This window comes from Sphingomonas sp. 2SG (genome assembly GCF_005503285.1).
GTDB lineage: Bacteria > Pseudomonadota > Alphaproteobacteria > Sphingomonadales > Sphingomonadaceae > Sphingomonas > Sphingomonas taxi.
Genome location: NZ_SCMZ01000011.1, coordinates 1 through 57,671, shown reverse-complemented (window position 1 = coordinate 57,671; position 57,671 = coordinate 1). Strand labels below are relative to the sequence as shown.

53 protein-coding genes (1 of these 53 running past the window's edge) are annotated in these 57,671 nt (G+C 68.6%); 38 read left to right on the top strand and 15 right to left on the bottom strand.

Annotated elements, in window-relative coordinates; genetic code table 11:
• On the bottom strand, positions 1-764 hold the 5' portion of the coding sequence (locus FFS23_RS06800; protein ID WP_038665543.1) for a helix-turn-helix domain-containing protein. Its footprint begins 7 nt before the window's first position; only the first 764 of its 771 coding nucleotides appear in the window; the start codon lies at positions 762-764; its stop codon lies off the left edge, out of view.
• Between the two features lie 157 nt (positions 765-921).
• Here FFS23_RS06800 and FFS23_RS06795 point away from each other — a divergent pair, with 157 nt between their 5' ends.
• The 6 genes from FFS23_RS06795 (at position 922) to FFS23_RS06770 (ending at position 5,475) form a co-directional block, all read left to right on the top strand.
• Entirely contained in the window at positions 922-1,674 is a 753-nt protein-coding gene (locus FFS23_RS06795; RefSeq protein WP_249340564.1) for a maleate cis-trans isomerase family protein, read from the top strand.
• Between the two features lie 22 nt (positions 1,675-1,696).
• Positions 1,697-2,848 carry a thiolase domain-containing protein gene (locus FFS23_RS06790; protein ID WP_038665546.1) on the top strand — a complete coding sequence of 384 codons (1,152 nt, stop codon included), beginning with the start codon at positions 1,697-1,699 and terminating at the stop codon, positions 2,846-2,848.
• Positions 2,845-3,300: a Zn-ribbon domain-containing OB-fold protein gene (locus FFS23_RS06785; protein WP_245640756.1), complete on the top strand. Its 456-nt coding sequence runs from the start codon at positions 2,845-2,847 to the stop codon at positions 3,298-3,300. Before FFS23_RS06790 ends, FFS23_RS06785 begins: the two co-directional genes overlap by 4 nt.
• A gap of 24 nt (positions 3,301-3,324) precedes the next feature.
• Positions 3,325-3,753 (top strand): SRPBCC family protein, encoded by a 429-nt coding sequence (locus tag FFS23_RS06780; RefSeq protein WP_137897992.1) that lies wholly within the window; start codon positions 3,325-3,327, stop codon positions 3,751-3,753.
• Between the two features lie 174 nt (positions 3,754-3,927).
• On the top strand, positions 3,928-4,746 hold the full coding sequence (locus FFS23_RS06775) for a helix-turn-helix domain-containing protein (protein ID WP_137897991.1): 819 nt from the start codon (positions 3,928-3,930) through the stop codon (positions 4,744-4,746).
• 54 nt (positions 4,747-4,800) lie between these two features.
• Entirely contained in the window at positions 4,801-5,475 is a 675-nt protein-coding gene (locus FFS23_RS06770) for an NADPH-dependent F420 reductase (RefSeq protein WP_283214444.1), read from the top strand.
• On the opposite strand, the gene FFS23_RS06765 is transcribed toward FFS23_RS06770, so the two are convergent.
• On the bottom strand, positions 5,476-6,039 hold the full coding sequence (locus FFS23_RS06765; protein WP_137897989.1) for a carboxymuconolactone decarboxylase family protein: 564 nt from the start codon (positions 6,037-6,039) through the stop codon (positions 5,476-5,478).
• 181 nt (positions 6,040-6,220) lie between these two features.
• Here FFS23_RS06765 and FFS23_RS06760 point away from each other — a divergent pair, with 181 nt between their 5' ends.
• From FFS23_RS06760 to FFS23_RS06700, 13 genes are all read left to right on the top strand, one after another.
• Entirely contained in the window at positions 6,221-7,549 is a 1,329-nt protein-coding gene (locus FFS23_RS06760) for an acyl-CoA dehydrogenase family protein (RefSeq protein WP_249340562.1), read from the top strand.
• A gap of 45 nt (positions 7,550-7,594) precedes the next feature.
• On the top strand, positions 7,595-8,857 hold the full coding sequence (locus tag FFS23_RS06755) for an MFS transporter (RefSeq protein ID WP_137897987.1): 1,263 nt from the start codon (positions 7,595-7,597) through the stop codon (positions 8,855-8,857).
• A gap of 24 nt (positions 8,858-8,881) precedes the next feature.
• Entirely contained in the window at positions 8,882-9,061 is a 180-nt protein-coding gene (locus tag FFS23_RS06750) for a hypothetical protein (protein WP_137897986.1), read from the top strand.
• 1 nt (position 9,062) lies between these two features.
• Positions 9,063-9,923, top strand: coding sequence for an intradiol ring-cleavage dioxygenase (locus tag FFS23_RS06745; protein WP_249340561.1), 861 nt, complete (start codon positions 9,063-9,065; stop codon positions 9,921-9,923).
• Between the two features lie 151 nt (positions 9,924-10,074).
• Complete coding sequence (locus FFS23_RS06740) at positions 10,075-10,587, top strand: flavin reductase family protein (RefSeq protein ID WP_342666996.1); 513 nt, start codon at positions 10,075-10,077, stop codon at positions 10,585-10,587.
• Positions 10,588-10,634: 47 nt separating this feature from the next.
• Positions 10,635-11,744, top strand: coding sequence for a 3,4-dihydroxy-2-butanone-4-phosphate synthase (ribB, locus tag FFS23_RS06735; RefSeq protein ID WP_212742923.1), 1,110 nt, complete (start codon positions 10,635-10,637; stop codon positions 11,742-11,744).
• On the top strand, positions 11,741-12,631 hold the full coding sequence (locus tag FFS23_RS06730) for a helix-turn-helix domain-containing protein (RefSeq protein WP_137897984.1): 891 nt from the start codon (positions 11,741-11,743) through the stop codon (positions 12,629-12,631). The genes ribB and FFS23_RS06730 overlap by 4 nt, the downstream gene beginning before the upstream one ends.
• A 112-nt stretch (positions 12,632-12,743) precedes the next feature.
• A complete protein-coding gene (locus tag FFS23_RS06725; protein ID WP_137897983.1) occupies positions 12,744-13,256 on the top strand; it encodes a cupin domain-containing protein in 513 nt (170 codons plus the stop codon).
• Between the two features lie 21 nt (positions 13,257-13,277).
• On the top strand, positions 13,278-14,303 hold the full coding sequence (locus FFS23_RS06720; protein ID WP_038665572.1) for a hypothetical protein: 1,026 nt from the start codon (positions 13,278-13,280) through the stop codon (positions 14,301-14,303).
• A gap of 10 nt (positions 14,304-14,313) precedes the next feature.
• The gene (locus FFS23_RS06715) at positions 14,314-15,786 is read left to right on the top strand and encodes an aldehyde dehydrogenase family protein (protein ID WP_137897982.1); all 1,473 of its coding nucleotides are present in this window, start codon (positions 14,314-14,316) and stop codon (positions 15,784-15,786) included.
• Entirely contained in the window at positions 15,783-16,850 is a 1,068-nt protein-coding gene (locus FFS23_RS06710) for a maleylacetate reductase (RefSeq protein WP_137897981.1), read from the top strand. The genes FFS23_RS06715 and FFS23_RS06710 overlap by 4 nt, the downstream gene beginning before the upstream one ends.
• A gap of 9 nt (positions 16,851-16,859) precedes the next feature.
• The gene (locus FFS23_RS20260) at positions 16,860-17,237 is read left to right on the top strand and encodes a Rieske (2Fe-2S) protein (protein ID WP_212742918.1); all 378 of its coding nucleotides are present in this window, start codon (positions 16,860-16,862) and stop codon (positions 17,235-17,237) included.
• Positions 17,234-17,530 carry a YciI family protein gene (locus tag FFS23_RS06700; RefSeq protein WP_171009395.1) on the top strand — a complete coding sequence of 99 codons (297 nt, stop codon included), beginning with the start codon at positions 17,234-17,236 and terminating at the stop codon, positions 17,528-17,530. The genes FFS23_RS20260 and FFS23_RS06700 overlap by 4 nt, the downstream gene beginning before the upstream one ends.
• A 4-nt stretch (positions 17,531-17,534) precedes the next feature.
• Here the strand turns inward: FFS23_RS06700 and pcaF are convergent, their stop codons facing one another.
• The 4 genes from pcaF to FFS23_RS06680 form a co-directional block, all read right to left on the bottom strand.
• Positions 17,535-18,740, bottom strand: a complete 1,206-nt coding sequence (pcaF, locus tag FFS23_RS06695; RefSeq protein WP_137897979.1) for a 3-oxoadipyl-CoA thiolase — start codon at positions 18,738-18,740, stop codon at positions 17,535-17,537.
• The gene (locus FFS23_RS06690) at positions 18,737-19,399 is read right to left on the bottom strand and encodes a 3-oxoacid CoA-transferase subunit B (protein ID WP_038665584.1); all 663 of its coding nucleotides are present in this window, start codon (positions 19,397-19,399) and stop codon (positions 18,737-18,739) included. Before FFS23_RS06690 ends, pcaF begins: the two co-directional genes overlap by 4 nt.
• Positions 19,396-20,082, bottom strand: coding sequence for a 3-oxoacid CoA-transferase subunit A (locus FFS23_RS06685; protein ID WP_137897978.1), 687 nt, complete (start codon positions 20,080-20,082; stop codon positions 19,396-19,398). The genes FFS23_RS06690 and FFS23_RS06685 overlap by 4 nt, the downstream gene beginning before the upstream one ends.
• Before the next feature lie 302 nt (positions 20,083-20,384).
• Entirely contained in the window at positions 20,385-23,204 is a 2,820-nt protein-coding gene (locus FFS23_RS06680) for a TonB-dependent receptor (protein ID WP_137897977.1), read from the bottom strand.
• A gap of 368 nt (positions 23,205-23,572) precedes the next feature.
• On the opposite strand from FFS23_RS06680, the gene FFS23_RS06675 reads away from it, so the two are divergent.
• From FFS23_RS06675 to FFS23_RS06650, 6 genes are all read left to right on the top strand, one after another.
• Positions 23,573-24,406, top strand: a complete 834-nt coding sequence (locus tag FFS23_RS06675) for a response regulator transcription factor (RefSeq protein WP_137897976.1) — start codon at positions 23,573-23,575, stop codon at positions 24,404-24,406.
• A 142-nt stretch (positions 24,407-24,548) separates the two neighbouring features.
• Entirely contained in the window at positions 24,549-25,076 is a 528-nt protein-coding gene (locus tag FFS23_RS06670; protein WP_137897975.1) for a sigma-70 family RNA polymerase sigma factor, read from the top strand.
• Positions 25,073-26,098 (top strand): FecR domain-containing protein, encoded by a 1,026-nt coding sequence (locus tag FFS23_RS06665; RefSeq protein WP_137897974.1) that lies wholly within the window; start codon positions 25,073-25,075, stop codon positions 26,096-26,098. Before FFS23_RS06670 ends, FFS23_RS06665 begins: the two co-directional genes overlap by 4 nt.
• A 111-nt stretch (positions 26,099-26,209) precedes the next feature.
• Positions 26,210-29,446: a TonB-dependent receptor gene (locus FFS23_RS06660; RefSeq protein WP_137897973.1), complete on the top strand. Its 3,237-nt coding sequence runs from the start codon at positions 26,210-26,212 to the stop codon at positions 29,444-29,446.
• Positions 29,447-29,525: 79 nt separating this feature from the next.
• Entirely contained in the window at positions 29,526-31,925 is a 2,400-nt protein-coding gene (locus FFS23_RS06655; RefSeq protein ID WP_249340567.1) for a glycoside hydrolase family 95 protein, read from the top strand.
• 36 nt (positions 31,926-31,961) lie between these two features.
• A complete protein-coding gene (locus FFS23_RS06650) occupies positions 31,962-33,884 on the top strand; it encodes an alpha-L-fucosidase (RefSeq protein WP_137897971.1) in 1,923 nt (640 codons plus the stop codon).
• Here FFS23_RS06650 and FFS23_RS06645 read toward each other — a convergent pair.
• Both FFS23_RS06645 and FFS23_RS06640 read right to left on the bottom strand, forming a co-directional pair.
• Positions 33,870-35,054, bottom strand: a complete 1,185-nt coding sequence (locus FFS23_RS06645; protein ID WP_137897970.1) for an alpha-hydroxy acid oxidase — start codon at positions 35,052-35,054, stop codon at positions 33,870-33,872. The genes FFS23_RS06650 and FFS23_RS06645 overlap by 15 nt on opposite strands.
• Positions 35,055-35,155: 101 nt before the next feature.
• A complete protein-coding gene (locus tag FFS23_RS06640; RefSeq protein WP_137897969.1) occupies positions 35,156-35,752 on the bottom strand; it encodes an FKBP-type peptidyl-prolyl cis-trans isomerase in 597 nt (198 codons plus the stop codon).
• A 252-nt stretch (positions 35,753-36,004) separates the two neighbouring features.
• Between FFS23_RS06640 and FFS23_RS06635 the strand changes: the two genes are divergently transcribed.
• Complete coding sequence (locus FFS23_RS06635) at positions 36,005-36,253, top strand: DUF3253 domain-containing protein (protein WP_137897968.1); 249 nt, start codon at positions 36,005-36,007, stop codon at positions 36,251-36,253.
• Between the two features lie 32 nt (positions 36,254-36,285).
• On the opposite strand, the gene FFS23_RS06630 is transcribed toward FFS23_RS06635, so the two are convergent.
• The 3 genes from FFS23_RS06630 to FFS23_RS06620 all read right to left on the bottom strand — a co-directional run bounded on the left by FFS23_RS06630 (position 36,286) and on the right by FFS23_RS06620 (position 39,939).
• Entirely contained in the window at positions 36,286-37,167 is an 882-nt protein-coding gene (locus FFS23_RS06630) for an alpha/beta hydrolase (protein WP_137897967.1), read from the bottom strand.
• A 123-nt stretch (positions 37,168-37,290) separates the two neighbouring features.
• Positions 37,291-39,033: a pectate lyase-like domain-containing protein gene (locus FFS23_RS06625; RefSeq protein ID WP_249340560.1), complete on the bottom strand. Its 1,743-nt coding sequence runs from the start codon at positions 39,031-39,033 to the stop codon at positions 37,291-37,293.
• Between the two features lie 39 nt (positions 39,034-39,072).
• Positions 39,073-39,939 carry a helix-turn-helix transcriptional regulator gene (locus tag FFS23_RS06620; RefSeq protein WP_137897966.1) on the bottom strand — a complete coding sequence of 289 codons (867 nt, stop codon included), beginning with the start codon at positions 39,937-39,939 and terminating at the stop codon, positions 39,073-39,075.
• A gap of 94 nt (positions 39,940-40,033) precedes the next feature.
• On the opposite strand from FFS23_RS06620, the gene FFS23_RS06615 reads away from it, so the two are divergent.
• The 6 genes from FFS23_RS06615 (at position 40,034) to FFS23_RS06590 (ending at position 45,598) form a co-directional block, all read left to right on the top strand.
• Complete coding sequence (locus FFS23_RS06615) at positions 40,034-40,936, top strand: SDR family oxidoreductase (RefSeq protein ID WP_137897965.1); 903 nt, start codon at positions 40,034-40,036, stop codon at positions 40,934-40,936.
• A 79-nt stretch (positions 40,937-41,015) separates the two neighbouring features.
• Positions 41,016-42,035, top strand: a complete 1,020-nt coding sequence (locus FFS23_RS06610) for a Vgb family protein (protein ID WP_137897964.1) — start codon at positions 41,016-41,018, stop codon at positions 42,033-42,035.
• Positions 42,036-42,385: 350 nt separating this feature from the next.
• The gene (locus FFS23_RS06605; RefSeq protein ID WP_171009397.1) at positions 42,386-43,393 is read left to right on the top strand and encodes a glycosyltransferase family 2 protein; all 1,008 of its coding nucleotides are present in this window, start codon (positions 42,386-42,388) and stop codon (positions 43,391-43,393) included.
• Positions 43,390-44,379, top strand: coding sequence for an acyl-CoA dehydrogenase family protein (locus FFS23_RS06600; protein ID WP_171009396.1), 990 nt, complete (start codon positions 43,390-43,392; stop codon positions 44,377-44,379). The genes FFS23_RS06605 and FFS23_RS06600 overlap by 4 nt, the downstream gene beginning before the upstream one ends.
• Positions 44,376-45,023 (top strand): PIG-L deacetylase family protein, encoded by a 648-nt coding sequence (locus tag FFS23_RS06595; protein WP_137897962.1) that lies wholly within the window; start codon positions 44,376-44,378, stop codon positions 45,021-45,023. Before FFS23_RS06600 ends, FFS23_RS06595 begins: the two co-directional genes overlap by 4 nt.
• On the top strand, positions 45,020-45,598 hold the full coding sequence (locus tag FFS23_RS06590; RefSeq protein ID WP_137897961.1) for a class I SAM-dependent methyltransferase: 579 nt from the start codon (positions 45,020-45,022) through the stop codon (positions 45,596-45,598). Before FFS23_RS06595 ends, FFS23_RS06590 begins: the two co-directional genes overlap by 4 nt.
• Positions 45,599-45,616: 18 nt before the next feature.
• Here FFS23_RS06590 and asd read toward each other — a convergent pair whose 3' ends face one another.
• Positions 45,617-46,459, bottom strand: a complete 843-nt coding sequence (asd, locus tag FFS23_RS06585) for an archaetidylserine decarboxylase (protein WP_349303951.1) — start codon at positions 46,457-46,459, stop codon at positions 45,617-45,619.
• A 166-nt stretch (positions 46,460-46,625) separates the two neighbouring features.
• Between asd and FFS23_RS06580 the strand changes: the two genes are divergently transcribed.
• The 3 genes from FFS23_RS06580 (at position 46,626) to FFS23_RS06570 (ending at position 48,953) form a co-directional block, all read left to right on the top strand.
• Complete coding sequence (locus tag FFS23_RS06580) at positions 46,626-46,838, top strand: hypothetical protein (protein ID WP_137897960.1); 213 nt, start codon at positions 46,626-46,628, stop codon at positions 46,836-46,838.
• A 187-nt stretch (positions 46,839-47,025) separates the two neighbouring features.
• On the top strand, positions 47,026-47,940 hold the full coding sequence (locus tag FFS23_RS06575; protein ID WP_137897959.1) for an ATP-grasp domain-containing protein: 915 nt from the start codon (positions 47,026-47,028) through the stop codon (positions 47,938-47,940).
• Between the two features lie 14 nt (positions 47,941-47,954).
• Positions 47,955-48,953: an LLM class flavin-dependent oxidoreductase gene (locus FFS23_RS06570; RefSeq protein ID WP_249340559.1), complete on the top strand. Its 999-nt coding sequence runs from the start codon at positions 47,955-47,957 to the stop codon at positions 48,951-48,953.
• A 20-nt stretch (positions 48,954-48,973) separates the two neighbouring features.
• Here the strand turns inward: FFS23_RS06570 and FFS23_RS06565 are convergent, their stop codons facing one another.
• Positions 48,974-49,780 (bottom strand): TrmH family RNA methyltransferase, encoded by an 807-nt coding sequence (locus FFS23_RS06565; protein ID WP_137897957.1) that lies wholly within the window; start codon positions 49,778-49,780, stop codon positions 48,974-48,976.
• 469 nt (positions 49,781-50,249) lie between these two features.
• On the opposite strand from FFS23_RS06565, the gene FFS23_RS06560 reads away from it, so the two are divergent.
• Positions 50,250-52,487: a M3 family metallopeptidase gene (locus FFS23_RS06560; protein ID WP_137897956.1), complete on the top strand. Its 2,238-nt coding sequence runs from the start codon at positions 50,250-50,252 to the stop codon at positions 52,485-52,487.
• A gap of 36 nt (positions 52,488-52,523) precedes the next feature.
• Here the strand turns inward: FFS23_RS06560 and FFS23_RS06555 are convergent, their stop codons facing one another.
• A complete protein-coding gene (locus tag FFS23_RS06555; protein WP_137897955.1) occupies positions 52,524-54,755 on the bottom strand; it encodes a beta-glucosidase in 2,232 nt (743 codons plus the stop codon).
• Positions 54,756-55,002: 247 nt separating this feature from the next.
• On the opposite strand from FFS23_RS06555, the gene FFS23_RS06550 reads away from it, so the two are divergent.
• Both FFS23_RS06550 and FFS23_RS06545 read left to right on the top strand, forming a co-directional pair.
• Positions 55,003-55,830: an alpha/beta fold hydrolase gene (locus FFS23_RS06550; RefSeq protein WP_137897954.1), complete on the top strand. Its 828-nt coding sequence runs from the start codon at positions 55,003-55,005 to the stop codon at positions 55,828-55,830.
• Between the two features lie 146 nt (positions 55,831-55,976).
• The gene (locus FFS23_RS06545) at positions 55,977-56,366 is read left to right on the top strand and encodes a hypothetical protein (protein WP_137897953.1); all 390 of its coding nucleotides are present in this window, start codon (positions 55,977-55,979) and stop codon (positions 56,364-56,366) included.
• 158 nt (positions 56,367-56,524) lie between these two features.
• Here the strand turns inward: FFS23_RS06545 and FFS23_RS06540 are convergent, their stop codons facing one another.
• Complete coding sequence (locus tag FFS23_RS06540) at positions 56,525-57,568, bottom strand: rod shape-determining protein (protein ID WP_137897952.1); 1,044 nt, start codon at positions 57,566-57,568, stop codon at positions 56,525-56,527.
• Positions 57,569-57,671 lie beyond the last annotated feature (103 nt).

Here is a 57,671-nt window from a genome sequence, read left to right as displayed (position 1 = left end):
CGCGCGTCGCGTTCGAGATTGCGTTCGATCTCGGTCTGCGCGCGCATCAGTGCCGGGACGAACTGGTCGATCCCCTCCTGCACCTTGATCGCGCGCGAGATCCAGGCGACGTCGATACAGGCGAGCACGCGACCGCGGAAGCGGACGGGGGCGGCGATCGAGGTGACGTGCGGATAGGCCAGCCGCTGTTCGAGCGCATAGCCCTTCTCGCGCACCGTCGCGAGTTGCGCGCGCGTCTGCGTGCCCACCCGTGCCTCCGGATCGACCGGATCGCCGAACCGCTCGATATGGCGCAGGATCAGGTCGGTCTCCTGATCGGGCGCGAACGCCAGATAAGCCCGTCCCAGCGCGCTCGTCAGCATCGAGCGCGGTCGATCGTCGAAGTTGCGCACGTCGATGCGGAACGGGTTTTCGAGATGCATCGAGTCGCGACGGACCATCGCATAATCCTCGAACGTCGCGATCTCGCACGTCCAGACGACTTCCTTCTGCAACTCGGCCAGCGTCGGCGTCGCGGTCCACAGCGCCCAGGCGCGATCGGTGAGGCCGTTCTCCAGCGCGCGCACCGCGAAGGTCGGGTGATAGACCTTGTCCCCGTCGACGGAGACAAGACCGCTGGCGACCAGCGTCTCGAGAATGCGGTAGACGGTGGGACGCGACAGGCCGAGTTCGTTGGCGATCTGCTGGCAGGTCGTGCCGCCGGTGTCGCTGACGATGCGCAGCGCGCTTATCCCCCTGAACAGGGCGCGGATATTCTCGTTCATTACGCGGATGTAAGCCTCCGCCCGAGCCGAGACCAGACGAAACCGGGATACACCAGGCGGACGTCGCCGCGGAGGCATTGGCGTTGCCGCACGCGCGCCAGCACAGCGAGGAACAGGTGCCGGACCACGGCACGACGGGCTCGATTGGAGGGGCGACGTGACCATTTTGGACCCCTCGCGGGCCTCGGACCCCTCGCGCGGCAAGGGCTTCGGCTGGCGGCTGCGGCTGGGCATGTTGCTGCCGTCGAGCAATCCGGTCGCCGAGCCCGAGATCACGCGCATCCTGCCCCCCGGCGTCTCGCTCAACACGACGCGGCTGAAGCTGGCGGGCAGCACGCGCGAGGACCTTCTCGGCATGACCGAGGGCGTCGAGGCGGCGGTCGTCCTGCTGAGCGACGCCGGGATCGATCGGCTGCTGTTCAACTGCACCGCGGTCTCGACGTTCGACCCGGAGATGGGAGAAGCGTTGCGATTGCGCATGGAGGCGGTCGCCGGACGCCCGGCGATCAGCACCGCCGACGGCATCGTCGCGGCGATCAGGGCGCTGGGCTCGCGCCGGGTCATGATGATCTCGCCCTATATCGCGCCGGTCGTCGAGCGCGAGGTGGCGTTCCTCCGGCATTGCGGCGTCGAGGTCGTCCACGCCTCCGGCATGGGGTTGAAGGAGGGACGCGCGATGTCCTCGGTCGAGCCCGGCGAATGGTATCGCCAGGCGATGGACCAGGCCGGCAGCGGCGCGGACCTGTGCTTCCTCAGCTGCACCGCGATCCGGGTCTTCGGCATCATCACCGACCTCGAACGCGACCTCGGCATGCCGGTGATGACCAGCAATCAGGCGATGATCTGGTGGTGCCTGCGCGAGGCGGGCGTCCGCGATCCGCTGCCGTCGCTCGGCCGGCTCGCCGCATGACCCGCCCCCTGGAGGAGTTTCGATGAGCATTCGCGGCAAGGCCCATATCGCCGGGGTCTTCGAACATCCCGGGCGCGATCTGCCCGATCATTCGGTCCAGCAGATCCATGCCGAATGCGCGATCGGCGCGCTGGCCGATGCCGGGCTGTCGATCCGCGATGTCGACGGCTATTTCTCGACCGGGCAACTGGGCTTCGGCGGCGTCTCGCTGACCGAATATCTCGGTCTGGCGCCGCGCTATGTCGATGCGACGTTCGTCGGCGGCTCGTCCTATCTGTCGCACGTCGGCCATGCGGCGGCGGCGATCGCGGCGGGGAAATGCCGCGTCGCGCTCATCACCCAGGGCGCCAAGGTACGCGGCGTCATCCGTGGCAACAAACATACCGCCGACACGCCGGAATTTCCGTTCGAGACGGTATATGGCGAGACCAATGCGGGCATCTATGCGCTCGCCGCGCGGCGCCACATGCACGACTATGGCACGACCGCGGCGCAGCTCGCCGCCGCCAAGGTCACCGCCTCGGAATATGCGCAACACAATCCCGCTGCGCTGCTCAGGAAGCTGGTCACGGTCGACGACGTCGTCCATTCGCCGATGATCGCCGACCCGCTGCACCGGCTCGACTGCTGCGTCGTCACGGATGGCGGTGGCGCGATCGTCGTCGTCGCGCCCGAGATCGCGCGCAGCCTCCAACGCCGCTCGGTGACGGTCCTCGGCCATGGCGAGGCGATCCGGCATGGCGGTCGCGGCGCCATCGACTTCACCAGTACCGGCGCGACGATATCGGGGCCGAGCGCCTTGGCCGAGGCGGGCGTCGCGCTGGCCGACATCGATTACGCGTCGATCTACGATTCCTTCACGATCACCGTCATCATGACGCTGGAAGACCTCGGCTTCTGCAAGAAGGGGGAGGGCGGGGCGTTCGTCGCCAGCGGCGCGCTGCGCCGCGACGGTGCCATTCCCGTCAACACCGACGGCGGCGGCCTGTGTAACAACCATCCCGGCTATCAGGGCGGCATGGTCAAGATCGTCGAGGCGGTGCGGCAGCTGCGCGGCGAGGCCCATGCCGAAACGCAGGTGCGCGACTGCGAACTGGCGATCGCGCACGGCACCGGCGGCGGCATGTCGCGGCAAGCCAGCGTCTCGCTGATACTCGGACGGGAGGACGCATGATGGCCGATCCGACGACACGCGCCGGCCTGCCGACGCCGGCGCCCTATGTCTCGCCCGAGACCCGGCCGTTCTGGTCGGCGGCGAAGGCGGGCCGTCTGGTCCTGCCGTTCTGCACCGGATGCGGCGTGGCGATCTGGTATCCCAAGGCGTTCTGCAGCGCCTGCGGGTCGATGCACGTCGACTGGCGCGAGGCGTCGGGCCTCGCCACCGTCTACAGCCACAGCCACGTCCATCGCGGCGAGGGCGCCTATCGCGAAGCCGGCAGTTTCGTTCTCGCCCTCGTCGACCTCGACGAGGGGCCGAGGGTGCTGACCAATATCGTCGACATCGACCCTGCCGACGTCGCGATCGGGCAGCGGGTGCAGGTCGTGTTCCACGACGCGGGCGACGAGGCATCGCTGCCCCGGTTCGCGCCGATGGCGCCGGCCCGAGCGGCGGCAGTCCACGATTGAACGAATCCCCAAAGGAGAAGTGACGTGAAGATATCCCAGTCGATCAAGCTCGCGGCGCCGGCCGATACGGTGTGGACCTACGTCCGTGATTTCTACAATTTCGAGGACTGGCAGCCGCACATCGTCTCCACCGAAAAGGGCGAGAAGGACGGCGAGCGCGTCGTCAAGATGGCGCGCGGCAATACCGTGCTCGATCGCATCGCGACGCTGGACGACGACCAGCGCATTCTCGCCTATGAGATGGTGCCCGACCAGATCCTGCCGCCCGGCGTGCCGCGCCTCGAGGGATTCCTTGCCACGTTCAAGGTCAACGCGGCGGGCGAGAGCTCCCAGGTCGACTACAGCATCGCGGTCGAGATCCCCGATGCCATGAAGGAGATGGCCGAGAAGGGCATCGGCGGCGATATCGCCGGCGCGCTCAACGGTCTCGCCGACAAGTTCGGCACGGTCTGACATCGCTGCGACACGGATCGGACGAATGACCGATCGTCCGGTCCGTGTACATCGATCTTATCCAGTTAAAACAATGACATAAGCTAATTGTGCGGATGCCGGCGGGTTGCCCGCCGTTTGTGGCCCGCCCGTCGCCATGCTAGTCTCTCCGCCATAAAAGAACCTGGAGAGGTTATGACATACAAGCATATCCGGTCACTCTCGCGTGGCATCGAGGTCTTGCGCTATTTGAACACCGTCGATGGTGCGCATCCCAGCGACATCTGCCGCAGCCTCGATCTGCCGCGCCCTACCGTTCACCGCATCCTCGAAACGCTCGGCGAGCTCACCCTGATCTATCAGGGGCCGTTCTCGCGCGAATTCCGCGTGTCGCCGAAGGTGCGCGAGCTCGCGCAGTCGCGCGACCAGTTCGGTCTCATCCGCCACGCGGCATGGCCGGCGATGCACGCGCTGACCTCGCAGGTCGTCTGGCCTTCGGACATCGCCGTGCCGCAGGACCATGCCATGCTGATCGTCGAATCGACGCACCGGATCAGCTCGATGTCCGCCGATATCGGCATGATCGGGCAATCGCGGCCGATGCTCGTCAGCCCGCTCGGCCTCGCCTATCTGAGCCATTGCGGCGATGCGGCGCGCGACGCGATACTCGACGATCTCTATGCCACCGCCACGGCGGACGATGCGTTCGCGGACCGGGCGACGATCGAACGCGCGCTTGGCGACGGACGGCGTGACGGCTTCGTCATCTGCCACGATCTCGCGCATCGCCGGTGCGCGAGCATGGCGGTGCCGGTCCGCGTCGGCGGCGACGTCGTCGCCTGCATGAACGTCGTCTGGCATGCCGCCGAGCTGACGTTCGACGAGGCGCGCGACCAGCTCGGCGGACCGCTCATGGCGGCGCGCGACCGGGTGGAGGAAAGCCTGCGCGACTTGATCCCCGGCGCGGCCCCCGGTCCGGGCGGCGGACCGGGCTGGGCGCGGCTCGCCGCCTGACGCCGTACACCAGCCGGACGGTCGGGGCGTGACCATTGCTGGCCGGCGCCCCGGATGGACAGGTCGCCGCCGACCCTCACGCAAAGGATATGTTCGGTGAAGACTCTCGGTTTTCTAGGTGCAGGCCGTCTTGCACAGATGCTGGCGCCCAAAGCCGCCAAGGCCGGCTGGCGGGTGATCCTGTCGAATTCGCGCGGACCGGATACGCTGAAGGCGCTGGTCGACGGTATCGATGGCGACGTCGTCGCGGCGACTCCGGCGGACATGCTCGCGCAGGCCGATATCGTGCTGCTGGCGATCCGCTGGCCCCAGCTGGCCGCGGCGACCGACGGCCTGTCGTGGCAGGGCCGGATCGTGATCGACGCGACCAACAATCGCCTGGGGCCGACGCCGGCGGACGTGATCGATATCGGCGACGCGCTGTCGAGCGATATCGTCGCGGACCACGTTCCGGGCGCACGTCTGGTCAAGGCCTTCAACCATGAGCCGATCTTCCTGTTCGACAAGGCATTGCCGCCGCAGGACGATGCCAAGGTCCTGTTCCTGGCCGGCAGCGACGCCGAGGCCAATGCCGCGGTCGCCGCGCTGATCCGCGACCTCGGTGCCGAGCCGGTCGATCTCGGCCCGATCGACCGGGGTGGCAAGCAGATCGCGATGGGCGGTCCGCTGACCAACAAGATGAAGCTGTTCACGATCGAGGAGGCGGCGTCCGCAAAGACGCCCGCCTGATCAACCGGCGAAGGGTGAGGGTGTCGCGGGCAGCGGGTTGCGCGCGACATTCATCACCATCGCCAGCAACGCATAATAGCCGCATATCGAACACAGATCGATCACCCCCGCCGCGCCGAGCAGATGGGCGACCGGCGCATAGATGGTGTCGTCGACGCTGCCCGACCGATGCAATTGGCGGCAGAATTCCAGCACCAGCGCTTCCTCTGGCGTCAGTCCGGCCACGTCCGTCCCCGCCGCCAGCGTCGCGATCGCACTGGCGCTGACGCCCGCCGTCGCGGCCAGCGCGGCATGGACGGTCCATTCGTAATCCTGTCGCCAGTGGTGCGCGGTCGCCAGGATCGCCAGTTCGCGCAGATTGGCCGGGATCGGGCTTTCGAAGCGCAGATAGGCGCCGAGCCCCTGTGCCGCCGCAAACGCCCCCGGACTGTTCAGCAGCACCGCGAACGGCCCGCGCACCGACCCGCGTGGTCCCGCGGCGACGACGGCCGCGGCGGCGTGCTGCGCCGGCGTCATCGCCTCCGGATCGACCGCCGCGATCCGTGGTGTCGTCTCGTCGCGCACGGCCGTTCCTCCCGCTTGGTATCGCCATGTCCATGCGCTCGGTCCACCGGCGAGGGAAGCCAAACGAGGTACGCGGAGCGGACGGGCGACGGTGTCGCGTTGCCGGCCGATGCCGGTCGATCCACACACGCTGCATCTGTCATCTAGAAGTGGGTATCCCGTGGCAACTCTCCTGAAAGACGTGTCCTCGGCCGCTGCCGGCCTGCCGCAGCCCGAGCCTGACCTTACGTCGGCGGAGATCGTCCGGCGCGCCAGCGCGCTTCGCCCGCTCCTGCTGGCCGACCAAGCCAATGTCGAAGCCCGCGGGACCTATTCGGACGAGATGCATCAGCGATTCCGCGATGCCGGCCTGTACCGCATCCTCCAGCCCCGGATGTATGGCGGTTACGAATTCGACCTTACCGTGTTCGCCCGCGTGGTGATGGAGATCGCCCGCGGCTGCCCAAGCACCGGCTGGGGCTTTTGCCTCGCTTCGGCGCATGCGCTCAATGCCGCCGCGCTCTATTCGAAGGCGGGGCAGGACATACTGTTCGGCGCCGACGGCCATTTCGCCGCATCGGCCCGCGGCGTGCCGAGCGGCACCGCGACCGAAACGCCGGAAGGCTGGATCGTCAACGGCCAGTGGGATTATTGCTCCGGTTCGCCGCACAGCAGCCATGCGATGTTCGGCGTGCGGCTGATCCCGCTGGGCGGCGCGCCGGTCGGCCCGCCGATGTTCGGCACGGTGACCGTCCCGCGCGAACAATGGGCGATGCTCGACAATTGGCGCGGTTTCATCGGGTTGCGCGGCAGCGGGTCGAACAGCATCCGGGTCGAGGATGCGCTGGTCCCCGATGCGCTGGTCAGTCGCCAGAACTTCTTCTCGATCAACATCGATGGCGGCACCGTCGGTTACCACCTGCACGGCAACGCGATGTATTCCGGGCGCATGTTCGGCTTTTTCCAGACCGAGATCACCTCGATCCTGGTCGGCATCGGGTTCGCCGCGCTCGACGAGTTCGAGCTGATCCTGAAGAAGAAGGCCGAGGGGCCGGCGGGTCCTCCGGGCGCACCGGGCAGCGGCGTTGACGACCTGCTGCGGCCCTATGGCCTCGCTGCCGGCCTGCTGGAGGCGGCGCGCAATGCGGTCATCTCGGGTGCGCAATCCTACCTCGATTATTGTGCGGCCGGCGTCGAGGACGCCGCCGCTTATGCGGAGATCGACGACATGCGGATCCAGGCCGGTTTGCAGCAGGCCGCACGCATGGCCGGGGAAGCGATCGATCTGTTGTACACCGCCGCCGGGACGAGCACCTCGGCGAAGGACGGCAACCGGTTGCAGCGCTACTTCCGCGACATATCGATGGCGCGGACCAATCCCGGCCTTGCCTACGAGCGGACCGCGGTGATGCTGGCCCGCCGGACGGTCGCGGAGCGGATCGCGCCGGACAGCGCGGCTCCCGGCGGCCCGCGTCCGGACGGTGCGCCGGTCGGCGCTCCCCCGCCCGGTGCCGCGCCGGTCGCGCGTTGACCGCCGTCTGACCCCGCGAACGATCCTCCTCCCCGTTCCGGGATCATGATGCACGCACGATCGCCTTCCTTTTCCCCGTGGCGCGGCCCCTTCCTGAAGGTCTGGCTGTTGCGTGCGTGTTCGACGCTGGGGGGGCAGGTGCTGGCGTTCGCGGTGACGCTGCGGCTGTACGAGGCGAGCGGCTCGGCGCTCGACCTCGGGCTGGTCGGACTGGTGCAGTTCCTGCCGGGTTTCGCACTGGCCATTCCGGCGGGACAGCTCGTCGACCGGTTCGCTCCCGCGCGGGTTGCGATCGGCGTCCAGTCGGTGAACGCGCTCGCCGCGGCGATGCTGCTGGTGCCGGGATTGTCCAAGGACGGCCTGACGGCGCTGCTCTTCGCCGCGGCGCTGGCGACCGGGGCGACGCGGGCGTTCGACCATCCCGTCAACACCGCCCTGCTGCCCAGCGTCGTGCCCGATCGCCATGTCGCGCGCGCCGTCGCCTGGACGACGTCGATCGCCAAGATGGGGACGCTCGCCGGACCGATCCTCGGCGGCATGCTCTATGCGCTGTCGCCGGCGGCCGATTACGCCGTCGCCTGCGGCTTGTTCCTGCTCGGAATCGTCGCGGCCGGGACCATCCCCGCCATCGTCCGCAGCGCGACTGCCCCGGCGCTCGATCTCCGGGCGGCCTTCGCCGGTTTCTCGATCATCCGCCGCGACCGGGTGCTGGGCGGGGCGATGCTGCTCGATATGGTTGCCGTGTTGCTCGGCGGTGCCACCGCGCTGCTGCCCGTGTTCGCCAAGGACGTGCTGCACGTCGGTGCGGCGGAGCTCGGCATCCTGCGCGCGGCACCGGCGGTCGGTGCGGTGCTGACCGGGTTGTGGCTCGCGCGCCATCCGGTCGAACGCCATGCCGGGCGCGTGCTGGTCGCCACGACGCTGCTGTTCGGGGCGCTGACCTGCGGCTTCGGGCTGACGCAGAGCCTCGTCCCGGCCTGCGCTTTGTTGTGCGGGATCGGCGCGGCGGACATGGTCAGCATCCATATCCGCAGCGCGCTGGTGCAATTGCGCACGCCGCCCGAGCTGCGCGGCCGGGTGGGGGCGGTCAACGGCCTTTTCATCAGCAGCTCGAACCAGATCGGCGCGTTCGAATCGGGCGTGACCGCTTATTGGTTCGGGCTGGTGCCGGCGATCCTGCTCGGCGGTGGTGCGACGATCGCGGCCACCGCGGCGATCGCGCGCCTGTTCGCACCGCTGCGCCGGGTCGACCGGCTGGCGGACACGCCCGCTCCGCCGGCACGGCGCCGACAGCGGCAACCGGTATGACCCCTCTTGCATGAAGGCAGGCCTATGTTCTGGCGCGACCAGTCTCCGACGATACGGGCACATGACGGCCGGCACTCGCGCATCCAGTCGCGGTTCGTGCTGTTCGGGATGATCCTGTCGGCCAAACATTCGAACGACGGCATGGGCGCCGTGCCGCGCGACCGGCCCGCCAGGACGGATACGCCCGGCAGAGGGATCGAGTGACGTGAGCGACGATGCCATGGACGCGATCACCGCCCGCGCGCTGCGCAGCGTCGAGGACGCGGCATCGCCGCGCGCGCGGCAGGTCAGCACGGCGCTCATCCGCCATCTCCACGCCTTCGTGCGCGAGGTCGCGCCGACCGAGCAGGAATGGATGGCGGGGATCGCCTTCCTGACCCGGACCGGCCAGATGTGCAGCGACAGCCGACAGGAATATATCCTGCTGTCCGACGTGCTCGGCGTGTCGATGATCGTCGATGCGATCAACAACCGACTGCCGGCCGCGGCGACCGAGACGACGGTGTTCGGCCCATTCTACGTGCCGCCGCCCAGCTTCCCGTCGGGCGCCGACATGCGCGGCGATCTGGCGGGCGCGTCGCTGTTCATCTCGGGCGTCGTCCGTGCCGCCGACGGATCGCCGATCGCGGATGCGACGATCGACATCTGGCACGCCGATGCGGAAGGCTTCTACGACGTGCAGAAGCAGCACGACCGTCCGGGGCTCGCCGCGCGCGGCCGGTTCCGGAGCGCGGCGGATGGCGGGTTCAGCCTGTGGACGGTTCGGCCGACTTCCTATCCGATCCCCGACGACGGCCCGGTCGGCGACCTGCTGAAGCTGCAGGGGCGCCACCCCTACCGGCCCGAGCACGTCCATTTCATGGTCAGCGCGCCGGGCTATCGCAAGCTGGTGACGCATCTGTTCGCTGCCGGCGATCCCTATCTCGATTCGGACGTGGTGTTCGGCGTCAAGCCGTCGCTGATCCGGCCGATCGTCGTCCATCCCGCCGGGCCGGGACCGGACGGCGAGATGCGGACCGGGCCATGGCACGAACTGCGCGCCGACGTCGTGCTCGCACCCGAATGAACGGCCGCCCGCGGGGGGCGGGGACACGTGGCGGACATCGGCGGCGGGGAAATTGTGATCGCCCGGGAACAGGCGATAACCCGGGTCCAGACGATCGGCGGGCGATCTCGACATCGGTCCAGACGCGATTTCCGACGTACAGGAGAGCATGATGTCCGCCTCGACCGTAGCGATGATCGATCCTGCGAGTTTCCGGAAGGTCCTGGGCGCCTATCCGACCGGCGTGTGCGTGATCACCTCGGCGAAGGACGACACGCGGTTCGGCCTCGCGGTCGGGTCGTTCACCTCGATCTCGCTCGATCCGCCGCTCGTCGGCTTCTTTCCCGGCAAGACGTCGTCCAGCTGGCGCAGCATCGCCGACAGCGGACGCTTCTGCGTCAACGTGCTGGGGGCGGATCAGCTCGACATCTGCCGCCGCTTCGCGTCGAAGATGGAAAACAAGTTCGCCGACCTGTCGCACGGGTCGAGTCCGGCGGGATTGCCGCTGATCGACGGCGCGCTCGCCTGGATCGACTGCCGGGTCGAATCGGTGTTCGAACTCGGCGACCATTATCTGGTCGTCGGCGCGGTCGACGATCTCAGTTGCGCGGATGCGGGCGATCCGCTGATCTTCCTGCGCGGCGGATATCACAACGTCCGGGCGATCGACGCGGTCGGCGCATGACATCGCCGGCCGATCCCCAGCGTCCCGACCGCCGCGGCGACGGCGCCATGCGGTCGGGGCGGCGCATCCCGGTCGCCACCCCCGACGAGATCATCGACGAAGCCCGCAACGGCCGCATGTTCATCCTGGTCGACGACGAGGATCGCGAGAATGAGGGCGATCTGATCATCCCGGCGCAGATGGCGACGCCCGAGAAGATCAATTTCATGGCGCGTCACGGTCGCGGGCTGATCTGCCTCGCCATCACCAAGGCGCGCGTCGATCATCTCGGTCTGGGCCTGATGACCCGGCAGAACGGCACCCGGCACGAGACGGCGTTCACCGTCTCGATCGAGGCGCGCGACGGCGTGACGACGGGCATCTCCGCCGCCGACCGGGCGCGTACGGTGGCGGTGGCGATCGATGCGGGCAAGGGCGCAGACGAGATCTTGACCCCCGGCCACGTCTTTCCGCTGGTCGCGCGCGACGGCGGCGTGCTGGTGCGCGCGGGGCATACCGAGGCGGCGGTCGACGTGTCGCGACTGGCCGGGCTCAACCCGTCGGGCGTGATCTGCGAGATCATGAACGAGGATGGCACGATGGCGCGGCTCGATCAGTTGCTGCCCTTCGCCGAGCGGCACGACCTCAAGATCGGCACGATCCGCGATATCATCGCCTATCGCCGGCGCTTCGACCGCGTCGTCGAACGCGTCGCGAGCAAGGCGTTCGATTCGGCCTATGGCGGCGATTGGCAGCTCCTGACCTATCGCAGCAAGGTCGACGGGTCGGAGACGCTGGTGCTGCAGAAAGGCGCGGTCGCGGCGGACGGCGAGACGTTGGTGCGGATGCATACCGCGTCGCTGCTGTCCGACCTGCTGGGGGAACAGGGCTCGCGGACCCGTGCCATCCCGCAGGCGATGGAGCAGATCGCGCGGGCCGGGGCGGGCGTCATCGTCCTGATCGTGCCGCGGACCGAGCGGGGCGTGCCGCTGCCCGCGACGCGCGAATCAGACCCCGATATCGACCCGCGATCCTATGGCGTCGGCGCGGAGATCCTCGCCGATCTCGGCGTGCACGATCTCGTGCTGCTCACCAGCTCGCCGTCGCCGCAACTCGTCGGGCTGGAGGCGTTCGGATTGCGGATCGTCCGGCAGCAACCGTTCGATTTCCCGAAATGACCGGCGCCGACGCGTTGGGCGTGGAGGACACGCACGGCATCCTGGCGCTGCCCGGCCAGACGCTCATCGCGTCGAGCGAGGGGCTCGGCTGGCGGACGCTGTTCGCCTCGCGGCAGATCGAGCAGCCCTACACCGGCTATTTCCGGGCCTGCGCGGATCATCTGATCGTCATGCATCTCAGCGGCCCGGTTCGGATCGAACGCGACTTCAGCGGCGAGCGGGCCTGTGCGAAGGTGCAGCGCGGCGGCCTGTTCATCCTGCCGGCCGGGCGCGATTTCGGCGTTTCGCTGGACGGCACGCTCGAGACGATCCACATCTACGTGCGCGGCACGATGCTCGATGCGGCGGCGCGCGAACTGGGGGTCGATCCCGCCACGCTCGCGATCATGCCGGGGCTCGGTGTCCACGATCCGGTGATCGAGCAGATGGGGATCGTCTGCTGCACGATGCTGGCCGAGCGCCAGTCGGGCTTCTTCGCCGATGCGGTGGCGCGGATCCTCGCGGCGCGGATCGTCGCCGCGCATTCGAGCGCGATGCACGCGGCATCGGCGTCGGCCGCCGGGTTGAGCAGCGACCAGATCGATGCCGTCCGCGATCTCGTCCACCGGCATATCGAAGAGGCGATCACGGTCGATTCCCTGGCGCTGGCGGCGGGTCTCTCGCCGGGGCAGTTCGCGCGCCGGTTCAAGCGCACGACGGGGCGCTCGCCCTATCAGTTCGTCATGGACGCGCGACTGGATCTGGCGCGCGACCTGCTGTTGCGCGGCGCGGCCATCGCCGAGGTCGCGGTGCAGACCGGCTTTACGCATCAGGAGCATCTGACGCGGATGTTCGGCCGCCGCTTCGGGATGACGCCGGGCCGGTTCCGCTCGGCCGCCATGCACTGACGCTGCCGGATCATGCAGAGGAAAACCCGTATCGTGCAGGACGGGCCTCCGCATCCCCCGGTATCGTCTGTCCGGATCAATCGCGCGCGACGCGAAGATGCAGGAGTTGGATATGGACGGTGTCGTAACCCAGTTCGGGAGCTTGCGCGACTATCGCAAGGGCGGGGTCGAGATCATCGACGACAACCCGAAGAACTACGTCTTTTCGAACGTGTTCGAGGTCGCCGACACCTCGGCGCCATACGAGCGCGTCGCGGTCGGCAAGAATTTCGAATATGTGATCGAAACCGCCCGTGCCGAGGGCGTCTCCGGCTGGTTCGGCTGCGCCCATGACGAATTCGTGCTGTGCATGGACGGCGCGGTCGAGGTTCATTTCGTCAAGCTCGACGACCCGGACGCCGTGGTCGATCCGGAGGGCGAGGGCGCGGTGGCGCTCGGCGACGCGATCCCCGCAGGGCGAAAGATGGGGCGCGTCGTCCTCGGCCGCGGCCATATGGCGATGCTGCCGGTCGGCGCCGCCTATCGGTTCCAGGCGGACACGCCGTCCGTCATCCTGTTCCAGACCATCGAAGGTGCCGTCACCGTCCAGAAATGGGCGACGATCTGCCAGACCGAAGCCGCCTGAGCTTCAGAGGAGAATATCGAAATGGCCATGTCCGAAGCGCTGTTCGCAACCCAGCCGTCGACCGAAGGACTGCGCAGCGATGTCGCCGTCCTGTCGACCAACAACCAGACCGGCTATCGCGCCTTCAAGGCGGGCAGCTTCGAATTCAGCCGCGACGAATATTTCGCGCGGCTGGCATGGCCGGGCGGGACGCACATCCTGCCGATCGACGTGTTCCTGCGCGCCATGATGCGCGACGTCGCCTGGGGCTTCTTCTACGGCGTGGTCAATTTCGACGGCGTGTTCGGGACGATCAACCATTATGGCGAAGTCACCGTGTTCGCGGGTCGTTTCAACGACGCCTATACCGCCGCGGGCCGCGATTACGAGGAACGCTTCGCCGCCGGCGTGCTGATGGGGGTGTTCAAGGATATCCTGTCGGACTGGACCAACAGCGGGTTCGATCCCTTCGCCGCGCCGATGGAAACCGGAACGCCATGGGGCATCAAGAACGGCGACAATGACGAGGCGATCACGCGCCAGCGCGTCACCGCGCGCCGCATGGTCGGGCTGCCCGGCGATACGCCGGTGCGTTCCGATGCCAACGGCTTTCCGGTCAATCGCCAGTTCGCCGACGTCGCGCAGGATCAGCCGCTCGTCGAGGCCGAACCCGGCTTCGAGCATGAGGTGAGCGCCTACAATCTGTTCGGCTATCTCTCGCGTAGCGACGTGACGTGGAATCCCAGCGTCTGTTCGGTGGTGGGCGACAGCCTGTTCTGCCCGACGTCGGAGGAGTTCATCCTGCCGGTCGAACATGGCAACGACCGCTGCGAATGGTTCCTGCAACTGTCCGACGAGATCACCTGGGACGTGAAGGACAAGGATACCGGCAAGCCGCGGGCGCGCGTCCTCGCCCGTGCCGGCGACATCTGCTGCATGCCCGCCGACATCCGCCATCAGGGCTATTCGACCAAGCGGTCGATGCTGCTGGTGTGGGAGAACGGGTCGAGCAGGATTCCCGAGATGATCGCCAACGGTACGGCGCCCGTCGTCGCCGTCGATTTCTGAAGGTATCTGCGTGACGGGTCTACAGACGAAGCTGCTGATCGGCGGCAAATGGGTCGACGGCGTCGAGGGCGGGACGATCCGCGTCGACAATCCGTACGACGGCGCGCTGCTGGCCGAGGTCGCCGAAGCCACGGCGGCCGACGTCGATCTCGCCGTGGAGGCTGCCCGTGCCGCCTTCCCGGCATGGAGCGCACTGGCCGCGCATGAGCGCGGCCGGCTGCTGCTGAAACTGGCCGACGCGATCGAGGCGGATGCCGCCAACCTCGCGCGGCTCGAGGCGATGGACACCGGCCATCCGATCCGCGACTGCCAATCGCTCGACGTGCCGCGCACGGTGCTGTGCTATCGCTATTTCGGCGGCATGGCGGACAAGCTGGAAGGATCGGTGATCCCGGTCGACGCCGGCTTCCTGAACTATGTCGAGCGCGAGGCGATCGGCGTGGTCGGCGCGATCGTACCGTGGAATTTCCCGCTGATGTTCACCAGCTGGAAAATGGGACCGGCGCTCGCCGCCGGGAACACGATCGTCATCAAGCCGTCCGAGATCACGCCGCTGTCGACGCTGCGCATCGGCGAGCTGATGCAGCAGGTCGGCATCCCCGACGGCGTGGTGAACATCGTCACCGGCTACGGCCACACCGCGGGGCAGCGGATCGCCGAGCATCCCGGCATCGGCAAGGTGGCGTTCACCGGATCGACCAATACCGGGCGGACGATCGTCCATGCCTCCGCGGGCAATCTGAAGAAGGTGCAACTGGAGCTGGGCGGCAAGGGGGCGAACATCGTCTTCGCCGACGCCAATATCCCCGCGGCGGTCGGCGGCGCGGCCTTCGCGATCTTCCACAATCAGGGGCAGGCCTGTATCGCCGGTTCGCGGCTCATCATCCACGAAGACGTGGTCGACGACTTTCTCGACCGGTTCGCGACGCTTGCCCGATCGATCCGGCTGGGCGACCCGCTCGATCCGGAGACGGAGATGGGGCCGCTGACCTCCCGCCTGCATCAGCAGCGCGTCCTGTCCTATGTCGAGGTCGCGCGCGAACAGGGCGGCGAGATCGTCACCGGCGGTCGCCAACCCGACGGCGAGGACTATGCCAGGGGGTGTTTCGTCGAACCGACGATCGTTCGCGCCCGGCCCGGCGACCGCGTCGCGCAGGAGGAGGTGTTCGGCCCGTTCGTCACCGTGCTGACCTTCCGCACCGACGAGGAGGCGCTCGCGATCGCCAACGGCACCGAATATGGCCTCGGCGCCGGCCTGTGGACCAGCGACCTGACGCGGGCGCACCGCATCGCCAGGCGGCTGCATGCCGGCATGGTCTGGATCAATTGCTACAAGCGCGTCCATCCCGCTTCGCCGTTCGGCGGCATGGGCCAGTCGGGCTATGGCCGCGAAATGGGTTTCGAGGCGATGCGCGAATATACCGTGCCGAAATCGGTATGGGTCAATGTCGACGCCCAGATCCCGCCCTTCTACCGGCGATGAGCGTCCAGACCTTCCGCTATGAGGGCCTGCCCGGGCGCGTGCTGTTCGGCCGGGGAGTGACCGCGCAACTGGCCGACGTCATCGGTCAGGTCGGCGGCACGCGCGCGCTGCTGCTCTCCACCGCACAGCAGGCGGATCAAGCGCGGACGCTGGCCATGCACGCCGGCGCGCTGATCGTCGGGCATTTCGCCGAGGCGACGATGCATACGCCGGTGGAGGTAACCGCGCGCGCGCTGGCGATGCTGAACGATCTGGATGCCGATTGCGTCGTCGCGATCGGTGGCGGTTCGACGATCGGGCTCGGCAAGGCACTGGCGCTGCGCACCGACGTGCCGCAGGTCGCGGTCGCCACCACCTACGCGGGATCGGAAATGACTCCGATCCTCGGCGAGACGGCGGGCGAGCGCAAGACGACGCAACGCACGCTCAACGTCTTGCCGGAGGCGGTGATCTACGACGTCGACCTGACACTCGACCTGCCGGTCGCGATGACGGCGACCAGCGGGCTGAACGCCATCGCGCATGCGGTCGAGGGACTGTACGCGCGCGACACCAATCCGGTGATCGGTCTGTTCGCGGAGGAGGCGGTCGGCGCCTTCGCCGCGGCGCTCCCCCGGTTGATCGACACGCCGCGCGATCCGGAGGCACGAGCGGAGGCGTTGCGGGCGGCGTGGTTGTGCGGCATGGTCCTCGCGACGACGTCGATGTCGTTGCACCACAAATTGTGCCACACGCTGGGCGGCGCGTTCAACCTGCCGCATGCCGAGACGCACAGCGTGGTCCTGCCCCATGCGCTCGCCTACAACGCACCCGCCGCGCCCGGCGCGATGGCTGCGCTGCGCCGTGCGTTCGGAGGCGAGGATCCCGTGACGGCGCTGGTCGCGCTGGCGCGGCGGATCGGGGCACCGACCGCATTGCGCGATATCGGCATGCCGGCGGACGGGATCGACCACGTCGCCGACGAGGCGTTGCGCAATCCCTATTGGAACCCGCGGGCCGTCGAACGCGACGGAGTGCGCGCGCTGATCGCGCGTGCCTACGCCGGCGACCCTCCGGCAGCCTGAGACGCAGCGATGGCCACAACGACCGACGACGGCTGGCGGCTGCGACCCAATGCGCCGGCATCGGGCCGCGTGCTGGGCGATGCGGCACTCGTCGCAGAGGGGCAGGCGCGACAGTTCGTGTTCGGTCGCGGGCGCAGCGCCTTCGGCATGTTCGTCGTGCGCCGCGACGGCCGCTATTTCGGCTATCTCAACCTCTGCCCGCATTATTCGCTGCCGCTGAACCACCAGGCCGACCGGTTCCTGAACGACGGACAGATCGAATGCGTCCAGCATTTCGCCCGGTTCGCGATCGAGGACGGCCGCTGCCTGTCCGGGGCGTGCGAGGGGGAGGGGCTGTGGCGCATTCCGGTGATCGTGACGCCGGACGGTCAGCTGGCGATCGCGTGACCGACCGGTTCCTGTTCCACGCGGTCGATCGCCCCGGCACCGCCGCCTTGCGGCAGCGGCTGCGCGAGGCGCATCGCGCGTCGATCCGGCGATCCGACCCCGAATGCCGCTGCATCCTTGGCGGGCCGTTGCTCGACGCGGCCGGCACGATGACCGGCACCGCGCTGGTGTTCGCGGCGGTCGACGTCGCCGCGGTCCACGCCTTCATGGCGAGCGACCCTTATCTGCTGCATGGCCTGTTCGAACGGATCGACGTCCGGCCGTGGGCGATCGGGCTCGGCGCGATCGCCTGACCGGTCAGACCCGCTCGACCGCGAGCGCGACACCCATGCCGACGCCGACGCACATCGAGGCCAGTCCCAGCCGGCCGCCGCGTGTCTCCAATTGGTGTACCAGCGTGAGGGCGAGCCGCGCGCCGCTCATGCCGAGCGGGTGGCCGAGCGCGATCGCGCCGCCGTTCGGATTGACGTGGGCGGCATCGTCGGCGACGCCGAAATGGCGGATCACGGCGAGCGCCTGGCTGGCGAACGCCTCGTTGAGCTCGATCGCGTCGAATGCGTCGATGCCGAGGTTCAGCCGCGCGAGCAGCTTCTCGATCGCTGGCACCGGCCCCATGCCCATCACCCGTGGTTCGACCCCGGCCGCGGCGAAACCGAGAATGCGTGCGCGCGGCGTCAGGCCCTCGCGGGCGATCGCAGCGTCGTCCGCGATCAGCAGCGCCGCCGCGCCGTCATTGATTCCCGAGGCATTGCCCGCGGTTACCGTGCCGCCCGCGAACAGCGGCCGCAGCGCGGCCAGCGCTTCGATCGTCGTGTCGGCGCGCGGATGTTCGTCGACGCGCGCCTCCGCCGGCGGGGCACCGCGCCGTTGCGGCAGCGGTACCGCGACGATCTCCTCGGCGAAGAAGCCCGCCTGATGCGCCGCCGCCGCACGTTGCTGGCTGCGCAGCGCGAACGCATCCTGATCGGCGCGGCTGATCCGGTGGTCCTCCGCGACGTTCTCGCCGGTGCGCGGCATCGTCTCGGTGCCGTACAGCGCCTCGAGCAGCGGGTTGACGAAGCGCCAGCCCATCGTCGTGTCCTCCAGCGTCTGGCCGCGCCCGAACGCCCCGTCCGCCTTGCCGACCACGAACGGCGCACGCGTCATGCTTTCGACCCCGCCGGCGATGGCGAGGCCGATCTCGCCGGCGCGGACCGCGCGTGCCGCGCTGCCGACCGCGTCGAGGCCCGAGGCGCACAGCCGGTTGAGCGTGACGCCCGGCACCGTATGCGGCAGACCGGCGAGCAACAGGCTCATCCGCGCGACGTTGCGATTGTCCTCGCCGGCCTGGTTGGCGCAGCCGAGATAGACCTCGTCGATCCGCGCCGGATCGAGCGACGGCTGGCGGGCGAGCAACGCACGGATCGGCACGGCGCCCAGATCGTCGGCACGGACCTTCGCCAGCGCGCCGCCGTAACGCCCGATCGGCGTCCGCACCGCGTCGCAAATATAGGCGTGGGTCATGCTGATCTCCCGGCGGCATCGTCCGCAAAGGTGAGGGGGACGCCGCACAGGCGGCGCAGTTCGTCCGCGTCGAGACCGTCGACGACCCGGCGAACGCGCGCGCCGTCGGGACCGAGGTCGAAGATCGCCAGATCGGTATACAGGCGCGAGACGCAGCCGATCCCGGTCAGCGGATAGCTGCAGCGATCGACGAGCTTGCTGCTTCCCTGTTTGGTGAGCAGGTCCATCATCACGAACGTACGCTTGGCACCGATCGCCAGATCCATCGCGCCTCCGACCGCCGGGATCGCATCGGGTTCGCCCGTATGCCAGTTGGCGAGATCGCCCGTCACCGACACCTGGAAGGCGCCGAGCACGCAGAAATCGAGGTGGCCGCCGCGCATCATCGCGAAGCTGTCGGCGTGATGGAAGAAACTGCCGCCGGTCAGCAGCGTGACCGGCTGTTTGCCCGCATTGATAAGTTCGGGATCCTCGTCACCCGCCGCCGGCGCCGGCCCCATGCCGAGCACGCCATTCTCGCTGTGCAGCAACACATCGCGATCCGCGCCGAGGTGATTGGCGACCCTAGTCGGCACCCCGATGCCGAGATTGACATAGGCGCCATCGGGAATGTCCCCGGCGACCAGTCGCGCCATGTCGTCCCGGCTCCAGCGGTTCATACGATGGCTCCTTTCTGCGCGGACGGCACTTCGACGACATATTGCACGAAGATCCCGGGCGTGACGATCGCTTCCGGATCGAGCGTTCCGAGCGGGACGAGCTCGGCCACCTGCGCGATCGTGCAGGTCGCCGCCATTGCCATGATCGGCCCGAAATTGCGCGCGGTCTTGCGATAGACCAGATTGCCCCACGGATCGCCGCGATGCGCCTTGATGAGCGCGAAATCGGCGCGCAACGGATATTCGAGGATATAGTCGCGTCCGTCGATCGTCCGCGTCTCCTTGCCTTCGGCGAGCAGCGTTCCGTAGCCGGTCGGCGTATAGAATGCGCCGATGCCCGTGCCCGCCGCATGGATCCGGGCGGCGAGACTGCCCTGGGGTATCAGCTCCAGCGCGATGCGCCCGGCGCGATAGGCGGCGTCGAAATGATGCGAGTCGGATTGTCGCGGGAAGGAGCAGATGATCTTGCGGACCCGCCCCGCGGCAATGAGCGCGGCCACACCCGTGTCGCCATTGCCCGCGTTGTTGTTGATGATCGTGAGATCGCGAGCCCCCGTATCGATCAGACCATCGATGAGTTCGTTCGGCATGCCGGCAGTGCCGAAGCCGCCGATCATGATCGTTGCGTTATCCTCGATCGCGGAAAGCGCATGCTCGATTGATGCGGACGATTTATCAAGCATGATCTGGCCTTGTCGAAATGTCGAACTGTGTTTCGAAATATTTGGTGCGGCGATGATATTATGTGGATTGCAGTCCCGAACTAGGGTCGCGCTTATCTAAGGTGACAGGTTCCTTTCCGTAAATGAATTGGCCGGCAAGGCGCTATGCCGATCGGTCCGCCTGACGTATCTCCTGCCTGATCGATCGGCCCACGCGGGTCCCGCTTCTTCGGACGGTGCGAAGAAGCGGGATGCCGGCACGACGGGAAGTGCGACTGCAACACCCCGATCGAGCCCTGCCTGGTGGGGGCGTTCGATCCACCCTAGAACTTCAGCGTGGTGCTCACGAAGAAGGCACGTCCATAAGGGTCGTAGGTCGACGGATAGGTGTTGGCCTGTTCCTGATTGTCGCCGAGGATCGGCGGCTGCTTGTCGAACAGATTGTTGACGCCGACCGACCAGGTGAAGCCGGGCTTGACCTCGAAGGCGGTGGTCAGATCGAAGTAATTGTACGCCTTGATGTGGTTGACCGAATATTCGCCCGAATCGTCGTCGACCGGCGAAAGGTAGCGATAGAGTAGCGACACCGTCACCGGCCCGCTCGCCCAGGTCGTGCGGCCCGACAGGCGCCATTTGGCATAGGGGTTGCCACAGGTGACGCCGAACTTGCCCGCGCAGTCGATCGTCAGGTCGGCGATCGCCGCGAGCGGATTGTAATCGAACGCGATCAGGCGCGTGCCGCTGAACCGCAGGTCGAGCCGGCTGGTCTGCTCGCCGAACAGCCCGAAACCCAGCTGCGTGCGATAGCGCGCCTCGAAATCGACGCCGCGCGTGCTCACCCCGCCGGTGTTCGACAGCGTGTTGACCGCATCGGTGATCGCATAGCTGTTGGCATCGCGCGGCAGGGCGGCGCAATAGCCGGTGTCGTACGGCGTATAGCCGTTGCCGGCATCGCCGTAACAGGCGCGGATGAGGTTCGAGGTGCCGGCCGAGGCGATGTAATTGGCGATCTTGATCTTGTAATAATCGACGGTGAGCGAGAAATTGCGCAGGACGCGCGGCTGCAGGACGATGCCGGCGGTATAGGTGTCCGACGTTTCCTCGCGCAGATTGGGATTGCCGCCGGTGATGCTCTGGATCTGCGTGCTGCCGCCGTCATAGGCGGTGCCGAGCAGTGCCGCCGGGACCCCGGAAGAGAGGCAGCTTGCGCGCAGATTGGCGTTGCTCACCGCCGTCGCCGTCGTGCAGAGGTCGGTCGCGGTCGGGAAATCCTGTGCGGAACCGCTGAACAGGTTGCTGACCGTCGGCGCCCGCACCGCACGCGCATATTGGCCGCGCAGCGAAAGGTCCTGGACGATTCCCCAGACGACGCCGCCCGAATAGGTGTTCACCGACTTGGCCGCGGTCGAATAATAGGAATAGCGATAGGCGCCGTTGACCTCGAGCCGCTTGACGAACGGCTTGTCGGCGAGCAGCGGCACCGCGATCTCGGTATAGGCTTCCTTGACGTCATAGCCGCCGCTCAGCCCCTCGCCGGCGTTGAAGCCGACGACGTCGCCCGACGACAGCGAGAAATCGGGACTGTAGCTGCCCTTCTCCTTGCGATATTCGGTGCCGAAGACGATCCCCGCCGGCCCCGCGCCGAGGTCGAACAGATGGTTGTTGGTGATCGACGCGCTGGCGACCTGTTCGGTGATCGTGCTGCCGTTCTGCACCGGAATGCTGATGAACGATGCCGCATCCGCGCCGATATTGCCCTCGCCGAAGATGTTGAGCGGGACGCAGCCGTTGCTGGTGTTGGCGCAGACCAGATTGCCGCCGGCGTCATAGGTGGTGCGCAGCGCCTGAAGCACGCGGCTGCGCGAGACGTTGCCGGTCTGCGTCTCGGTCGAGCGGGTGCGGGCGTAACTGTAATAAGCGTCGTAGGCCCAGCCGCGGCCGATGTCGCCATTGGCGCCGATCACCGTGCGATAGGCGGTGTTGTCGTTGCTGGACACGCGATTGCCGACCTCGCTGAGGCGGCGGTAGATGGTCGAGGCGACATAGCCGTCGCCGTCGGTGTCGAGTCCGCGCAGCAGCGCCTGCGAACCGGCGGACAGGAACGAGGAATCGACGTCGAGCGCGACCGAGCCGGTGAACGGCGTCGGCGCGAGCTGGTTCTTGACGCGATTGTTGATGAACTGGCCCTCGGCATAGATGTTAAGCGCCGGGCTCACCTCGTAATGCGTCTGCGCGCTGATCAGCAGGCGCTTCTGCGGCACCTGCAGGTAATTGTAGGGAGCGTAATTATAGGCGTCGGTCGCAGAGTTATAGGCGCTGTAGCTGCCGTCGGCGGCGAACTTGCGGTTGACCCCGCCGATCGCGAAGCGCGTACCGGGGATCGAGCCGGAGCCGCCGGCGATCAGGCCGCCCGATCCATCGTCGACCAGCGCCTGCCGCGCATAGCTGCGATCCGCCTGCAGGATGCCGTCGCGCTTGGTGTAATCGACGTAGAAGGTCGCATTGCCGCGGCCGTCGGCGAAATTGCCGCCGAGCAGCAGGTTGGAATTGAACGTACCGCCGTCGCCCGCGCCGTTGATGCGATAACTGGCGTTCGCCTGCGCGCCGCTGAAATCCTTCTTCGTCACGAAATTGACGACGCCCGCGATCGCATCCGAGCCGTAGACGGCGGAACGGCCGCCGGTGACGATGTCGACGCGTTCGATCAGGCCCGCGGGGATCGTGTTCAAATCGACGATCTGGCTGGAATCGTACGAAACATAGCGCCGGCCATTGACCAGCACGAGCGTGCGCGTCGCGCCGAGGCCGCGCAGATCGGTGGTCGCGACGCCGCCGCCGGGATTGTTCGACGCGCTGGTGACGCTGGGGACGAGCTGCGGCAGGTCCTTGATGATATTCTCGACGTTGACCTGCCCGGACAGCGCGATCTCGCGCGCGCTCACCACCGCGATCGGCGAGGCCTGTTCGAGCTGCTGCCCACCGAGGCGCGATCCGGTGACGACGATTTCCTGTCCCTCGCCATTCTGCTCGGCGCTGTCTTGCGCAGCGGTGGTCGCGGCGGGATCGGTTTGCGCCCAGGCGGGCTGGGCGACGCCCAGCAACAAGGTGGACGCCAGCAGGCGTTTGCGAACGACCAGACGCATGTCTTCACTCCCAGAAATTTAACTGATTTTTCGGCGATCGAATGTTGCGGAGCCAGTCCGCAGGCCGTGGGTGGCGGCCAAACGCCATCATGACAATATCGTAATCTGGAAGAGGCGCGGCATTTCTTGGATGAGTTGTCGGACAGCCACGGTTTGCTTCAGTATCAAGTCGAATGATACATGGAGAAACATTGTTTCCCGATGGATATATATCAAAATGTTAACGGGGTACTGCCGGAATGAAGAAGGTGCATCGTTGCTGGGCCGCCAAGTTTGTCATTTGCAACGTGTGGAAACATCAGGGAAAATCATTGCTGGCAGGAAAGCCGTTTCCGCCCCGCCCGGGGTCCAGCAAAGGAAACGGAAGGATGACCCAGGACGTCCTGCGAAACGTCGCGCATGGCCCGGTGGCGGCGCACCTCCCGGTCGCAGGCGACGACGCACCCGTACGTGTGCTCGTCGTCAACCGCGATTCACAGGCGGCGTCGGTGCTGGTGGCGATGCTGTGCGATCATGGCTTCCTCGCCGAGGCGGTCGGCGTGGCGGCCTTGCGCAATGGCGCCGGCGGTCAGGATTGCGATCTCGTCATCCTCGACATGATGGTCTGTGAGGATGGCGGCCTGGCGATGCTGCGGATGTTGACGCAGCGGCGGCATTGCCCAGGCGTCATCATGCTCAGCCGGCATGCCAGCGAAGTCGACCGGATCGTCGCGCTCGAAATGGGGGCCGACGATTGCGTCGCGAAGCCGACCAGCCCGCGCGAGATGCTGGCGCGAGTCCGGTCGGTGGTGCGCCGCCGCAGCCGGACGCCGCCGGTTGCGGCGGTCGATATCGGCGAGGCCGGGCTGGATCGGGACAAAAGGATCGCGGTCGCGCGGTTCGCCGGCTGGACCTTCGAAGTCGAGACGCGCACGCTTACCTCGCCCGCGGGCGCGGTGGTGCCGCTGACCAACGGCGAATATGGCATGCTGCTGAGGTTCGTCGCCCAGCCCCGCACGGTACAGTCTCGCGAGCGGCTTGCGGTGGCCAGCGGCAAGCCGGCCGGCGGGCAGCGCGACCGGACGATCGACGTCAACGTCAGTCGGTTGCGCCGCAAGCTCGCCGATCACACGGCGGACGAACTGATCCGCACGGTGCGCAGCGGCGGCTATCTGTTTATGCCGGTCGTCGCCTGCGATCCCGCGACGAACGGCGGCTGTTAGCGATCTGAAGGGAAGTCGGGATCCTGTGCGCGACCCGGCGACCCTTGATCGAGCCGTCGCCGTGGCGGCGCCTGACGCTCTTGCCGCGACCGCTCCGCTTGGCGGATGATGAGCATCTGGCCGGGACAAACGTCTCAAGAAGATGCACGTGGTAAGATCCGACCCACCGCAGGACCCGAGCGAGCTTCTGACGGTGATGCGCCGGATGCGTCCGGCATTGATGGCCTTCTTTCTCCGGCGGCTGCATGATCGGACCCTGGCCGAGGATCTGGTCCAGGACATGTTCGTCCGGATCGCCGACATGGGCGGTCGAACCGCCGGCAATCCCGAAGGCTATATCTTCCAGGCCGCCGCCAACCTGTTGCGCGACCATGTCCGCCGCGAGGCGACGCGGTCCCGCTACGCCCAGGCGTGGATGGAGGACGGCACGTTCGGCATCGACACGTTCGACGCCGAGCGGCTGCTCGCCGCACGGCAGAGCGTCGGCTGCGTCGCCAGGACGCTCGGCACGCTGCCCGACCGGACCCGGCAGATCTTCATCCTGTATCGGCTGGAGGCCATGCCGCGTAAGGCGATCGCCGCGGCCTTCGGCATTTCGGTCAGCGCCGTCGAAAAGCATATCGCGAAGGCGATGCAGGCGCTGCTGGCCAATCTTGAGGATATACGATGACCGGCAGCCTCGGGTCGACCGACCAGGACAATGCGATCATCTGGTGCATGCGGCTGAGCGAGGGCGCCCTGACCGCCGCGGAGCAGCAGGACCTGCGCGACTGGCTCGCGGGCGACGCCGCACGTCAGGAGCAGCTCGATCTGGCCCTCGCGGTCTGGACGGGGCTGGAGGCGGATGCCGATGCGCCGGAGCTGCTCGGCCTGCGTCGCGAGGCGCTCGGTGCGATGCACCGGGCGGAACGGCGGCGCTGGATGCGCGGTGCCGTGCTGCCGGCAGGCTGGCGCGCGCTGGCGGCGGTCGTCGCGCTCGTCGCGGTGGCGCTCGCCACGATGGTCTGGCAGCGACACGGCGGCACCTCCTATCGCACCGGCATCGGCGAGCGTCGGGTGATCGCTTTGGCGGACGGGTCGCGGCTGTCGCTCGACGCGGACAGCGCGGTCTCGGTCGCTTTCAGCGACCAGCGCCGCGATCTTACGCTGGAACGCGGGCGTGCACGCTTCAAGGTGGCGAAGAACCCGCTCCGCCCCTTCGCCGTCCATATCGGCGACGATGTCGTCGTCGCCACCGGGACCGAATTCTCGGTCGAGCGTCTCGCCGGCGAGATGCGCGTCGCGCTGTTCGAGGGGCGCGTCGCGGTCCTGCACGACGGCCGGTACGGTCCGGTCGCCGCGTTGACCCGACGCGACGGCGCGATCGTCGCTGCCGAGCGGGCGCTCGCGCCGGGCTCGGAGCTGCGGATGCCGTTCGGCAAGACGATCGGCGGGATCGCGCCGATCGGTCTCAACGACGGCATGGAGGAGGGGCAGATGAGCTTCACCGCCGAGGCGCTGGGCGTCGCTGCCGAGCGGATGAACCGCTATGCCGGCGCCCACCGGATCGCGGTTGCGCCCGATGTCGCGGCGCTGCGCATCAGCGGCGTCTTCAATGCCGGCGACAGCGACGCCTTCGCCCAGGCCATCGCCGCCACCTTTCCGGTGCGCGTCACGCGCGATGGCGACACGCTGCGGATGGTCGCGCCCTGACCGTCCAATCTGATACCAAATTGCGGCAATGGTTATAAAAATGTTGGAAAGCTGCTGAGCATTCCGCCCGGTCGTCCGTCATAAAACCACAACATAAAAGAGGGGTGTGACATGATCGGGACTCGACGCATCGGTGCCGCCGTCAGCAGCGCGGCAATCGCCATCGTGATGATCGCCTCGCCGGCGCTGGCCCAGCAACGACCCGTGCAGGTCGATATCAAGGCGCAATCGCTGGGTCAGGCGTTGCGCACCTTCGGTCGTCAGGCGCGTATCCAGTTGGTGTTCGACGAGGCCCTGCTCGGCAACCGCATCGCGCCGGCCGTGGCGGGCAGCATGACGGTCGACGCCGGGCTCGACCGCCTGTTGCAGGGCAGCGGGCTGACCGTCGCGCGGACATCGCAGGGCGTGTACGTTATCAACCGCGGTGCGGCGTACACGCCGGTCGCGATGACGACGCAGGCGGGCGCCGCGACCGTTGCGCCGCAGGCCGCCGTGCCAGCCGACCCGGTGACGCCCGATGGGGCTGACGTGATCGTCACCGGCTCGCGCATCCGCTCCAAGAACCTCGTCGAGACCGCGCCGGTGACGAGCGTCGGGCAGGCGGAGATCAAGCTGCAATCCGCCTTCAGCGTGCAAGAGGTGCTCAACCGCGTTCCGGCGATCAAGAACAGCGACACCAACCTGTCGAACGGCAACGGCCGCCAGCAATTCGACTTCCACGGGCTCGGCACCAACCGGACGCTGACGCTGATCGACGGTCAGCGGATCGGCGTTACCGAAGGGATCGACGCCTCGGTGATCCCGGTCGGGCTGATCGAGCGCGTCGACCTGCTGACCGGTGGCGCCTCCGCCGTCTACGGCTCCGACGCGATCGGTGGCGTCGTCAATTTCGTGCTCCGCAAGAATTTTGAAGGCGTCAACGCCAACGTCAATTACGGTTTCTACAACGCCGACAACAGCGACAATATCGCCGCGCAGGCGGCCCGCAACGCCGGCTTCGCCGTCCCCAGCGGGTCGCGCAACGACGGCGGCCGGTTCGACGCCAACATCAGCATCGGCCACAATTTCGCCGGCGGGCGCGGCAACATCTCGATCTTCGGCGCCTATAGCCAGGTCGAGCCGGTGCTCGCCTCGTCGCGGTCCTTCTCGGTCTGTCCGATCACCTTGTCCGCGCAGACGGTCGTCTGCGCCTCGCCCTCCTCGGCGACGCCGGCGGGCTATTTCCAGGCGCTGTCGGGGCCGGCGCAGAACGGGACGATCTTCAGCAACGCGGCCGACGGCTCGCGCGCCTTCGTGCCCTACACCGGTGCCAACGGCTACAATTACAACGAGACCTTCTACTTCCAGCGCCAGAACACCCGCTACAACGGCGCGGCGTTCCTCAATTACGAAGTGTCGCCGGCGATCCAGCTCTACGCCAACGGTCTCTACCTCAAGTCGAACGCGACCAGCCAGTCGGACCCGGCGACGATCCAGCCCGGGTCGGTGGCCTACACCATCAATTGCGATAATCCCCTGCTGTCCGCGCAACAGGCGCAGTCGCTGTGCGGCACCGCGGCGGGGACCGCGACCAACGTCACCACCGACGTGCGCTATCGCTTCACCCAGCCGCAGGTGACGCGTTCGTCGAACGAAATCTATCGCGGCGTCGCCGGCGTCCGCGGCGATCTCGGCAGTGCGTGGCATTATGACGTCGGCGGCGTCTATTCGACCACGCTCTACCGGCAGCGCCAGCTCAACCGCGTCGATCCGGCCAAGGTCGCCAATGCGTTGCAGGTCGTCGACGTCAACGGCGTCGCGACCTGTGCGTCGGTGGCGACCAACCCCGGCTGCGTGCCGCTCGATATCTTCTCCACCGCCGGCCCCAGCCAGGCGGCGATCGACTATCTGTCCTACGGCGAGGGCGGCGGCCTGTTCCGCGAACGCTACGAACAATGGGTCGGCAATGCCAACGTCACCGGCGATCTCGGCGAGTACGGCATTCGCAGCCCGCTTTCGACCAAGGGGATCAACATCGCGCTCGGCACCGAATATCGCGCCAACACCTATCGCTCCAATCCCGACGCGGCCTATCAGGCGGCATTCGGATCGACGCCGAACCGGCTGTCGAACCACGCCTTCGACGTCTACGGCGAGGTCAACGTGCCGCTGGTCAGCGACCGCTCGTTCGTCCGCGATCTGAGTTTCGGCGCGGCGATCCGCGGCTCGAACTATTCGGGCGTCGACAAGATGCGCTCGACCTACAAGATCGACGGCAGCTGGCGTCCGATCGAGGATCTGCTGCTGCGCGCCAGCTACAACAAGGCGACGCGCGCGCCGAGCATCTACGAATTGTCGTCCAACGCCGCGGTCAGTTATGGCACGCTCGACAGCAACACGCTGGGCGATCCCTGTGCCGGCGCCAGCCCGTCGGCGAGCCTCGCGGTGTGCCAGAAGACGGGCGTCACCCAGGCGCAATATGGCGCGATCCCGCAATGCCCGGACAATCTGTGCACCGTGCGCAACGGATCGCAGGGCCTGGTGACGCCGGAAATCGCGCACACCTATACTTATGGCCTGGTGCTGACGCCGCGGATGCTGCGCGGCCTGTCGATCACCGCCGATTATTACAGCATCGAGATCGAGAACGGCATCGGCTATTACCGCGCCATCGACTTCCTGCAGACCTGCGCCAACACCGGCTATGACTTCTTCTGCGGCCAGCTGGTCCGCAACCCGGACGGCAGCCTGTTCAGCAATGCCGGATCGGCGAGCGGCTACATCAACCAGGGTTACAGCAACCTCGGCAAGACGAATGCGCGCGGGTTCAACTTCTCGGCGAATTACGATACGCGTGTGGGCAATTGGGCGCATTTCTCGACGAGCTACGTCGCGACGCTGCAGACCGCGAAGGGTGGCGACCTCGGCCTGCCCGACACCGACTTCAACGTCGTCGGCCTGTTCGGACCCTATGCGGGGCAGGGCTATCGCCGCTACCAGCATAATTTCCGCTTCACCCTCGCCTCGCCGGACAGTGCGCGGACGCAGGGTCTGGTGTCGCTCAACTGGCGGCACAATTCGGGGCTGAAGAATTCGCGGCTCGACGGCAATCCGATCTTCGGTGCGGACGATCCCAACGTGCCCGACCAGTACAAATATCTGCCGGCCTATGACGTCTTCGACCTCAGCACCAGCGTCACCGTGTCGCGCAGCCTGACGCTGCGGGTCGTCGTCAACAATCTGCTCAACGCCAATGCGCCGGTCCGCCCCAGCCCGCCGCTCGAGGCGGCGGAGCGGGTCAATACGTCGCCATCGGTGTATGATGCGCTCGGCCGCTCGATCAACATGGGAGCAACGCTCAATTTCTAGGTCGACCTCTCCGATCGACGACGACGGATCGCCGGCGGTTTCGCGCCGCGACCTGCTCGCCGGGGGAAGCGGCGCGGTGATGCTGGGCCTGCTCGCCAGCGGTGACGCGGCGCTGGCGCAGGAAAGCGCGCCGACCCGCGGCCATCGTCTCGTCGCGACCGCACCTGCCGGCGAGTGGCTGCTCGGCCATCCCGTCGGCAACGGCCGGATCGGCGCGATGATGGGTGGTGGCGTCGCCAGCGATACGATCTCGCTCAACCACGACACGTTGTGGACGGGGCAGCCCGCGACGTCGCCCGATCACGACGGGCGCGCCGAGCTGGCGGCGGTGCGTGCCGCGGTGTTCGCCGGCGACCCGCCCGCCGCGGACCTGTTGAGCAAAGCGCTGCAAGGCGCCTATAGCCAGAGCTACGCGCCGATGGCGAACCTCGTGCTGGCGATGACCCATAACACGCCGCCGCGCGCGTACCGGCGCGAGCTCGACCTCGACCGCGCGGTGGCGTCGGTCGCCTATCGCTGCGACGGCATCGGCTTCCGTCGCGAGCTGTTCGCCTCACATCCCGACGGGATCATCGTGCTTCGGCTGAGCGCCGATCGTCCGGGTGCGCTGCATGGCCGGATCGGGCTGACGACGTCGTTGCGCGGCGATACCGTCGCGGACGGCACGACCCTCACGCTGACCGGCAAGGCGCCGACGCGCTGCGAGCCCGATTATCGCAACCTGCCCGATCCGATCGCCTATTCGGACGAGCCCGGTCACGGCATGGCATTCGCGACCATCCTCTCCGTCGAAGCGCGGGGCGGCACCGTCGTCGCGCACGGCGATACCGTCTCCGTCCGCGGCGCCGACGAGATCGTCGTACGGATCGCCGCGGCGACCGGGTTCCGGGGCTTCGATCGGCTGCCCGATACACCATCGGCGGCGGTGGCGGCGGCGGCGGGGCGCGAGCTCGCCGCGAGCGCGGACCGGCCGTTCGCGCTGCTGCTCGATCGCCATATCCGCGATCATCGCGCGCTCTATCGCCGCACCGCGCTGTCGCTCTCCGCCGCGGATGCCGACGCGGCGCAGGCTGAGCGGCTGTTCCATCTCGGCCGGTATCTGATGATCGCCTGCTCGCGCGCGGGAACCATGCCCGCCAATCTGCAGGGGCTGTGGAATGCCACGGTGCGCCCGCCGTGGAGCTGCAATTACACGACCAACATCAACCTGCAGATGAACTATTGGCCGGTGGAAAGCTGCAACCTGTCGGAATGCCATCTGCCGCTGATCGACCATATCGAGCGGCTGGCGGCGAACGGTGCCCGGACCGCGCGGACGCTGTACGGCATGCCGGGCTGGTGCGTGCACCACAACAGCGACCTGTGGGCGATGACGCATCCGGTCGGCGCGCGCGAGGGCGACCCGAACTGGGCGAACTGGCCGATGGGCGGGCCGTGGCTGGCGCAGCACGTCTGGGACCATTACCGCTTCACCGGCGATCGGCGCTTCCTCATCGATCGCGGCTTCCCGCTGCTGCGCGGCTGTGCCGAATTCTGCGCCGCCTGGCTGGTCGCCGATCCGGCAGGCGACGGGCTGACCACCGCACCGTCGATCTCGCCCGAAAACCTGTTCATGGCCGCGCCGGGTAGGGCCGCGGCGGTCGGCACAGGCTGCACGATGGACCTCGCGCTGATCCGCGAGCTGTTCGCGCATTGTATCGAGGCGGCGACGCTGGTCGGCGATACCAGCGATCTCGCCGCGCGCCTGTCGCGCCTGCTGGAACGGCTTGCCCCCTATCGGGTCGGGCGCTTCGGCCAGTTGCAGGAATGGTCGGCGGACTATGACGAGCAGGACCCCGGCCACCGCCACGTCTCGCACCTCTATCCGCTCTACCCCGGCACCGCGATCGATCCGCAGCGCACGCCGCAGCTGGCGCAGGCCGGCGCGGTCTCGCTGGCGCGGCGCGAGGCGCATGGCGGGTCGAGCACGGGCTGGAGCCGGGCCTGGGCGACGGCGATCTGGGCGCGGCTCGGACGCCCGGCCGATACCGCACGGTCGCTGTCGGCCTTTCTGGCGCATAGCGTCGCCGCCAACCTGCTCGACACGCACCCGGCGCAACCGCGCCCCGTCTTCCAGATCGACGGCAATTTCGGCATCACCGCCGCGATCGCGGAAATGCTGCTGCAGAGCCACGGCGACGCCATCGCGCTGCTGCCGGCGGTGCCGGCGCACTGGGCGAGCGGCACGATAAGCGGGCTGCGCGCGCGGGGCGGCCATGCGGTGGACATCGCGTGGCGACCGGCGGTGGTCCGCGCGACGGTGACCGCGGGCGGCGACCGGCTCGCGGTGCGACCGCCGGCCGGGTTCGTCGTTACGGCGATACGGCAGGACTGCCGCGCCCTCCGCTTCGCGCCGATCCAGGGCGTGACGCAAATCCGCACCCGGCCGGGCCGACGCTATCGCATAACACTGCGCCGGATCCCCGTCGGGGCGGCCTGATCGTCCCGAGCCTTCCCTCCTGCATCAGGACCAGCCATGTCGTCGCTCTCCCGCCGAACCCTTCTCGCCTCCGGTCTCGCCACCGCCGGCGTCGGCGCCGCCCGCGCGGTACCCCGCGCCACGGCGGACGCTCCCCCCGCGGCCTATGGCGCGACGCCGTCGCCGCGGCAGCTCGCCTGGCATCGGCGCGAGCAATATGCCTTCGTCCATTTCTCGATCAACACCTTCACCGATCGCGAATGGGGCTATGGCGACGAGAGCCCGGCGCTGTTCGATCCGACCGACTTTTCCGCCGAGCAGATCGTCGGCGCGGCCAAGGCGGGCGGGCTGCGCGGCATCGTGCTGACCGCCAAGCATCACGACGGCTTCTGCCTGTGGCCGACGATGCTCACCGAGCATTGCGTGCGCAACAGCCCGTTCCGCGGTGGCAAGGGCGACGTCGTGCGCGAATTCGAACAGGCCTGTCGTCGCGCCGGTCTCGCCTTCGGCCTGTATCTGTCGCCTTGGGATCGCAACCACGCCGATTATGGTCGCCCCGCCTATATCGATTACTACCGTAAGCAGATCGTCGAATTGTGTACCCGCTACGGCCGATTGTTCGAATTCTGGTTCGATGGCGCCAATGGCGGCGATGGCTATTACGGCGGCTCACGCGAGACGCGCACGATCGACGCGGCCGCTTATTACGACTGGCCGTCGATGTTCGCGCTGGTGCACCGTTACCAGCCGCTCGCCTGTACCTTCGAACCGCTCGGCTCCGATGCGCGCTGGGTCGGCAACGAGGACGGCGTCGCCGGCGATCCCTGCTGGCCGACGATGCCCGACCACAAGCCCAGCCAGGCGGAGGGCAATGCCGGACTGCGCGATGGTCCGTTATGGTGGCCGGCGGAAACCAATACCTCGATCCGCCCCGGCTGGTTCTATCACGCCGACGAAGACGCCAAGGTCAAGGACCCGCAGCGGCTGGTCAAACTCTATGACGAATCGGTCGCCCGCGGCACCAATCTGATCCTCAACCTGCCGCCCGATCGCCGCGGCCGGCTGGCGGACGTCGATATCGCGGTGCTCCGCGCCTTCGGCGACGCCCAGCGCGCGACCTATAAGGTCGATCTGGCCGAGGGGGCGATCGCGCATGCCGATCATGAACGCGGCGCGCGCTTCGCTGCGGCCAAGGTGCTGGACGGCGATCCCGACAGCTATTGGTCGACACCGGATGGCGTACACACGCCGCAAATCGTGCTCGACGTTCCACCCGGCCGCAGCTTCGACATCATCCGCATCCGCGAATATCTGCCGCTCGGTGTTCGCGTCACGCGCTTCGCCGTCGATCTCGATACGGGATCGGGCTGGCGTGAGGTGGCGTCAGGCGCCTGTATCGCCGCGCAGCGAATCGTCCGCCTCGCCGCTCCCGTCCAGGCACGACGATTGCGGTTGCGGATCACCGATGCACCCGTCTGTCCGGCGATCAGCGAGATCGCTCTGTTCCGCCAGACCGCCCCGGTCGCGGTCGCACTGCCGAGGCCGCGCGCGGCCGATACCGTCCCGCCGTCGGCCTGGTCGATTGCCTCGTCGTCGGGGCCGGACGTGGAGGCTCTGTTCGACGACGATGTCGGCACGTCCTGGCGGGTCCCGGTAGCGGATCGGTCGATGGCGGTGACGGTGGTGCTCAAATTCGACCATCGGCAACGGCTCGGCGGCTTCGTTCTGACCCCATCGCGCGCGGTGATGACCGATGCCGCTCCTCCACGGCGGTATCGTGTCGAGGCCAGCGTGGACGGCAAGACCTGGAGCGATCTCGGCGCCGGCGAATTTTCGAACATCGCCAATGCCCTCTCGCCCCAGCGGATCGCTTTCGAGACCGTCATGCCCTGCGCCTATGTTCGCTTCAGCTTCATCGGCCTGGCGTCCTCGGCGCATCACATGGCGATCGCCGACCTGAAGCTTCTACGGGCGGGGTAACCCGGACGACCCGCCAACCGACCGATGGCGGACGTGACGGCGGGATAGCGCGTCGATATCGTTGATCCCCGCCAGCGTCAGCGTGCGGCGGAACTCCTCGTGCATTAGCGTCAGGAGACGATCGACGCCCGGCTCGCCGCCCGCGGCGAGGCCGTACAGATAGGGGCGGCCGATCGAGCAGGCGGTCGCGCCCAGGGCGAGCGCCTTCACCACGTCCGAGCCGCGCCGGATGCCACCGTCGCAGATCACGTCCGGTGCGTCGCCGACGGCGTCGCGCACCGCCTCGATCTGGTCGATCGGGGCCGGGGCACCGTCCAGCTGACGCCCGCCGTGGTTGGAGATCATGACGCCGGTCGCGCCCGAGCCGATCGCGCGGCGCGCATCCGCGGGCGTCATCACGCCCTTGATCGCCAGCGGTCCGTTCCATTCGCGGGCTAGCCATTCGACATCGCGCCAGCCGACCGAGCGGTCGAACTGACCGCCGATATAATCGAACAGGCTCATCGGTCCCGCCGCCAGCGCATCGACCTTGTGGCTGACGTTGGCGAGGTCGAACCTCGACCCGGTCAGCGCGGGCAGCGACCAGGAGGGATGGAGCGCGAAACTGAGCAACGAGCGGAGCGTCAGTTTCGGGGGAAGCGAGAGGCCGCTGACCCGGTCGCGCTCGCGATTGCCGGCGACCGGCGTATCGACCGTCAGCGCGAGGCCGTGGAATCCCGCCGCCCGACAGCGCGCGACGAATTCGGCGGTGAGGCCGCGATCCTTGAAGATGTAGATCTGGAAGACCTTCGGCCCGGCGAAGGCCTGCGCGAGATCCTCCAGCCGCGTCGTGCCCATCGTCGAGAGGCTGTAGAGGAGCCCGTGTCGCGCGGCGGCGCGGGCGACGGCGTGTTCGGCGTGGCCGTGGAACATGCGGGTGAGGCCGGTGGGCGACAGCATCAGCGGCCACCGCGCGGGTTGGCCGAAGATACGGGTCTCCGTCCGGATCGTCGACACGTCGTTGAGGACGTCTGGAACCAGTTCATAGTCCGCAAAGGCGGTGGCGTTCCGCCGCAGCGACACTTCGTCGTCGGCACCGCCATCGATATAGTCGAAGATCGGCCGCGGCAGCCGGCGACGCGCCATCAGCCGCAGGTCGGCCACGTTGTTCGCCCGTTCGAGTCGCATCATGCCGCACGCTGCGTCGGAAGCGCGCGGATCGACAACCCGTTTCGCTGTGCCGAAGCGCTTGGCGGCTGTGCGTGCCGACCGATCGCGCGGACCGGACGGGATCAGGGCTGCGGCGGTGCATCCTTTTGCGCCGGCGGTTCGGCGGCTTGCGCGCGGTTCATGCTCTCGACCTCGGCCGCGGTCTTGAAGTCCAGCAATTCGACCTGGAAGACGAGATCGGCATTGGCCGGGATCGGCCCCGACGCCTGCGCGCCATAGCCCAGCGCGGCGGGGATGCAGAACCGGGCGACGCCCGACCGGGCCATCGTCTGCAGGCCCTGCGAAAAGCCGGGGATCACACCGTTGACCGGCAGCGGCGAGCGCATGCCCTGATCGAACACCGCTCCCGTCGCCGCGAGATAGCCGATGTAGTTGACCAGCACGACGTCCCCTGCCGCGGGTTTGGTCCCGGCGCCGGCGCGCAGCACCGTCGATCCCAGGCCGGACGGTGCCGTCACCGAACACAGCCGCTGCCCCGCCGGGACGATGGGATTGAGCGGCAGCGCGATGATCGCATTGTCCGGCCTGGCCGGTGCGGGTGCCGCGGCCCGTGGCTTGGCGCGGCGGGTCGCCGCCGCGTCCGCCGGCAGCGGCGCGACGAGCAACGGCAGGAGTGCCGCGAGGATCAGGCGGGATGAAGCGTGCGAAAGGAATGGCATAGACCCGGCTATATGCAAGGCCGGCGATCGACGCCAACCCGATGTCGCGCGGACGGCGTATCGAGGCCGCTATTGTTCGTGGTACGAACGAACCGCGCGCATCGGAGCGGCGTCGGGACACAGCGTGAGGCCGGCAAGTGTCGTCGTGCGTTCGGTGCTTGTGCCGGTACCGATCGATCTTGCAACGACGCTTCGGGCAATGCGCGTGACGCGGGCGATGACGGCCGGCCGCTCGGATCGCGATCGCCGCTCATGACGGTCGCCGCCCGCGAGACGACGCTTGCGCTGCTGGCATCGCGATCCCCGGATGCGACGGTGTGTCCGAGCGAGGTGGCGCGCGCGATCGCGCCCAAGGAGGCTTGGCGAGACGCGATGCCGCTGGTCCATGCCGCGATCGATGGTCTCGTCGAGGAGGGCCAGGTGCGGCTCAGCTGGAAAGGGCGGCCTCTAGCCGTCCGCGACGGGCCTTATCGCATCGGTCACGCGACGCGGCCGTCGTAGGCCGGCGATCGAGTTCCGCCGTGCGGGCGCCATCACCGCCGATCCGTATCGACGGTCCGCTGGACGAAGCCCGCGACGTCGTCGAGCACCGGGGCACGACCGCGAAACGGGCGAGCGAGCGCCAGCAGGATGCCGATATGCCCCAGCTTGGCGTAGGCACGTTCGTCCACCGCCACGCCGCCGGCGCGCAACTTCGCGGCCAATGCCTGGCTGTTGCGCGGGCGCACGACGGTGTCGTCGCTGCCGTAGAGGAGCAATGCGGGCGGATCGCCGGCACCGGCCCAGGTGACCGGCTGCGTCGCGGCGGGATCGGGTGACTGGCCGAAGGCGGCGCGGCTGGCCGCCACGTCGAAGGGGGCGAAGTCGTAAGGGCCGGCGAGCCCGACCAGGCCCTTGACCGCGGGTCGCGAGGTACCGAGCCAGCGGGGGTCCACCGCCAGCATCGCGGCGATATAGGCGCCGGCCGAATGGCCCATCAGCACCACCGATCCCCCGTCGCCGCAATAAGCGTCGGCATGGGAGATGGCCCAGCGCACCGCCGCCGCGCCATCCTCGACGAAGGCGGGATAGTGCACGTCGGGGACCAGCCGATAATCCGGGACGACCGTCACGAAGCCGCGCGCGGCCAAGGCGCGGCCGACGAAGGCATAGCCCGCACGCGTGCCGCTGTTCCAGCTGCCGCCGTAGAAGAACACCACGACAGGTCGCGACCGGCCGCAGGCTTCGCGCGGCGCGTAGACATCCAGACGTTGGCGCGGCGCGTCGCCATAAGCGAGGTCCTTCGCGACGCGGACGCCGCCCCGGTCCTTCGGCACCAGCCTGTCGAAGGTGGTCAGCGGCGAACACGCCGCGGCGAGCGAGCCCAGCAGGGCGAGGACGCCGACGTGGCGGCGGACGGCCCGCGGGCGGATCATACCGCCGGGGTCACGGGATGGATTGTCACGATGGCGGCCTTTTCGCGGGAGGGCGAGGGCAGGACGAACGCTGGCGGGCATCGTTCCGTTTGCCCCCCGTCCGCGCCTGCGTCCGGACGGGCGTCAGGCCGGACAGCGCCGCAGCGTCTGGCGTATGCTGCCGGGCCGCGCGGCGGCGCCGGCATCGTTCACCAGATGGGCGATCGTGCCCTTGTCGTCCCCGAGCGAGATGGTGGTCACATTCGCGATGCGCACGCCGGGGGTGTCGGGCACCTCGACCGCGCTCGCCAGGACGATCGTCGGGTCCGCGGTGAAGTTCGCATAGACGCCCATGCCGATCGCCTCGTGACGGCGGACCCGGTCGGCGACCTTGTACGCGGCCCAGCCGCGCGGCGACTCCGGCCGCCAGGCGTGCTGGCTCGGCGGATCGTAGGGCAGTTCGTTCTGGTAGAAGAAGGTGCGGCCGTTCTCGCCGTTCCATACCGTCTGCCAGCCTTGGAAATGCTCCACGAACAGCCCGTAACAGCATATGTCGTCGCCGTTGACGACCAGCCCGTGCTCACCGCGGCTCTCGGTCCAGCCGACATGGACGCGACCACCGTCCCGATCGCCGTGGTCGGCGCGCCAGATCCACAGATGGTCGGCGATCACATGATGGCTGTTGATCTCCAGGCACGTGCCGGCGTTGCCGATCGCGGCGCCGCCGACCCGGAAGAAGAGGTCGGCGAGCAGCGTCGGATTGGCCCGGTGGTCGCGTACGGCGCCCCGCGGCCCGACCTCCATCAACACCGGCGAGGATTGCGGCCCGGCGTCGATCAGCAGGCCGGCGATCGACACGCCCGGCACGTCGGCGACCGTCATTGCGGCATTGCCCGCCTCGCTGAGCAGCGTCGCGAGGCCCAGTCCGAGGACGATCGTGTCCGCCCGGACGACGCGGATGGGTTGGCGCAGCCGGTAGACGCCCGGGGTGAGCAGCAGGTGGCGCCCCGTCGCCAGCGCGCGGTTGATCGCCGCGATTGGCGTCGCGGGGGTGGCGATGAGGAAGTCGTCCAACCCCACGACGCGGCCGTCGGGCCGGCCCTGCCAGGAGATGCCGGTCGCATCACGACGCAGCGCCGGCACGAACACCGCCCAGCGGCCGTCGGCGGCGACGTGGAGGAACGGCTTTTCGCGCATGCGCGGCACCGACGGCAGCGTGGTGATCGGCGGTTCGGGAAAGCTGCTGGCCGGCGCGCCGACGACGCCCATGAACATCATGTTCCAATTGGCGCCCTGCCAGCCGCCGATCTGCGAGCTGCGGGTGAACCATTGCTGCTGCGTGCCCGAACGGATCGTGCCGTCGATGCGGCAATCGGCCATGAAGCCGCCGCTCGACCAGCCGCCATCGTCCAGCGCGAGATCCCCCGCGAGATGGACACGGCGATAGGGCGCCGCCTGCGAGACCGCCCAGCGATCCGCGCCATCGGGCGGGCGGACGGCGAGGTTCTCGACCGCACGCCAGAAATTGACCAACGCCATGCCCTTGGCCCAATCGGCCTCGGCATGGACGTGACCGGTGACCGTCACGTCGCCGGGGCGCAGGCCGAGACCGGCCACCTGGGTGAAGAAGCCGACGTTGATGTCGAGCCGGTGCGCGCCCGGTTTGAGCAGCACGGCATAACGACGGTCGGTGAAATGCGCGCGTTCCTGCTGCGCGAACCAGCCGTCGATCCGGCGCTGCGCGTCCGGCATGCCCGGATCGACGACGAGCACGTTGGGACCGAAATCGGGATCGCCCATCGGCGCATGCGGTCTCGCGCCGGCAGGAGCGAGGCCGATGGCGGCGATGCCGGCCAATATGCCGCGCCGTGTCGTCTTCGAGGTCAACCCGTTGTCCGCCAAATCAAATCTCCCCGCGATGATCCGCTACCGATCCTCGAAGGGCAGGTCGATGGCTGGATCGCCGCGCGTAAATAGCAGCCGTTCGAGGCGCTTGGCGTCGGCGGGGGTGGCGGGGTTGTAGATGATCATGCCGAGTTCCGGCCGCCCTTCGACCGTAAAGGACGAGAATTCCATCGCGAGCAGCCCCGCGTCGGGGTGATGGATGCGCTTCGTGCCCTCGCCGTGCGCGACGACGTCGTTATCCTGCCACAGCGCCGCGAAGTCGGGGCTGAGGCGCGACAGTTCGGCGACCAGAGCCGTGACCTCGGCGCTGCTGCTGGCACCCGCGCGGGCCACGTCGGCGCGAAAGGCGCCGACCACGAAGCGGGCGATGTCGGCGAAATCCGCGTTGCGCGCGCGGACACGGTCGCTGGCGAACATCAGCCGCAGGATGTTGCGGCCCTCCCGCGGCAGCTTAGCGTAATCGGTCAGCAGCACCGCCGCGGCGCGATTCCAGCCGACCACGTCCCACATCGCGGTCTTGATGATCGCCGGGCTGAGCACCATCCCGTCGAGCACGCGCTGCAGCCGCGGCGAGATGCCGTCGACCGGCCGATAGCGCGCCTCCGGCAGGCGGCCGAGGCCGAGCATGTAGAGGTGCTCACGCTCCGGCTCGGTCAGCATCAGCCCCTTGGCGATGCGGTCGAGCACGTCGGCCGACGGCGCGCCGCCGCGCCCCTGCTCCAGCCAGGTATACCAGGTCGGGCTGATGTTGGCGCGGCTCGCCACTTCCTCGCGGCGCAGGCCCGGCGTGCGCCGCCGGCTGCCGGCGAAGCCGAACGCCGCCGGATCCAGCCGGGTGCGCCGGTCGCGCAAATAGGTGCCGAGCGGGTTGGACGCGTCACTGGCCATGGTCGATCCTGTTGAACGGTATACCACGATAAGGTCACTACTTTAACACGTTGGAAAGGCTCGCGATACCGGGTGAGGAAAAAGGAGATCACCCATGCGCGTATTCCTGACCGGCGCGACCGGTTTCATCGGCTCACACGTCATCCCCGAACTGCTCGCCGGCGGTCATCGCGTGCTCGGCCTGACCCGCTCCGATGCCGGCGCGCGGCAGCTCGAGGCGGCCGGCGTCGAGGTGCATCGCGGCGATCTGGATCGCCCCGAGACGCTCGCCAGCGGCGCGGCGGCGGCGGATGCGGTGATCCATTGCGCGTTTGACCACAATTTCGCGACCTTCTTCGAAAATACCAGAAAGGACGAGCGCAACATCACCGCGATGGGCGAGGCGCTGGAAGGAACGGGCAAGCCGATCCTGATCACCTCCGGCGTCGGCATCGGCACGCCGGTAAACGGCGGCCCGGCGACCGAAGACGTGCTGAACCCGCACCACGCCAATCCGCGCATCGCCACCGAACTGGCCGGCGCGGCGCTGATCGCGCGGCGCATCGACGTCCGCACCATCCGCCTGCCGCAAGTCCACGACACGACCAAGGCGGGGCTGATCACGCCGCTGGTCGCCGAGGCGCGCCGTGCCGGGGCGGTCGCGTATCTGGAAGAGGGGCGGACGCGCTGGGCCGCGGCGCACATCAGCGACGTGGCGAAGCTGTACGTGCTGGCGCTGGAAAAGGGCGAGCCGGGCGCGCGCTATCATGCGTCGGTGGAGGACGGCGTCTCCGCCCGCGCCATCGCCGAAGCGATCGGGGCGGGGACGGGCCTGCCCGTCCGCTCGATCGGGCGGGAGGAGGTCGAGCTGTATTTCGGCTGGATGGCGCCATTCGCCGGCCTCGACATGATCGCGTCGAACGCCTGGACGCGCGCCCGGCTGGGGTGGATGCCGAGCGGCCCCGATCTGCTGACCGACCTCGCGGCGATGGACTATTCGGCAACCGCGCCGGCGTGACCGGTCGCCGTGTGGCGATTTCTCCCGGCGGTCGGGAACCGGCCGAGCGGTCCGATCCTTCAGCCGGGGGAGACAGGATATGAAGCCGATCGATCGTCGCCAGGGATTGTGGATGCTCGCGGGGGGCGCGGTCGCAGTGACCGCGCTCGGCGCGCGGGCGATGGCGCAGGAGGCGCTGGCCGCGCCGGGGCGGACGCTCGCGCTGGTCGAGAAGAGCGCCGGCCGCGTCGCCTTCTACGCCCTGCCCGACGGCAGGCGGCTCGGCACGGTCGCGCTGGGGACGCAACCGCATGAGATCGCCGCCGATGCGGCGGGGCGGTTTGCCTATGTCGGCCATTACGGCGTTGCGAGCTGGAAGGCGCCCGGCGCGGGCGGCAGCCAGATCTGGGTCATCGACCTGCACAAGCGTGCGCTGGCGCGGACGATCGACATGGCGCCGTTCGGCCGTCTCCACGCCGTCCGTGTCGATGCGCGGGGACGGCTGTACGTCCTGTCGGAGAAGGACAGCATGCTGGCCCGCTTCGACGATCCCGCCAACGACGCCGCGCCGTCACGGCTGATCCCGGTCACCGGCGCGCGCAGCCATTATCTGGTCGTCCGGCGCGACGGTGCCCGCGCCTATGTCGCCGACACGTTGAGCGGCGCGGTCATCATGGTCGATCCCGAGGATATGGGCGTCGCCCCGATCCGCCGACGGATCGGTACAGCGCCGGAAGGGATGACGCTGAGCGCCGACGAACGGACGCTCTACGTGATCGACCGGCCGAGCGGGACGATCCATGCGCTCGACGCGACAACGCTGGAGGAACGCGCGCGCCGGCCGCTGCGCGGCGAGGCGGTGCGTATCGTCACGCAGGCCGACGGCCGGCTGATCGTCTCGAACACCGCGGACAAGAGCCTGTCGCGGCTCGACCCGGCGACGCTGGTCGAGCAGGATCGCCTGTCGCTCGACGCTGCGGCGCCGGGGTTGAACCTCGCCGGCGAGACGCTGTACGCCGCGCTCGAAAACGATCGGGTGGCGATCGTCGATACGCGCCGCTGGGCGCTCGCCGGCGGGTTCGCGACGGGCGCGGCGCCCGACGCCTCGGTGCTCGTCTAGGATGGATCGATGGTCAGGGTTTGGGAGGAAGCGCCTTCTCCGCAAAAGGCGGGACTATTGCAGATGAACGATCGAGGTGTTGCGGCAACACTCATATCCCGTCACCCCGGACTTGATCCGGGGTCCCGCTTCGTCCCGTGGGAAGAAGCGGGACCCCGGCGCAGGGCCGGGGTGACGGATCTGGTGAGGGTGGCGATCGAGCCTCAGGGGCGCTTCCCGGATCGACCATCGCGGTTGTAGACGTCTGATTTCTTTCGGTTAATGTCCTTCGCATGGCGGCGCCCCGCCGCTGCATCCCCGCCGAGACATGCGCGGCTGGCTGGAGACGATCCCTGACTGATGCCGCGTCCGTGGTGATTTGCGTACCCGCGCGCAACGAGGAGCAAGCCCTGCCCGGCCTGCTCGCCGCGCTTGGCCGTCTCGATGCGATGGGCGGGGCGACCGTGTGCCTGTATCTCGACGGGTGCGTCGACGGCAGCGAGACGGTGGTGCGGCACGCCGCCGCCAGCGTGCCGTTCGCATTGCTGCTGCAGGTGGGACCGGGCAGCACGGCATCCAACGCCGGCGTCGCGCGGCGCGCGGCGATGGCGATGGGACTGGCGCATCTGGCCGGCGCCGACGGCCTGCTGTTCACCACCGATGCCGACAGCCGGCCGCAGCGGGACTGGATCGCCGCGGGCCGTGCGGCGCTGGATCATGCCGATGTCGTCGCGGGCCGGATCGTCCGCCGCCACGGCGCGCGCGACGGCGCGCAGACGCGGCTGGAGCGATATTACAACCGGCTGCACGCCTATCGGCGGCTGATCGACCCGGTGAGCTGGGAGGCGCACGACACGCATCATTTCAGCGGCGGCGCCAATCTCGCGGTCCGGGCGTCGGCGTATCGCGCGATCGGCGGCTTCCGCCCGCTGCCGTTCGCCGAGGATGCGACCCTGCTCGACGATGCGGCGCGGGCCGGTTTCCGGGTGCGGCGCGATGGCGCGATGCTGGTCGAGACCTCGTCGCGCCGGCACGGGCGGGCGCCGCAGGGCCTCGCCAGCGCGTTGCGCGCCGCGGATGTCGGCGAGGTGCCACGCGTCGCGCATCCCGCGCAGATGGCGTGGCAGTGGCGCGAGCATGCCGCGATGCGCTTCGGCTTCCCGACGATCGATCATGGCAGGACCTGCGCCGCTCTCGGTGCGCGGCTGGGGCTGAGCGACGACCATGTGCGCGGCGTCGCGCGCGATTGCCCGAATGCGGAGGCGTTCGCGATGCGGATCGTGCCGGCGGCGCCAGGGGCGGCCGATCTGGTGACGCTGGACGAAGCCGAGGATGCGCTGGCGTTGCTCGAAGCGACATGGTGCGAGGCGGCGGCATGAGCGACATGCGCGACGTGCTGCGTGCGGCGATCGCACGCGCGGGATGGGATCGCGACCCGCCCCGCGATCCGGAGACGGCGGAGGCGTATCTGGCGCTGCTCGCCACGCTCTACGCCACGGGTCGGCGCGACCTGCCGCTCGGGCGCCTGCTGGAGGGGCATGTCGACGCGGTGCAGATCGTCGGGCGCTACGGCACCGCCGCGCAGGTCGAGCGGCTGCATGCGGCGCTGGCGGCGGGCGCGATGCTCGGCGTGTGGAATGCGGGGCTGGCGGGCGAACCGTTGATCCTCGCCGACGGCCGGCTGAGCGGGGGCAAGAGCTATGCATCGGGGGCGGGGGTGCTGACCCATGCGCTCGTGACCGCGCAGACGGACGACGGCAACCGCCTGCTGCTGGTCGATCTGGCGGCGGTGCCGCCGGCGATCGATCGCGACTGGTGGCGGATGACCGGCATGCAGCGGTCCGAGACGCATCAGGTGCGCTGGGCGGGCGCGGCGATCGACGCGGCGGCGGCCATCGGTCATCCGGAGGAGTACGTGCGCGAGCCGTTCTTCAGCGGTGGCGCGCTGCGCTTCGTCGCGGTCCATGCCGGCGGCGTCGCGGGCCTGTGCGACCGGACGCGCGACCATCTGGTCGCGACCGACCGTGCCGGCGATCCGTTCCAGGCGGCGCGGCTCGCCGATCTCTATGGCCTGGCGGAGGCGGCGGCGGGCGTCGTCCGCCGGGTCGCGGACGACTGGTTCGCTCCCGGCAACGACGCGCGGCTGATGCGGGTGGCGGCGGCGCGGCTGGCGGTCGCCGACGCGGCCGAACGCGCGATCGTGCTCGCGCAGCAGTCGGTCGGGCTCGCCGGCCATTTTCGCGATCACCCGCTGGCCGCGATGCTGACCGATCTGGCGGTCTATCTGCGCCAGCCGGCGCCGGATGCGCAGCGGCTGCGGGTCGGTGCGGCGGTCGCGAGCGGCGCGCTCGTCCCATCGCTGTGAGGCTGAGTCCGGGCCGGCCGCGCCATGCCGTCGTGGTCGCGCCGCATCCCGATGACGAGATCATCGGCGCGGCGGCGCTGATCGCGACGCTGGCGCGGCGCGGCACGCGGGTGTCGGTGGTGATCGTCAGCGACGGCGCCGCCTCGCATCCCGGCAGCCGGCGCTGGCCGCGCGCGCGCCTGATCGCGGAGCGCTATCAAGAGTCGCGGCGGGCGCTTCGTCGCCTCGGCGTGCCGGCGGGGGCGGTGCGCTGTCTCGGCCTGCCGGACAGCGCGGTCGGGGCACATCGCGTCGCCCTCGCGCGGGCGCTCCGCCGTCTCGTGCGCTCGGGCGTCGACCTCATCGTCGCGCCGGCCGCCGCCGATGCGCATCCCGACCATCGGGCGGTCGCCGCGGCGCTGCACCGGCTCGGCGGGCGGGCGCGACGGCTGTCCTATCAGGTGTGGCCGCCGCAATCGCCGCTGCGGCGCGGATCGCGCCTCGTCGCGATGCCCGGCGGCGCGGCGGCCAAGCGATCGCTGATCCGCGTCCATCGCACGCAGCTCGGCGCGATCGGCGACGATCCGGCCGGCTTCACGATCGCGCGGCACGAACTCGACGCCTTCTCGCATCCCCTCGAAGCCTATCTGGAGGTGCGGCGATGACCGCGATCGATCTCGGCGGGTTCGCCGGCAAATTCGCCGGCGACGACGATCCCTGGGGCACGTTCAGCAATCGCGACGAGGCGGTCAAGCGCCGTGCGATCCTGCACGCTCTGGGGCCGGGGCCGATCGGCCGGGTGCTGGAGCTCGCCAGCGGCAACGGATCGAACAGTGCGGCGATCGCACCGCGCGCCCTGCGTCTCGACGCGACCGAGGGGACGGCGGAGGGCACGCGGCTGACCGCGGCGGCGATCGCGCGCTATCCGCGGGCGCGCGCGTCCGCGCTCGCGCTGCCGGCAGCCTTCCCGCGCGGCGTGTACGATGCCGTCGTGGTGGCGGAGCTGCTCTATTATCTGTCGGAGCGCGACATGGCGCGGGTCGCGGTCGACGTCGCGGCCGCGCTGCGGCGCGGCGGGCGGCTGGTGCTGGCGCACCACCGGATCGACTTCTACGATTTCGCCCAGCATGCGGGCGGAATCCAAGCGCGTTTCCTCCGCCAGACCGGGCGGCACTGGCACGTCCGGCGCGTGCGCGCGCGCCGCCGGTGGCAGGTCTGCGTCGCGACCTGCACGGGCTGAAGCCGACCGGCGGGCGGCTCAGCCGGTCGGCGCGACGCCCATCGGCTCGCCGAGGCGCACGGATCGTTCGGGCTGCCAGCCGTCGTCGAATGCGATCACGCCGCGTCCGAACAGCATCACGACGGTCGAGCCGAGCAGGAAGCGGCCCATCTGCTCGCCCTTGCGCAACACGATGTCCCGGCCGGCATAGTCCCATTCCGACGCGCCATGCGCGCGCCGCGGATTGACGACGCCGTGCCAGACGGTCGCCATGCTGCCGACGATGGTCGCGCCGACCAGCACCATGACGAACGGCCCGTGGTCCGGCGAGTCGAAGACGCACACCACCCGCTCGTTGCGCGCGAACAGATTGGGCACGCCGCGCGCGGTGGTCGGGTTCACCGAGAACAGCGTCCCCGGCACGTAGATCATCCGCAGCAGCGTGCCGTCGCAGGGCATGTGGATGCGGTGATAGTCTTTCGGGGAGAGGTACAGATTGGCGAAACTGCCATGGCGGAACCGCGCGGCCAGCGTCGCGTCGCCGCCGACCAGCTCGGTCGTGGTGAAGCGATGCCCCTTGGCCTGGACGATGTGATGATCGTCGATCGCGCCGAACTGGCTGATCGCGCCGTCGACCGGGCAGGCGAATTCGGCGCCGGTGATCGGCCGCGCCCCCGCCTTGAGCGGACGGGTGAAGAAAGCGTTGAAGCTCGCGTAGCTGCGGACGTCCGCATCCGCGGCCTCGCTCATGTCGACGGCATAGGTGCGCACGAACCAGCGGATCAGCCGGGTCGTCACCGCTCCGCCCTCCGCGCCGGCGATGCGCCCGGCCAAGGCGGTCAGGCGCCGCTTGGGCAGCATATGCTGGAGAAGGATCTTCACGCGATCGGACATCGGCACCTCGAAACGTCGGCCGCCCACCCTAGCGCGATACGGGGGAAGGTCGAAGGAAATGGACCGCGGACCAGCGCAGCAGCCCGAACGCGGCGGGGCGAACGCGCGCGATGTATATTGACCGGGCCCGTCCTCCCGGACCATCTGGCCGGCGATGACCAAGAGCAAGGGACGCACCGGCGCACATGCGCGCGCCAACATCCAGCCGCCGCCGACCGCCGCCGAGCTCGACGCCGCGCAGCGCGAGGTCGCGCAGATCGAGGGGCGTCTGGTCGGCCTCGCCGCCGGCCATCCCTCGGTGAAGACGTGGAAGGCGCGCCTGCGGACCGCGCAGGCCGTGATCGCACGCGCGCCACGCGACGCTTAGGGCCGATCGACAGTCATCGGCGTCGCGACTTCGATAGCGTCGGTCCGTCACCCCGGGTCAAGCCCGGGGTGACGAGAAGACGACGGTTCGGCTACCATCATCGTCCCGATGCGTCGCAAGCATAGCTAGTGCGGCACGAACAATTTTGGCCGCCCGGCGTGATGGTTTCTGCGCTATCCGCGGCGTCATGACCGATCTCGCCATCCTTTTCGAGCATCCGCAATGGTTTGCGCCGTTATTCGCCGCGCTGGACGCCCGCGGGGTGGCGTATCGCGCGATCCATGCCGACGGCTTCGCCTTCGATCCCGCGGCGACCGCGCCGCCGGCCCGCGTCGTGTTCAACCGTATCGCCATGTCGAGCTTCCTGCGCGAGCCGGAACACCCGATCTTCCACGCGGCGGCGGCGCTGGCGCATTGGCAGGAGCGCGGCGCGCGCGTGCTGAACGGCGCCGGCGCGCTGGCGATCGACGCTTCCAAGGCGCGGCAATTGTCGCTGATCGCGGGGCTGGGCCTCGCCATTCCGGCGACCCGCGTCGTCCATCGCGCCGCCGATCTGACCGCCGCCGCGGCGGCACTGCGCTTCCCGATCATCGTCAAGGCGAACATCGGCGGGTCGGGCGCGGGGATCGTGCGCTATGACGATGCCGAAGCGCTCGCCGCGGCGGTCGCCGACGGCGCGGTGCCCGACAGCATCGATCGCGTCCTGCTGGTCCAGGAATATGTGCCGGCGCGCGGTGGCACGATCACACGGATCGAGACGCTCGGCGGCCGCTTCCTCTATGCGATCGAGGTCGACGGCGGCGGCAGCTTCGACCTGTGCCCCGCCGACGCCTGCGCGGTGCCCGGCCGCCCGACGATCACGATGACGCGGGTCGATCCCGATTCCGTGCTGATCGAGGCGGCGGAGGCGATCGTACGACGCGCCGGGATCGACGTCGGCGGGGTGGAGGTGCTGGTCGACGATCGCGACGGCGTCGCGCGCTTCTACGACATCAACGCCCTGTCCAATTTCGTCGCCAATCCGCTCGGGATACTCGGCTGGGACCCGCATGCGCGGCTCGTGGATTGGTTGGCCGGGATCATCGCGGAGACGAGCAAGTGAGATACGGATATTGGATGCCCGTCTTCGGCGGCTGGCTGCGCAACGTCCCCGACGAGGGCATGGCGGCGAGCTGGGATTATGCCAAGCGGCTGACCCAGGCGTCGGAGCGCTGGGGCTATGATCTCACCCTGATCGCGGAGCTCAACCTCAACGACATCAAGGGGATCGAGCAGCCGGCGCTCGACGCCTGGTCGACCGCGGCGGCATTGGCGGCGGTCACCGAACGGATCGAGCTGATGGTCGCGGTGCGCCCCAATTTCCACCATCCGGCGCTGTTCGCCAAGGCCGCGGCGAACATCGACCAGATCGCCGGCGGCCGGCTGGCGCTCAACGTCGTGTCGAGCTGGTGGGCGGACGAGGCGCGGCAATATGGATTGCAGTTCGACCAGCACGACGACCGTTATGCGCGCACCGACGAATGGCTGCGCGTCGTCGACGGACTGTGGACCGAGCCGCGGTTCAGCTTCGAGGGGCGGTTCTACCGGACGGAGGACGCGATCTGCGCGCCAAAGCCGGCCCGGCGGCCGATCGTCTATGCCGGCGGCGAGAGCGAGGCGGCCAAGGCGATGATCGCGGCGCGGTGCGACGCCTATGTCATGCACGGCGATCCCGTTGCGGCGGTCGCACCGAAGATCGCCGACATGCGCGCGCGCCGCCAGCGTGCGGGCGGACCGCCGATGCAATTCGGGATGGCCGCCTATGCGATCGTCCGCGACAGCGAGGCGGAGGCGAAGCGCGAGCTGGAGCGGATCACCACCGTCACCGATTTGCCCGCGGGATATGACAATTTCGACCAATGGCTGTCGGGCACGCAGCTGGAGCGCGACTTGCAGGTGCAGGAATATTCGGTGTCGAACCGCGGGCTGCGGCCCAATCTGGTCGGCACGCCCGAACAGCTCAAGGAGCGGATCGCCGAATATGAGGCGGCGGGGCTCGACCTGCTGCTGCTCCAGATGAGCCCGCAGGCCGAGGAGATGGAGCGGTTCGCGGTGCAGGTGATGGGCACGGCGTGAGGTGATCGCCGCCGGCGGGGTCAGCGCCGCGCCGTCGCCAGATGGTGCAGCACGATCCCCGACGTCGTCGCGACGTTCAGCGAATCGAACCCCGCCGTCATCGCGATACGCAGGCTGCGCGCGCGCGCGAGGATGTCCGGCGACAGGCCCGGCCCCTCGGCGCCGAGCAGCATGGCGTTGCGCGGACCCGGCCGCCAGTCGGCGAGTTGCATCACCCCGACGGGACTGAGCGCGACCGGGGCGAAGCCGTGGCGGTCGAGCAGCGCCAGCGCGTCCTCGTCGCGCGCCAGCCGGGCGGTGGGGACCAGCAGCGTCGCGCCGACCGACACCCGGATCGCCTTGCGGTACAGCGGGTCGCAGCAATCCGCGTCGAGCAGCACCGCCGCCGCCCCGAAAGCGGCGGCGTTGCGGAAGATGCCGCCGATATTGTCGTGGTTGGCGATGCCCGACAGCAGCAGGACGTCGCCGTCGCCGCGCAGGCGGGCGAGCAGCGCGTCGGCGTCGGGCACGTCGGTGCGCCGGCCGATCGCCAGGATGCCGCGGTGGATCGCGAAACCGGCGATGGCGTCGAGCACCGGCTGCGCGGCGACGAACACCGGCACGTCGTCGCCAAGCTGCGCGACGAGCGGCCGCAGCGCGTCGAGCCGCTTCGCCGCGATCAGCAGGGAGAGCGGGCGGTGCAGCGCACTCCCGACCAGTTTCTCGACGACCACCTTGCCTTCCGCCACGAACAGCCCGGCCCGCCCGACGAGGTCGCGCTCGCGGATGTCACGATAGGGTTCGATCCTGGGATCGTCGGGGTCGTGGATTTCGATGAGCATCGGCATGGACGGTTACCCGGCCACGGACGGGGCGGCTAGAGCATGTGGGCATCGGTGTCGGCCTCGCGCTTCCTAATCTCCCCCGTTCCCCATCCCACCGGAACCGTTCGTGCTGAGCCTGTCGAAGCACAGTGAGACTCACCTGCCCTTCGACAGGCTCAGGGCGAACGGACTAGAGGGGGGAGGGGCGCTAGTTGATCAGAACACCGCCCGCGCCGTCGCCCACCAGTGCTCCTGCGAAAGCAGGAGCCCACGGTACCGGACACCGCAAGGCGTTGATCTGCTTGGCCCTGGGTTCCTGCGTCCGCAGGAACACTGCACCGGGGTGACGGGCATGATAAGGGAATCGGTCGAACCTCGCGGCCGAGAACCCGCAAAAATACCTGCCCCCGGCAACGCGTTTCGCCACCGCCCCATTGATCGGCGATGACGGCGGATGCATCAGACGCGCCATACCCTGTTGATCGGACCATCCATGCGCCTGTTTGCCGCCACTGCCACGATGATGTTGCTGTCGACGACGGCCTTCGCCCAGACCAATGCACCCGCCGCCGCATCCGCCGCTCTGCCCGCGACCAACCCGTTCGCGCAGGCGAGCACGCGGCCGTTCGAGGCGCCGCCGTTCGACCGGATCAAGAGCACCGACTACGCGCCGGCCCTGCTCGCCGGCATGGCCGCGCAGCGGGCGGAGATCAACGCGATCACCCGCGCCCGCAGCGCCCCCACGTTCGAGAACACGATCGCCGCGATGGAGCGGTCGGGTCGCCTGCTCGAGCGCGCGAGCCTCGCTTTCTCGGGCGTGGTCGGCGCCAATACCGACGACACGCTCCAGAAGACCCAGGCCGACCTCGCGCCCGCCTTCGCCGCGCATCAGGACGCGATCAACCTCGACCCGGCGCTGTTCGCGCGCGTCAAGACGATCTACGACCAGCGCCAGTCGCTTCGCCTCGATGCGGAGCAGCTGCAGGTGTTGACGCTCACCTATCAGAACATGGTCCGCGCCGGTGCGCAGCTGTCGCCGGCCGACAAGCTGACGCTCAGCCGCTACAACAGCCAGCTCTCGACGCTGGAGACCGCGTTCCAGCAGAAGCTGCTCGCCGCCGCCAAGGCGGGCGCCTTGGTGGTCGACGACAAGGCGAAGCTCGCCGGCCTGTCCGACGGCGAGATCGCCGCCGCGGCCGACGCCGCCAAGGCGCGCGGGATGGCGGGCAAATACGTGCTGACGCTCCAGAATACGACGCAGCAGCCCGAACTCGCCACGCTGACGGATCGCGCGACGCGCGAGGCGCTGTTCAACGCGAGCTGGACCCGGGCGGCGAAGGGCGACGCCAACGACACGCGCGACACGATCGCGCAGATTGCGCTGCTGCGCGCGCAGAAGGCAAAGCTGCTCGGCTTCCCGACCTGGGCCGATTACGTGCTGCAGGACCAGATGGCGAAGACGCCGAAGACCGCGCTCGGCTTCATGCAGCAGCTCGGCACGCCGGTGGCCGCCGAGCAGCGCCGCGAGGCGGCCGAATTGCAGGCGCAGATCAAGGCGACCGGCGGCAACTTCGCGCTCAAGCCGTGGGACTGGGACTTTTATTCCGAACAGGTCCGCAAGGCGAAATACGATCTCAACCAGGACCAGCTCAAGCCCTATTTCGAGATCAACAAGGTACTGACCGACGGCGTCTTCTACGCCGCCAACCAGCTGTACGGCCTGACCTTCAAGCGCCGCACCGACATTCCGGTCTATCAGCCCGACGTCATGGTCTACGAGGTCGACGAGGCCGACGGCACGCCGGTCGGCCTGATGTATTTCGATTATTGGAAGCGCGACAACAAGAACGGCGGCGCGTGGATGTCGAACTTCGTCAACCAGTCGAAGCTGCTGGGGACGAAGCCGGTCATCTACAACGTCGGCAATTTCACCAAGCCCTCGGCGGGGCAGCCGGCGCTGATCAGCTTCGACGACGTGACGACGATGTTCCACGAATTCGGCCATGCGCTGCACGGCCTGTTCGCCAACCAGACCTATCCCAGCGTCTCGGGCACCAACACCGCGCGCGACTTCGTCGAATTCCCGTCGCAGTTCAACGAACATTGGGCGCTCGATCCCAAGGTGCTGCCGCATTATGCGGTCGATTACCGCAGCGGACAGGTCATCCCGCAGGCGCTGGTCGACAAGATCAAGCGCGCCGGCACGTTCAACTCGGGCTATTCCTTCGGCGAGGCGCTCGCCGCGGCGGAGATGGACATGAGCTGGCATTCGCTGACCGCGGCACAGGGCAAGCAGAACCCCGACGCGTTCGAGACGCAGGCGCTCGCCGCCACCGGGCTCGACGTCGCCGACGTGCCGCCGCGCTATCGGTCGAGCTATTTCCTCCACATCTGGGGCAACGGCTATTCGGCGGGCTATTACGCCTATAGCTGGACCAAGATGCTGAGCGCGAACGCGTTCAACTGGTTCGAGCAGCACGGCGGGATGACGCGCGCCAACGGCCAGCGCTTCCGCGACCTGGTCCTGTCGAAGGGCCATACCGAGGATTACGCGCCGATGTTCCGCACCTTCAACGGTGCCGACCCGCAGGTCGGGCCGCTGCTGAACGATCTCGGCCTCAACGCCGACGGTTCGCGCATCGCGGTGGACACGGCGACGCCGCCGGTCAGCGACGGCACGGTGCCGGCCGCCCCGTCCGCCAAGCCCGCGACGGGCAAGACGCGGGGCTGAGCCCGGCGCCACGGCCATCGCGGGGAGGGGCGCTGCCTATCGCGCGCTGGTCGCCGGTCCCACCGGCAGCCAGCGTTCGGGCAGGGTCACCGTGACCCGCTGCTTGATATCGGCTGCCGAGGTCGCGAGCATCACCGTGTAGCGGCCGGGCGCGACATGCCATTGGTGTCGCGTTTCGTCCCAGGTGGCGAGCAGCCGCGGATCGACCGTCACGGTGCGCTGCTCCGACTGTCCGGGACGCAGCGCCGCCTTGGCATAGCCCGCCAGTCGCTTGGGCGCTTCCCATGTGCCGTCGGGCGACGCGACATAGACCTGACCCAGTGCCTGACCGGGGATCGTGCCGGTGTTGCGCAGCGTGAAGCCGACCTGAAGGTCACCCGCGACTTCGCGCGCGGTGAGCCCGCCCTGGTCGAAGCGCCCGTAGCTGAGGCCGAAGCCGAACGGGAACAGCGGACGCGCGCCGGTCCGGTCGATCCATTTATAGCCGACCGCCGCTCCTTCGGTGTAGCGGACGCCGAAGATCTGTTTGTCGGGCAGGCCCTTGCCGGCGATCGTCGGCCGCGGATACTGGTCCGGAGTCGCCGGGAAGGTGATCGGCAGATGGCCCGACGGGTTGACCGCGCCCGACAGGATGCGGGCGATCGCGGGGCCGCCGCGGCTGCCGGGATACCAGCTTTCGACGACGCCGCGCACGTCGGCGATCCACGGCATGGCGACCGCGCCGCCGGTTTCCAGCACGACGATCGTGTTGCGATTGGCCTTGGCGACCGTGTCGATCAGCCGGTCCTGATCGTCGGGCAGCGACAGCGGGAAATCGAGCGATTCGGCGGTCCATTGCGTCGCGAACACGATCACCACGTCGGCGTTCCTGGCCTTCGCGGCGCTGGCGGCCGGGTCGGTGCCCGGATCGTAATCGACCGTCGCGTCGGGGCGTTCGGCCTTGATCGCCGCGAGCGGCGACGATTTGTCGTAGACGATCGGCCCCGGCCACGATTTGGGGCCGAGCCCGCGCACCGCATTGCCGCCGGGGGCATAGACCTGCGCCGAGCCGCCGCCCGACAGCACCCCGACGTCGGCATGGCCGCCGACGACGAGGATGCGCTTCGCCGCGCGCGTCAACGGCAAGATGCCGCCCTCGTTCTTGAGCAGGACGATGCCATTCTCCGCCGCCGTCTGCGCGACGACCGCATGTGCGGCGAAATCGATCGGGCCGGGCGTGACGGGATCGTCGACCGCGCCGCTGACGATCAGCGCACGCGCGATCCGGCGGACCTTGTCGTCGAGCGCCGCGATCGGCACCTTGCCGCTCGCGATCGCCGCCTTTAGCTTGTCGCGCCAGACGTAATTGTCCTTGTTGGACACGCCGGTTTCCTGATCGAGCCCGCCCAGCGCATTCTCGACCGTGTCGTGCTGCGCGCCCCAGTCGGACATCACATAGCCTTTATACCCCCAATCGCCCTTCAGCACGCGGTTGAGCAGCCAGTCGTTCTGGCAGGCGTGCTTGCCGTTGACGAGATTGTACGAACACATCACCGAGCCGGGATCGCCCCGCTCGATCGCGATCTGGAAGGCGAGCAGGTCCGAGGTGCGGGCGGCGCCTTCGTCGATCGCGACGTCGACGGTGCTGCGCCCGGTCTCTTGGTCGTTGAGCGCGAAATGCTTGACCGTCGTGACGATCCGGTTCGACTGGATGCCCTTCATGAACGCGCCGACCATCGTCCCCGCCAGCCACGGGTCCTCGCCGCCATATTCGAAATTGCGGCCGTTGCCGGGCTCGCGGGCGAGGTTGACGCCGCCGGCGAGCTGCACGTTGAAGCCGGACGCGCGCGCTTCGGCGCCGACCATCGTGCCGCCCGCCATCGCCACCGCCGGGTCCCACGTCGCCGCGCTGAGGATGCCCGACGGCAAAGCGGTGCGCTCCAGGGCCGGTGGCGCTTCGCCCTGCGTCGCGACGCCGCTGCCCGCATCCGCCTGCCATTGCGGCGTGAACCCCAGCCGGGGAACGCCCGGCACGAAGCCCGCCGATTGCGGTCGCGCCTGCGGATCGCGGAAGCTGTTCCAATCCTGCTGCGTGCCGAAAAAGCCCGTCACGACCGCGAGTTTCTCGTCCTCGGTCATCGCCTGGACCAGCAGCTCGGCGCGTCGGTCCGCGGACAGCGTCTTGTCCTGCCATGCGCTGGCCGCGACCGGCGCCGCTGCGGTGACGGGGCCCGAGGGGCCGGCGAGGGCGCCGACCAGCATTGTCGTGGCGAGTAGCAAAGCGCGCATGGTCGAAGCCTCCGAGTCGATACCGCGTCCGACGCGAACGGTCCGACCGCCACGGGTATTCCGGACTATCGGCCGCCGCGTCAAACCCCTTGCAGTCGTAGGCGCAGCGCCGGGCGGAAGGCCGTCGTCGGCGAAAAATCGAGGGTAGCCAAATGTTTGTATGCCGATCGCGACCCCGATAAGCTGCCGTTGCCGCCGCCGTGACGACGGCAGCGGATCGGTGCGGACTGCATAAGGGAGCAAGACAATGCCGACGATCATCACCACGGACGGGACGGAGATCTTCTACAAGGACTGGGGGCCGCGCGACGCGCAGGTCGTCATGTTCCATCATGGCTGGCCGCTGAGTTCGGACGATTGGGACGGGCAGATGATGGCCTTCGTCGCCAAGGGCTATCGCGTCGTCGCCCACGACCGCCGCGGCCATGGCCGATCGAGCCAGGCGGCGACCGGCCACGACATGGATGGCTATGTCGCCGACGTCGTCGCGCTCACCGACGCGCTCGACCTGCGCGGCGCCGTCCACATCGGCCATTCGACCGGTGGCGGCGAAGTGGCGCGCTACGTCGCCCGCGCCAAGCCGGGGCGGGTCGCCAAGGCGGTGCTGATCAGCGCGGTCGCGCCGATCATGATCCAGAGCGATGCCAATCCCGACGGCGTGCCGCTGTCGGTCTTCGACGAGATCCGCGAACAGACCGCGACCAATCGCGCGCAATATTTCTACGACTTCACGCTGCCGTTCTTCGGCTACAATCGCGACGGCGCGGAGGTGAAGGAGGGCGTGCGGCGCAACTGGTGGCGGCAGGGCATGACCGGCAGCGTGCTCGCCCATACGCTCGGCATCAAGGCCTTCTCGGAAACCGACTTCACCGGGGATCTCGAGGCGATCACGGTGCCGACGCTGGTGCTGCACGGCGAGGACGACCAGATCGTGCCGTTCGCCATCACCGGCAGGAAATCGGCGGAGATCGTGCCGGGCGCCAAGCTCATCTCCTATCCCGGCTATCCGCACGGCATGCCGACGACGCACGCCGGCCGGATCAACGCCGATCTGCTCGCCTTCGTCGAGGGCTGAGCCGCCACGGGCGGCGGCGGGTCCGGTGTCGCGACGCCGGACCCGCCGCACGCCAAGCCGATGCACCAGATTAGGACTTCGTTAACCCTAGACTGGTCCGACCTTCTCCGCAGGGATCGTCTATCGATCCGGCCAGGAGGCGGATCATGGCGCAGATTACGGCGGCGACCCTGTGGATGATATTGACCGGCGGCTTCGCGGCATCGGTTCCGATCGCGCTGCTGCGGCGCGATGGCTCCGCGGCGCTCGCCATGGCGGTGGGCGGACTGCTTGCCGGCCACCTGTCGCATCTCCCGGCGCCGATGCTGGCCTGGGCATCGATCGCGGTGGCGGTCGGGCTGGCGGCGGCGCTTGCCGGATGCATCCTCAACGCCGCCTTCGGCGGTCGCTCCGCCTATGCGCTGGGGCTGGTGCTGACCGCGACGACGCTGGGCGCGATCGCCTCGGCACCCGCCACCGCGTCGCAGGATCGCGTAAGCGGGCCGGCGGCGGGGATCGCCCTGAGCGCCGCGCTGACGACGCTGGCCACCGGGTGACGCCACGCCTTTAGTCGTAAAACGCACTTTTATATTTGACGTTGCGCTTTCGGATCGTCATGAAAATCAAGCCGTTAGGCATCCTCCCCAACAGGATTACTGGGGCCGCTCCGGCGGCCCCCTTTTATGTCCGGCCCCCTTTTAGGTCCGGCGGCGCGTCACTGGGTGTGCAGCACGCCGCTGAACACCGCGTCCTCCAACGCCCGCCCGGCGCCGAGCGCGACGCACATCAGCGGCGCTTCGGCGACGATCACCGGCAGCCCGGTCGAGCGGCTGAGCACCTCGTCCAGCCGGCGCAGCAACGCCCCGCCGCCGGTCATCACGATACCCTGTTCGACGATATCGGCGGCGAGCTCCGGCTCGACTTGTTCGAGCGTCTTCATCACCACCTCGACGATCTGCGCGACGAGATCGGCGAGCGCATCGGCGATCTCGGTCTGGCTGATGCTGATTTCCTTGGGGATGCCGTTCATCAGGTCGCGCCCGCGCACGCGCATGTCCGGCTCCGGCTCGCCCGTCGGCCGGCTGGCGGCACCGATCTGTTGCTTGATCCGCTCCGCGGTCGCTTCGCCGATCATCAGATTGTGCTTGCGGCGGATGTGCGAGGCGATCGCCTCGTCGAGCTTGTCGCCGCCGACGCGCACCGAATTGCTGTAGGCGAGGCCGCCGAGCGAGAGCACCGCCACCTCGGTGGTGCCGCCGCCGATGTCGACGACCATGAACCCGATCGGTGCGGTGATCGGCAGCCCGGCGCCGATCGCGGCGGCGAGCGATTCCTCGATCAGCAGCACCTTCGCCGCGCCGGCGCTGGTCGCCGCCTGGCGGATCGCGCGCCGCTCGACCTGCGTCGATCCCGCCGGCACGCAGATCACCATCTTGGGATTGCGCTGCAATCGGCCGGCGTCGCCATGCACCTTCTTGATGAAATGCTTGATCATCTGCTCGGCGACGTCGATGTCGGCGATGACGCCGTCGCGTAACGGCCGGATCGTCTCGACGCCTTGCGGCGTCTTGCCCATCATCAGCTTGGCGTCGGCACCGACCGCGAGCACCTTGGGGATGCCGTCGCGCGTCTCGATCGCGACGACGGAGGGTTCGTCCAGCACGATGCCGCGACCGGCGACGAACACCAACGTGTTCACGGTGCCGAGGTCGATCGCCATGTCATGCGAGGCAAGACCGAAATTGAGGGACAGTCGCAGCGCAGCCTACCTTGTTGGGAGTGGCACCGGCCGTCGGCCGATGCGAAGGCCCCGCGCATTGGCGCTTTGCCGGGCAGCGTCAACCGGCGTGCGTCCACCGGCC

Bases quoted from the DNA above. Each gene is read 5' to 3' on its own strand.
- FFS23_RS06790 (WP_038665546.1), top strand. From the start codon at position 1,697: ATGAGCATTCGCGGCAAGGCCCATATCGCCGGGGTCTTCGAACATCCC.
- FFS23_RS06785 (WP_245640756.1), top strand. From the start codon at position 2,845: ATGATGGCCGATCCGACGACACGCGCCGGCCTGCCGACGCCGGCGCCC.
- FFS23_RS06775 (WP_137897991.1), top strand. From the start codon at position 3,928: ATGACATACAAGCATATCCGGTCACTCTCGCGTGGCATCGAGGTCTTG.
- FFS23_RS06770 (WP_283214444.1), top strand. From the start codon at position 4,801: ATGGACAGGTCGCCGCCGACCCTCACGCAAAGGATATGTTCGGTGAAG.
- FFS23_RS06755 (WP_137897987.1), top strand. From the start codon at position 7,595: ATGATGCACGCACGATCGCCTTCCTTTTCCCCGTGGCGCGGCCCCTTC.
- FFS23_RS06750 (WP_137897986.1), top strand. From the start codon at position 8,882: ATGTTCTGGCGCGACCAGTCTCCGACGATACGGGCACATGACGGCCGG.
- FFS23_RS06740 (WP_342666996.1), top strand. From the start codon at position 10,075: ATGTCCGCCTCGACCGTAGCGATGATCGATCCTGCGAGTTTCCGGAAG.
- ribB (WP_212742923.1), top strand. From the start codon at position 10,635: ATGCGGTCGGGGCGGCGCATCCCGGTCGCCACCCCCGACGAGATCATC.
- FFS23_RS06730 (WP_137897984.1), top strand. From the start codon at position 11,741: ATGACCGGCGCCGACGCGTTGGGCGTGGAGGACACGCACGGCATCCTG.
- FFS23_RS06725 (WP_137897983.1), top strand. From the start codon at position 12,744: ATGGACGGTGTCGTAACCCAGTTCGGGAGCTTGCGCGACTATCGCAAG.
- FFS23_RS06720 (WP_038665572.1), top strand. From the start codon at position 13,278: ATGGCCATGTCCGAAGCGCTGTTCGCAACCCAGCCGTCGACCGAAGGA.
- FFS23_RS06710 (WP_137897981.1), top strand. From the start codon at position 15,783: ATGAGCGTCCAGACCTTCCGCTATGAGGGCCTGCCCGGGCGCGTGCTG.
- FFS23_RS20260 (WP_212742918.1), top strand. From the start codon at position 16,860: ATGGCCACAACGACCGACGACGGCTGGCGGCTGCGACCCAATGCGCCG.
- pcaF (WP_137897979.1), bottom strand. From the start codon at position 18,740: ATGACCCACGCCTATATTTGCGACGCGGTGCGGACGCCGATCGGGCGT.
- FFS23_RS06690 (WP_038665584.1), bottom strand. From the start codon at position 19,399: ATGAACCGCTGGAGCCGGGACGACATGGCGCGACTGGTCGCCGGGGAC.
- FFS23_RS06685 (WP_137897978.1), bottom strand. From the start codon at position 20,082: ATGCTTGATAAATCGTCCGCATCAATCGAGCATGCGCTTTCCGCGATC.
- FFS23_RS06680 (WP_137897977.1), bottom strand. From the start codon at position 23,204: ATGCGTCTGGTCGTTCGCAAACGCCTGCTGGCGTCCACCTTGTTGCTG.
- FFS23_RS06675 (WP_137897976.1), top strand. From the start codon at position 23,573: ATGACCCAGGACGTCCTGCGAAACGTCGCGCATGGCCCGGTGGCGGCG.
- FFS23_RS06670 (WP_137897975.1), top strand. From the start codon at position 24,549: ATGCACGTGGTAAGATCCGACCCACCGCAGGACCCGAGCGAGCTTCTG.
- FFS23_RS06665 (WP_137897974.1), top strand. From the start codon at position 25,073: ATGACCGGCAGCCTCGGGTCGACCGACCAGGACAATGCGATCATCTGG.
- FFS23_RS06660 (WP_137897973.1), top strand. From the start codon at position 26,210: ATGATCGGGACTCGACGCATCGGTGCCGCCGTCAGCAGCGCGGCAATC.
- FFS23_RS06655 (WP_249340567.1), top strand. From the start codon at position 29,526: ATGCTGGGCCTGCTCGCCAGCGGTGACGCGGCGCTGGCGCAGGAAAGC.
- FFS23_RS06650 (WP_137897971.1), top strand. From the start codon at position 31,962: ATGTCGTCGCTCTCCCGCCGAACCCTTCTCGCCTCCGGTCTCGCCACC.
- FFS23_RS06645 (WP_137897970.1), bottom strand. From the start codon at position 35,054: ATGATGCGACTCGAACGGGCGAACAACGTGGCCGACCTGCGGCTGATG.
- FFS23_RS06640 (WP_137897969.1), bottom strand. From the start codon at position 35,752: ATGCCATTCCTTTCGCACGCTTCATCCCGCCTGATCCTCGCGGCACTC.
- FFS23_RS06635 (WP_137897968.1), top strand. From the start codon at position 36,005: ATGACGGTCGCCGCCCGCGAGACGACGCTTGCGCTGCTGGCATCGCGA.
- FFS23_RS06630 (WP_137897967.1), bottom strand. From the start codon at position 37,167: ATGATCCGCCCGCGGGCCGTCCGCCGCCACGTCGGCGTCCTCGCCCTG.
- FFS23_RS06620 (WP_137897966.1), bottom strand. From the start codon at position 39,939: ATGGCCAGTGACGCGTCCAACCCGCTCGGCACCTATTTGCGCGACCGG.
- FFS23_RS06615 (WP_137897965.1), top strand. From the start codon at position 40,034: ATGCGCGTATTCCTGACCGGCGCGACCGGTTTCATCGGCTCACACGTC.
- FFS23_RS06610 (WP_137897964.1), top strand. From the start codon at position 41,016: ATGAAGCCGATCGATCGTCGCCAGGGATTGTGGATGCTCGCGGGGGGC.
- FFS23_RS06600 (WP_171009396.1), top strand. From the start codon at position 43,390: ATGAGCGACATGCGCGACGTGCTGCGTGCGGCGATCGCACGCGCGGGA.
- FFS23_RS06590 (WP_137897961.1), top strand. From the start codon at position 45,020: ATGACCGCGATCGATCTCGGCGGGTTCGCCGGCAAATTCGCCGGCGAC.
- FFS23_RS06580 (WP_137897960.1), top strand. From the start codon at position 46,626: ATGACCAAGAGCAAGGGACGCACCGGCGCACATGCGCGCGCCAACATC.
- FFS23_RS06575 (WP_137897959.1), top strand. From the start codon at position 47,026: ATGACCGATCTCGCCATCCTTTTCGAGCATCCGCAATGGTTTGCGCCG.
- FFS23_RS06570 (WP_249340559.1), top strand. From the start codon at position 47,955: ATGCCCGTCTTCGGCGGCTGGCTGCGCAACGTCCCCGACGAGGGCATG.
- FFS23_RS06565 (WP_137897957.1), bottom strand. From the start codon at position 49,780: ATGCCGATGCTCATCGAAATCCACGACCCCGACGATCCCAGGATCGAA.
- FFS23_RS06560 (WP_137897956.1), top strand. From the start codon at position 50,250: ATGCGCCTGTTTGCCGCCACTGCCACGATGATGTTGCTGTCGACGACG.
- FFS23_RS06555 (WP_137897955.1), bottom strand. From the start codon at position 54,755: ATGCGCGCTTTGCTACTCGCCACGACAATGCTGGTCGGCGCCCTCGCC.
- FFS23_RS06550 (WP_137897954.1), top strand. From the start codon at position 55,003: ATGCCGACGATCATCACCACGGACGGGACGGAGATCTTCTACAAGGAC.
- FFS23_RS06545 (WP_137897953.1), top strand. From the start codon at position 55,977: ATGGCGCAGATTACGGCGGCGACCCTGTGGATGATATTGACCGGCGGC.